Source organism: Sphaerisporangium cinnabarinum (genome assembly GCF_055567015.1).
In genome coordinates this window covers 228,367-283,931 of the sequence record NZ_JBVHRG010000002.1, presented here as the reverse complement: position 1 = coordinate 283,931, position 55,565 = coordinate 228,367, and the positions used below count along the sequence as shown (strand labels likewise).

General features: G+C 75.5%; 53 protein-coding genes (2 of these 53 only partly in view). 24 read left to right on the top strand and 29 right to left on the bottom strand.

Going from position 1 to position 55,565, the window contains the following annotated elements; genetic code table 11:
• Both ACZ4MO_RS04335 and ACZ4MO_RS04330 read left to right on the top strand, forming a co-directional pair.
• Positions 1-1,297: the 3' portion of a molybdenum cofactor synthesis domain-containing protein gene (locus ACZ4MO_RS04335; RefSeq protein ID WP_175007947.1), read on the top strand. The gene continues 23 nt to the left of window position 1, outside the view; only the last 1,297 of its 1,320 coding nucleotides appear in the window; its start codon lies beyond the left edge, outside the window; its stop codon occupies positions 1,295-1,297.
• Positions 1,294-1,743, top strand: coding sequence for a molybdenum cofactor biosynthesis protein MoaE (locus ACZ4MO_RS04330; protein ID WP_175007948.1), 450 nt, complete (start codon positions 1,294-1,296; stop codon positions 1,741-1,743). Before ACZ4MO_RS04335 ends, ACZ4MO_RS04330 begins: the two co-directional genes overlap by 4 nt.
• Positions 1,744-1,913: 170 nt before the next feature.
• Here the strand turns inward: ACZ4MO_RS04330 and ACZ4MO_RS04325 are convergent, their stop codons facing one another.
• Complete coding sequence (locus ACZ4MO_RS04325; RefSeq protein ID WP_175007949.1) at positions 1,914-2,186, bottom strand: hypothetical protein; 273 nt, start codon at positions 2,184-2,186, stop codon at positions 1,914-1,916.
• Between the two features lie 98 nt (positions 2,187-2,284).
• Positions 2,285-3,391, bottom strand: coding sequence for a GTP 3',8-cyclase MoaA (moaA, locus tag ACZ4MO_RS04320; RefSeq protein ID WP_175007950.1), 1,107 nt, complete (start codon positions 3,389-3,391; stop codon positions 2,285-2,287).
• Between the two features lie 257 nt (positions 3,392-3,648).
• Between moaA and ACZ4MO_RS04315 the strand changes: the two genes are divergently transcribed.
• The 3 genes from ACZ4MO_RS04315 to ACZ4MO_RS04305 are packed head-to-tail and all read left to right on the top strand — an operon-like array spanning position 3,649 to position 8,830.
• Complete coding sequence (locus tag ACZ4MO_RS04315; RefSeq protein WP_175007951.1) at positions 3,649-4,923, top strand: XdhC family protein; 1,275 nt, start codon at positions 3,649-3,651, stop codon at positions 4,921-4,923.
• Positions 4,923-5,792 carry an FAD binding domain-containing protein gene (locus tag ACZ4MO_RS04310; protein ID WP_175007952.1) on the top strand — a complete coding sequence of 290 codons (870 nt, stop codon included), beginning with the start codon at positions 4,923-4,925 and terminating at the stop codon, positions 5,790-5,792. The genes ACZ4MO_RS04315 and ACZ4MO_RS04310 overlap by 1 nt, the downstream gene beginning before the upstream one ends.
• A complete protein-coding gene (locus tag ACZ4MO_RS04305) occupies positions 5,789-8,830 on the top strand; it encodes a molybdopterin cofactor-binding domain-containing protein (protein WP_175007953.1) in 3,042 nt (1,013 codons plus the stop codon). Before ACZ4MO_RS04310 ends, ACZ4MO_RS04305 begins: the two co-directional genes overlap by 4 nt.
• 51 nt (positions 8,831-8,881) lie before the next feature.
• Here ACZ4MO_RS04305 and ACZ4MO_RS04300 read toward each other — a convergent pair whose 3' ends face one another.
• A complete protein-coding gene (locus ACZ4MO_RS04300; RefSeq protein WP_255437009.1) occupies positions 8,882-9,553 on the bottom strand; it encodes a nucleotidyltransferase family protein in 672 nt (223 codons plus the stop codon).
• Positions 9,554-9,730: 177 nt separating this feature from the next.
• On the opposite strand from ACZ4MO_RS04300, the gene ACZ4MO_RS04295 reads away from it, so the two are divergent.
• Both ACZ4MO_RS04295 and ACZ4MO_RS04290 read left to right on the top strand, forming a co-directional pair.
• A complete protein-coding gene (locus tag ACZ4MO_RS04295) occupies positions 9,731-10,903 on the top strand; it encodes an SPFH domain-containing protein (protein WP_175007955.1) in 1,173 nt (390 codons plus the stop codon).
• Positions 10,904-10,905: 2 nt separating this feature from the next.
• Positions 10,906-11,982, top strand: coding sequence for a hypothetical protein (locus ACZ4MO_RS04290; protein ID WP_175007956.1), 1,077 nt, complete (start codon positions 10,906-10,908; stop codon positions 11,980-11,982).
• Positions 11,983-11,986: 4 nt separating this feature from the next.
• Here the strand turns inward: ACZ4MO_RS04290 and ACZ4MO_RS04285 are convergent, their stop codons facing one another.
• Positions 11,987-12,394, bottom strand: a complete 408-nt coding sequence (locus tag ACZ4MO_RS04285) for a winged helix-turn-helix transcriptional regulator (protein ID WP_074809138.1) — start codon at positions 12,392-12,394, stop codon at positions 11,987-11,989.
• Between the two features lie 141 nt (positions 12,395-12,535).
• On the opposite strand from ACZ4MO_RS04285, the gene ACZ4MO_RS04280 reads away from it, so the two are divergent.
• Positions 12,536-13,414, top strand: a complete 879-nt coding sequence (locus ACZ4MO_RS04280; protein ID WP_175007957.1) for an NAD(P)H-binding protein — start codon at positions 12,536-12,538, stop codon at positions 13,412-13,414.
• Between the two features lie 51 nt (positions 13,415-13,465).
• On the opposite strand, the gene ACZ4MO_RS04275 is transcribed toward ACZ4MO_RS04280, so the two are convergent.
• Positions 13,466-13,849, bottom strand: coding sequence for a universal stress protein (locus ACZ4MO_RS04275; RefSeq protein WP_074809141.1), 384 nt, complete (start codon positions 13,847-13,849; stop codon positions 13,466-13,468).
• A 45-nt stretch (positions 13,850-13,894) separates the two neighbouring features.
• Positions 13,895-14,752 carry an IclR family transcriptional regulator domain-containing protein gene (locus ACZ4MO_RS04270; RefSeq protein WP_175007958.1) on the bottom strand — a complete coding sequence of 286 codons (858 nt, stop codon included), beginning with the start codon at positions 14,750-14,752 and terminating at the stop codon, positions 13,895-13,897.
• A 70-nt stretch (positions 14,753-14,822) separates the two neighbouring features.
• Between ACZ4MO_RS04270 and eda the strand changes: the two genes are divergently transcribed.
• From eda to ACZ4MO_RS04240, 6 genes are all read left to right on the top strand, one after another.
• Positions 14,823-15,482 carry a bifunctional 4-hydroxy-2-oxoglutarate aldolase/2-dehydro-3-deoxy-phosphogluconate aldolase gene (eda, locus tag ACZ4MO_RS04265; protein WP_175007959.1) on the top strand — a complete coding sequence of 220 codons (660 nt, stop codon included), beginning with the start codon at positions 14,823-14,825 and terminating at the stop codon, positions 15,480-15,482.
• A 2-nt stretch (positions 15,483-15,484) separates the two neighbouring features.
• Positions 15,485-16,606, top strand: coding sequence for a PfkB family carbohydrate kinase (locus ACZ4MO_RS04260; protein WP_175007960.1), 1,122 nt, complete (start codon positions 15,485-15,487; stop codon positions 16,604-16,606).
• An 87-nt stretch (positions 16,607-16,693) separates the two neighbouring features.
• Positions 16,694-17,089 carry a DUF8817 family protein gene (locus tag ACZ4MO_RS04255; RefSeq protein ID WP_175007961.1) on the top strand — a complete coding sequence of 132 codons (396 nt, stop codon included), beginning with the start codon at positions 16,694-16,696 and terminating at the stop codon, positions 17,087-17,089.
• Between the two features lie 112 nt (positions 17,090-17,201).
• Positions 17,202-17,681, top strand: coding sequence for a zf-TFIIB domain-containing protein (locus tag ACZ4MO_RS04250; RefSeq protein ID WP_175007962.1), 480 nt, complete (start codon positions 17,202-17,204; stop codon positions 17,679-17,681).
• Between the two features lie 25 nt (positions 17,682-17,706).
• Positions 17,707-18,477, top strand: coding sequence for an SDR family oxidoreductase (locus tag ACZ4MO_RS04245; protein ID WP_175007963.1), 771 nt, complete (start codon positions 17,707-17,709; stop codon positions 18,475-18,477).
• 100 nt (positions 18,478-18,577) lie between these two features.
• Entirely contained in the window at positions 18,578-19,555 is a 978-nt protein-coding gene (locus tag ACZ4MO_RS04240; RefSeq protein ID WP_175007964.1) for a bile acid:sodium symporter, read from the top strand.
• A gap of 108 nt (positions 19,556-19,663) precedes the next feature.
• Here ACZ4MO_RS04240 and ACZ4MO_RS04235 read toward each other — a convergent pair whose 3' ends face one another.
• Together ACZ4MO_RS04235 and ACZ4MO_RS04230 are read right to left on the bottom strand one after the other, a co-directional pair.
• Positions 19,664-20,125 carry a SufE family protein gene (locus ACZ4MO_RS04235; protein ID WP_175007965.1) on the bottom strand — a complete coding sequence of 154 codons (462 nt, stop codon included), beginning with the start codon at positions 20,123-20,125 and terminating at the stop codon, positions 19,664-19,666.
• A gap of 158 nt (positions 20,126-20,283) precedes the next feature.
• Positions 20,284-21,195 (bottom strand): rhodanese-like domain-containing protein, encoded by a 912-nt coding sequence (locus ACZ4MO_RS04230; RefSeq protein WP_175007966.1) that lies wholly within the window; start codon positions 21,193-21,195, stop codon positions 20,284-20,286.
• Between the two features lie 136 nt (positions 21,196-21,331).
• On the opposite strand from ACZ4MO_RS04230, the gene ACZ4MO_RS04225 reads away from it, so the two are divergent.
• Positions 21,332-21,862, top strand: a complete 531-nt coding sequence (locus ACZ4MO_RS04225) for a methyltransferase (RefSeq protein ID WP_175007967.1) — start codon at positions 21,332-21,334, stop codon at positions 21,860-21,862.
• A gap of 7 nt (positions 21,863-21,869) precedes the next feature.
• Here the strand turns inward: ACZ4MO_RS04225 and ACZ4MO_RS04220 are convergent, their stop codons facing one another.
• Positions 21,870-23,264, bottom strand: coding sequence for an aminotransferase class III-fold pyridoxal phosphate-dependent enzyme (locus ACZ4MO_RS04220; protein WP_175007968.1), 1,395 nt, complete (start codon positions 23,262-23,264; stop codon positions 21,870-21,872).
• Positions 23,265-23,356: 92 nt separating this feature from the next.
• On the opposite strand from ACZ4MO_RS04220, the gene ACZ4MO_RS04215 reads away from it, so the two are divergent.
• From ACZ4MO_RS04215 to ACZ4MO_RS04185, 7 genes are all read left to right on the top strand, one after another.
• Positions 23,357-24,277 carry a LysR substrate-binding domain-containing protein gene (locus ACZ4MO_RS04215; RefSeq protein ID WP_175007969.1) on the top strand — a complete coding sequence of 307 codons (921 nt, stop codon included), beginning with the start codon at positions 23,357-23,359 and terminating at the stop codon, positions 24,275-24,277.
• A gap of 68 nt (positions 24,278-24,345) precedes the next feature.
• On the top strand, positions 24,346-25,659 hold the full coding sequence (locus ACZ4MO_RS04210; RefSeq protein ID WP_175007970.1) for a GAF domain-containing protein: 1,314 nt from the start codon (positions 24,346-24,348) through the stop codon (positions 25,657-25,659).
• Positions 25,660-25,839: 180 nt separating this feature from the next.
• Complete coding sequence (gene adh, locus ACZ4MO_RS04205) at positions 25,840-27,363, top strand: aldehyde dehydrogenase (RefSeq protein ID WP_175007971.1); 1,524 nt, start codon at positions 25,840-25,842, stop codon at positions 27,361-27,363.
• A gap of 116 nt (positions 27,364-27,479) precedes the next feature.
• Positions 27,480-27,971, top strand: coding sequence for a DUF779 domain-containing protein (locus ACZ4MO_RS04200; protein WP_175007972.1), 492 nt, complete (start codon positions 27,480-27,482; stop codon positions 27,969-27,971).
• 77 nt (positions 27,972-28,048) lie between these two features.
• Positions 28,049-28,333, top strand: a complete 285-nt coding sequence (locus tag ACZ4MO_RS04195; protein ID WP_175007973.1) for a DUF6412 domain-containing protein — start codon at positions 28,049-28,051, stop codon at positions 28,331-28,333.
• A 126-nt stretch (positions 28,334-28,459) separates the two neighbouring features.
• Positions 28,460-29,251, top strand: coding sequence for a membrane protein insertase YidC (locus ACZ4MO_RS04190; RefSeq protein WP_175007974.1), 792 nt, complete (start codon positions 28,460-28,462; stop codon positions 29,249-29,251).
• A 52-nt stretch (positions 29,252-29,303) separates the two neighbouring features.
• Complete coding sequence (locus ACZ4MO_RS04185; protein WP_175007975.1) at positions 29,304-30,164, top strand: phosphotransferase; 861 nt, start codon at positions 29,304-29,306, stop codon at positions 30,162-30,164.
• A 180-nt stretch (positions 30,165-30,344) separates the two neighbouring features.
• Here the strand turns inward: ACZ4MO_RS04185 and ACZ4MO_RS04180 are convergent, their stop codons facing one another.
• The 3 genes from ACZ4MO_RS04180 to aceA all read right to left on the bottom strand — a co-directional run bounded on the left by ACZ4MO_RS04180 (position 30,345) and on the right by aceA (position 34,678).
• The gene (locus ACZ4MO_RS04180) at positions 30,345-31,208 is read right to left on the bottom strand and encodes a hypothetical protein (protein WP_175007976.1); all 864 of its coding nucleotides are present in this window, start codon (positions 31,206-31,208) and stop codon (positions 30,345-30,347) included.
• A 176-nt stretch (positions 31,209-31,384) separates the two neighbouring features.
• Complete coding sequence (aceB, locus tag ACZ4MO_RS04175; RefSeq protein ID WP_175007977.1) at positions 31,385-33,100, bottom strand: malate synthase A; 1,716 nt, start codon at positions 33,098-33,100, stop codon at positions 31,385-31,387.
• A gap of 135 nt (positions 33,101-33,235) precedes the next feature.
• Positions 33,236-34,678, bottom strand: a complete 1,443-nt coding sequence (aceA, locus tag ACZ4MO_RS04170) for an isocitrate lyase (RefSeq protein ID WP_255437010.1) — start codon at positions 34,676-34,678, stop codon at positions 33,236-33,238.
• Positions 34,679-34,843: 165 nt separating this feature from the next.
• On the opposite strand from aceA, the gene ACZ4MO_RS04165 reads away from it, so the two are divergent.
• Positions 34,844-36,352 carry a helix-turn-helix domain-containing protein gene (locus ACZ4MO_RS04165; protein WP_499278616.1) on the top strand — a complete coding sequence of 503 codons (1,509 nt, stop codon included), beginning with the start codon at positions 34,844-34,846 and terminating at the stop codon, positions 36,350-36,352.
• 86 nt (positions 36,353-36,438) lie between these two features.
• Here the strand turns inward: ACZ4MO_RS04165 and ACZ4MO_RS04160 are convergent, their stop codons facing one another.
• The 14 genes from ACZ4MO_RS04160 to ACZ4MO_RS04095 all read right to left on the bottom strand — a co-directional run bounded on the left by ACZ4MO_RS04160 (position 36,439) and on the right by ACZ4MO_RS04095 (position 51,115).
• Positions 36,439-38,199, bottom strand: coding sequence for an alpha/beta hydrolase (locus tag ACZ4MO_RS04160; RefSeq protein WP_222592346.1), 1,761 nt, complete (start codon positions 38,197-38,199; stop codon positions 36,439-36,441).
• Positions 38,200-38,278: 79 nt separating this feature from the next.
• Positions 38,279-39,484 (bottom strand): acetyl-CoA C-acyltransferase, encoded by a 1,206-nt coding sequence (locus tag ACZ4MO_RS04155; protein WP_175007978.1) that lies wholly within the window; start codon positions 39,482-39,484, stop codon positions 38,279-38,281.
• Positions 39,481-40,632 carry an alpha/beta fold hydrolase gene (locus tag ACZ4MO_RS04150; RefSeq protein ID WP_222592347.1) on the bottom strand — a complete coding sequence of 384 codons (1,152 nt, stop codon included), beginning with the start codon at positions 40,630-40,632 and terminating at the stop codon, positions 39,481-39,483. The genes ACZ4MO_RS04155 and ACZ4MO_RS04150 overlap by 4 nt, the downstream gene beginning before the upstream one ends.
• Positions 40,629-41,333 (bottom strand): CoA transferase subunit B, encoded by a 705-nt coding sequence (locus tag ACZ4MO_RS04145; protein ID WP_342779533.1) that lies wholly within the window; start codon positions 41,331-41,333, stop codon positions 40,629-40,631. Before ACZ4MO_RS04145 ends, ACZ4MO_RS04150 begins: the two co-directional genes overlap by 4 nt.
• A gap of 3 nt (positions 41,334-41,336) precedes the next feature.
• Positions 41,337-42,215, bottom strand: a complete 879-nt coding sequence (locus ACZ4MO_RS04140) for a 3-oxoacid CoA-transferase subunit A (RefSeq protein ID WP_175007979.1) — start codon at positions 42,213-42,215, stop codon at positions 41,337-41,339.
• Positions 42,212-43,273 carry an alpha/beta fold hydrolase gene (locus ACZ4MO_RS04135; RefSeq protein ID WP_175007980.1) on the bottom strand — a complete coding sequence of 354 codons (1,062 nt, stop codon included), beginning with the start codon at positions 43,271-43,273 and terminating at the stop codon, positions 42,212-42,214. Before ACZ4MO_RS04135 ends, ACZ4MO_RS04140 begins: the two co-directional genes overlap by 4 nt.
• Positions 43,270-44,046, bottom strand: a complete 777-nt coding sequence (locus ACZ4MO_RS04130) for a 3-hydroxybutyrate dehydrogenase (RefSeq protein WP_175007981.1) — start codon at positions 44,044-44,046, stop codon at positions 43,270-43,272. Before ACZ4MO_RS04130 ends, ACZ4MO_RS04135 begins: the two co-directional genes overlap by 4 nt.
• Positions 44,043-44,741, bottom strand: a complete 699-nt coding sequence (locus ACZ4MO_RS04125; RefSeq protein ID WP_175007982.1) for a TetR family transcriptional regulator — start codon at positions 44,739-44,741, stop codon at positions 44,043-44,045. Before ACZ4MO_RS04125 ends, ACZ4MO_RS04130 begins: the two co-directional genes overlap by 4 nt.
• Positions 44,738-46,327, bottom strand: a complete 1,590-nt coding sequence (locus tag ACZ4MO_RS04120; protein ID WP_175007983.1) for an AMP-binding protein — start codon at positions 46,325-46,327, stop codon at positions 44,738-44,740. The genes ACZ4MO_RS04125 and ACZ4MO_RS04120 overlap by 4 nt, the downstream gene beginning before the upstream one ends.
• The gene (locus ACZ4MO_RS04115) at positions 46,324-47,481 is read right to left on the bottom strand and encodes an ABC transporter permease subunit (RefSeq protein ID WP_175007984.1); all 1,158 of its coding nucleotides are present in this window, start codon (positions 47,479-47,481) and stop codon (positions 46,324-46,326) included. The genes ACZ4MO_RS04120 and ACZ4MO_RS04115 overlap by 4 nt, the downstream gene beginning before the upstream one ends.
• Positions 47,478-48,353, bottom strand: a complete 876-nt coding sequence (locus tag ACZ4MO_RS04110; RefSeq protein ID WP_074809188.1) for a branched-chain amino acid ABC transporter permease — start codon at positions 48,351-48,353, stop codon at positions 47,478-47,480. The genes ACZ4MO_RS04115 and ACZ4MO_RS04110 overlap by 4 nt, the downstream gene beginning before the upstream one ends.
• A complete protein-coding gene (locus ACZ4MO_RS04105) occupies positions 48,350-49,129 on the bottom strand; it encodes an ATP-binding cassette domain-containing protein (RefSeq protein ID WP_175007985.1) in 780 nt (259 codons plus the stop codon). The genes ACZ4MO_RS04110 and ACZ4MO_RS04105 overlap by 4 nt, the downstream gene beginning before the upstream one ends.
• On the bottom strand, positions 49,126-49,902 hold the full coding sequence (locus ACZ4MO_RS04100) for an ATP-binding cassette domain-containing protein (protein ID WP_175007986.1): 777 nt from the start codon (positions 49,900-49,902) through the stop codon (positions 49,126-49,128). The genes ACZ4MO_RS04105 and ACZ4MO_RS04100 overlap by 4 nt, the downstream gene beginning before the upstream one ends.
• 1 nt (position 49,903) lies before the next feature.
• Positions 49,904-51,115 (bottom strand): ABC transporter substrate-binding protein, encoded by a 1,212-nt coding sequence (locus ACZ4MO_RS04095; protein WP_175007987.1) that lies wholly within the window; start codon positions 51,113-51,115, stop codon positions 49,904-49,906.
• Positions 51,116-51,387: 272 nt separating this feature from the next.
• Between ACZ4MO_RS04095 and ACZ4MO_RS04090 the strand changes: the two genes are divergently transcribed.
• Positions 51,388-52,881: an extracellular catalytic domain type 1 short-chain-length polyhydroxyalkanoate depolymerase gene (locus ACZ4MO_RS04090; protein WP_186810348.1), complete on the top strand. Its 1,494-nt coding sequence runs from the start codon at positions 51,388-51,390 to the stop codon at positions 52,879-52,881.
• Positions 52,882-52,901: 20 nt separating this feature from the next.
• Here the strand turns inward: ACZ4MO_RS04090 and nhaA are convergent, their stop codons facing one another.
• The 3 genes from nhaA to ACZ4MO_RS04075 all read right to left on the bottom strand — a co-directional run.
• Positions 52,902-54,218, bottom strand: coding sequence for a Na+/H+ antiporter NhaA (nhaA, locus tag ACZ4MO_RS04085; protein WP_175007988.1), 1,317 nt, complete (start codon positions 54,216-54,218; stop codon positions 52,902-52,904).
• Between the two features lie 173 nt (positions 54,219-54,391).
• Positions 54,392-54,976, bottom strand: coding sequence for a DUF1697 domain-containing protein (locus tag ACZ4MO_RS04080; RefSeq protein WP_175007989.1), 585 nt, complete (start codon positions 54,974-54,976; stop codon positions 54,392-54,394).
• Positions 54,943-55,565, bottom strand: the 3' portion of a protein-coding gene (locus ACZ4MO_RS04075) for an amidase family protein (RefSeq protein ID WP_175007990.1). Its footprint extends 832 nt past the window's final position; 623 of the gene's 1,455 nt are visible here — the last part of the coding sequence; its start codon lies beyond the right edge, outside the window; it ends in the stop codon at positions 54,943-54,945. Before ACZ4MO_RS04075 ends, ACZ4MO_RS04080 begins: the two co-directional genes overlap by 34 nt.

The following is a 55,565-nucleotide window of genomic DNA, read 5'->3' as shown; positions in this document are numbered from 1 at the left end:
CGTCGACGAGCACCGCGCGGACGTCGCGGCCCTCCTCGCACCCCTCGTGGACGCGGCCCGACGGCGCGCCCGCACCCAGGACGTCGACCTCGCCGCCGCGCTCGGCCGGGTCCTCGCGGGGGACCTCGTCGCGCCCGTCGCCGTCCCGCTGTTCCGCAACTCGCAGATGGACGGGTACGCCGTCCGCGCCGCGGACGTCGCCGACGCGCGGACGGAGGCCCCCGTCCGCCTGGCCGTGGCCGCCGAGATCGCGGCGGCGCCGGGCGTCCCGCCCCGGCTCGCGCCGGGCACGGCCGCCCGCATCATGACGGGCGCGCCCGTTCCCGAGGGAGCGGACGCCGTCGTGCCCGTCGAGGACACCGCGACCGGGACGTTCGCCCGCACGCCCACGGGTGCGGCGCGGGACGACCGCACCGGTCCGGCGGCCGGAGACGCTCTTGCCACGCCGGGCACGGCGGAGGCCGTCGAGGTCCGGGTGCCGCGGGCCGCGGGAGACTTCGTGCGCCAAGCGGGCTCCGACGTCCGCCCCGGCGACGTCCTGCTGCCCGACGGGACGGTTCTCGCGCCGCACCACCTGGCCGCCGCCGCGGCGTGCGGGGTCGGGCGCGTCCGGGTCGTCGCGCGGCCGCGCGTCGCGGTCCTGTCGACGGGGTCGGAGCTCGTCGGCCCGGGAGAGACCCCGGGCCCCGGGCAGGTCTTCGACGCGAACGCCGACGCGCTCGGTGCCGCCGTGCGGCGCGCGGGCGGCGACGTGGTGCTCACGGCCCGGTGCGGCGACGACGCCGAGCGGTTCGCCGTCGTGCTCGCCGAGGCCGCGGCGGTCGCGGACCTCGTGGTGACGTCGGGAGGCGTGTCGCAGGGCGCGTACGAGGTGGTCAAGGACGTCCTCGGCGGGGGCGCGTCGTCGGACGTGACGTTCCGCTCCGTCGCGATGCAGCCGGGCGGGCCGCAGGGGTTCGGCACCGTGGACGGGGTGCCCGTGCTCACCTTCCCGGGCAACCCGGTGAGCGCGCAGGTGTCGTTCGCGATGTTCCTGCGCGAGCCGCTCGAGCGGGCCGCGGGCCTGCCCGGCGCCGAGCGCGTGCGCACGGCGGTGCTCGCCGAGCCGCTGACCTCGCCCGCGGGCAAGCGGCAGCTCCTGCGGGGCGCGACGGGTCCGGGGGGCACGGTGCGCGTCGTCGGGGGAGCGGGCTCCCACCTCGTCGCGTCGATGGCGCGCGCGGACGTGCTCGTGGACGTCCCGGCCGACGTGACAGAGTGGGACGCCGGGACCGAGGTGGAGGTGCGGGAGCTGTGACGCAGGAGACGGACGGCGGCGCGCCGCCCACGGACCCCAGCCGTGTGACGACGGACGTGCTCGACGACGCCGTGTCGCGCGCCGTCGAGGAGGCCGTCGGGGGGCCCGAGTGCGGGGCGGTCGTGACGTTCCGCGGCGTGGTGCGCGACGTCGACGGCGGTCGGGGCGTGACGCGGCTCGACTACGAGGCGCACCCCGACGCCACGGCGGTGATCCGGCGCTGCGTCGCGGACGTGGCGACCGAGACGGGGCTGCGGGCCGCCGCGGTCCACCGGTACGGCAGCCTGGGGATCGGTGACGTCGCGCTCGTCGCGGCCGCGGCAGCGGGCCACCGCCGCGAGGCGTTCGAGGCCTGCTCGCTGCTCGTCGAGCGCATCAAGGCCGAGGTGCCGATCTGGAAGCGCCAGCACTTCGACGACGGCGTCTCGGAGTGGGTCGGGCTGTAGGACCAGGGCCGCTGGACCGTCGGTCAGACGACGAGAGGCGAGAAGCGTCCCCCGGCCGGAGCCGGGGAGGGGCCACTTCTCGCCTCTCGCGAGCTTCCTTCGGGATCCGCCGGGCGACGACGATGTCGGGCGGGTTGCCCGGCCGCTCGGGCCGGGAGGGGACGGTCGGGTCAGCGCGCGGCGGGGCGGTTGTCGAGCAGCATGCCGATGCCGAGGCCGACGGCGGTCCCGAGGACGAGGCCGAACCAGCTCAGCACGACGACCCCGACGACGGCGCCGACGGCCGCGCCCAGGACGCTCTTGGTGCCGGCCTTCCAGGAGCCGGACCGCTCGTCGGTGCGGTAGATCGGGAGCGCGGACGCGCTGTTGTCCGGGGTCGTCGAGGACGCGCCGGAGATCGAGGAGGAGGGGCGGTTGGTGGGTGCGGGAGAGATCGTCGTCACGAGATCCATGGTAGGAAGAGACGGCGGCTCTGACCTGGGCTGATGCACCGAGGTGACCGGCTTCACCCTATGATCTGCGCCACCGCCCGGCGCTCACCTCAGCCGCCGATCGCGCCCATGCTGCGTGTCGTCGCCGCGAAGGCGTCGGCGGCGAGCGTGGGGGCGTCGCTGCCGTGCGCGAGCGGCTTGCGCCACGTCGCGCCCTGCCACGCCCGGGCGAGGGCGTCGTCGCGCTCGTCCTCGTCGAGGTCGTCCGAGCGCAGGATCGCGCGCAGGTCGGTCTCGTCGTCGCCGAACAGGCACGAGCGCACGGTGCCCTCGGCGGTGAGCCGGGTGCGGTCGCACGCGCCGCAGAACGAGCGCGTGACGGAGGCGATGACGCCGACCGTCTGGGGTCCGCCGTCCACGAGCCACTCCTCGGCGGGCGCCGACGGGTCGTCGCGCCCGACCTCGAGCAGGTCGAAGCGGGTGCCCAGCACGCCCAGGAGGTCCGTCGCGGAGACGAGGTCGTCGCGCGTCCAGCGGCCGTCGGCGTCGAGCGGCATCTGCTCGATGAACCGCAGGTGGCAGCCGTGCTCGACCGCCCACGCGAGGAGGTCGGCCGCGCCCGCCAGCGTCTCGGGCATGAGGACGGCGTTGAGCTTCACCGGGGCGAGGCCGGCGTCGAGCGCGGCCCGGATCCCGGCGAGCACGTCGGGCAGGCGGTCGCGCCGCGTGAGGCGCGCGAAGTGCGCGCGGTCGACCGAGTCGAGGGAGATGTTCACGCGGTCGAGCCCGGCGTCGACGAGCCCGCGGACGCGCTTGTCGAGGCCGATCGCGTTGGTCGTCAGCGAGAGGGACACGCCCGGCGCGGCGGCGCGCGCGGCGCGCAGGATGTCGGCGAGGTCGTTCCGCAGGAGCGGCTCGCCGCCGGTGAACCGGACGTCGGTGATGCCGAGCCGCGCCACCGCGACCCGCACGACCCTGCCGATCTCGTCGGGCGTGAGCAGGTCCTCGCGGGGGATCGCGGGCAGCCCTTCGGCGGGCATGCAGTACGTGCACCGCAGCGAGCACTTCTCGGTGATGGAGATGCGCAGGTCGCGCGCCACGCGGCCGTACCGGTCGACGAGCGCGTCGGTCGCCGGGCGGGCCGGGTCGAGGTCGGCCGGGACGCCGGAGGGCGCGGCGGACCGCAGCCTGGGCATCCCGAGCGAGACGGCGGTCATGGGCTGATCGTAGTCGTCCGTCCCGCCGGGACGGTGACCTACGCCTCAGCGCGTGCTAGCGTGGAGTCCGTCGAGCGGAAGATCGGTTCCGCTGGACGGAAAGGCCCCTCGGTGCTCGAGGGACGTCAACGGGCGGATTCAAGCCCTGCGACCGGGAGCGTCACAGCCGACGCCGGCCCGGGTGCGCAGGGGACTCACCGCAAGGGTTCACTGGAAGGACGCCGGTTCGCCGGCACCCTGGCGGAAGCGAGGCCACGATGCTCCACATCGTCGACCGGCTCGCCCCCTGGCTCGGTCCGGGGCAGCCACCCTTCGCCGTGGCGACGGTGGTCGCCGCGTCGGGGTCCGTGCCGCGCCCGGTCGGCACCGCGATGGCGGTCCGCGCCGACGGCGCCGTGCTCGGCAGCCTGTCGGGCGGGTGCGTCGAGGGTGCCGTCCACGCCGCGGCGCTCGACGCGATCGCGTCCGGCACGAGCCACCGCGAGACGTTCGGGTACAGCGACGACGACGCGTTCGCCGTCGGGCTGAGCTGCGGCGGGACGCTGGACGTCCACGTCCAGCCGGTGCTCCCGGACGACGACGCGACGCGCGCCCTGCACGCGCTCGCGGCGCGGGAAGAGCCCGCCGCGCCCGTGGCCCTCGTCCGCCGCATCGACGGCGGCGCGCGCACGGTCGTCGTCGTGGACGACCCGGGCGCTGCCGACGAGGCAGCGGTCGCCCGGGTGCTGCGCGGGCTCGTCGGCCCCGACAGCCTGGCAGCCGCCGCGGCGCAGGTCGTGGCGGTGCTGCGGGCGGGCGGCACGGCGACCGTGCACGCGGCGCACGGCGGGCCGGGCGCGCGGCCGTCGTCGCCCGAGGCGCCCGCCGGCGCGCAGGTCCGGGCAGGAGCCGCCGTCCCGGGTGACCCGTGCGACGACGTCGAGCCGGTCACGCTGCTCGTCGAGACGCGGCTGCCCGCGCCGCGCTTCCTCGTGTGCGGGGCCAACGACTTCGCGGGCGCGCTCGTGCGGCACGTCCGGCTCGTGGGCTACCGCGTGACGCTCGTCGATGCGCGCGAGGTGTTCGCGGACCCACGCCGTTTCCCCGAGGCGGAGGTCGTCGTCGACTGGCCCGACCGCTATCTCGCCGCGGAGGCCGCCGCGGGCCGGCTCGACGCGCGGACCGCCGTCGCCGTGCTCACGCACGACGCGAAGTTCGACGTGCCGCTCCTGCGGCTCGCGCTGGACCTCCCGCTCGCGTACGTCGGCGCGATGGGCTCGCGCCGCTCGCACGCCCAGCGCGTCGCCGCGCTGCGCGCCGAGGGCGTGGGCGAGGCCGCGCTCGCGCGTCTGCGGTCGCCCATCGGGCTCGACCTCGGCGCCGTCACGCCCGAGGAGGTCGCCGTCTCCATCACCGCGGAGCTCGTCGCCACCCGGCACGGGCGCTCCGCCGTCGTCCCGCTCAGCAGCAGCTCGGGCCCGCTCCACGCGGAGCCCGCCGCACGACCGGACGGTGCACCGACGCACCGCCCCCACCCCGAGGAGGCCCCCTGATGGACCTGGGCACCGTCACCGACCTCGTCCCGACCGCCGACCCCGCCGACTGGCGCGAGGGCGACGCGTGGCTCGCGGGCGGGACCGTCCTGTTCTCCTACGGCAGCGAGACGCTCCGGCGCCTGCTCGACCTGACGAGCGCGGGGTGGCCCGCGCTGACGGTCACCGGCGACGGCCTGGAGATCGCCGCGACATGCACCGTCGCCGAGCTGTGGGCGTTCGAGGAGAGCGCGCAGGCCGCGCCCGTGCGCGAGCGGTGGCGCGCGCTGGACCTCGTGCGGCCGTGCTGCGACAGCTTCGTCGCGTCGTTCAAGATCTGGAACACGTCGACCGTCGGGGGCAACGTCTGCACGTCCCTGCCTGCCGGGCCGATGATCTCGCTCACCGCGGCGCTCGACGGCGTCGCGGAGATCTGGGGGCCGGGCGGCACCCGCCGGGAGCAGCCCGTCGTCGACCTCGTCACGGGCGAGCTGCGCAACACGCTCGCGCCCGCGGAGCTCCTGCGCGCGATCCGTCTGCCGGACCACGCGCTGCGCTCGCGGACGGCGTTCCGCCGCCTGTCCCTGTCGAACCTCGGGCGCTCCGGCGTGCTGCTCGTCGGCCGGGTCGACCCGCCCGACGCCGGGGGCGCCTTCGTCCTCACGGTCACCGCCTCGACGCGCCGGCCCGTGCAGCTCCGCTTCGCGGCGGACGCGCTGCCCACCGCTGCGGGCCTCGTCACCACGCTCGACGGCGCGATCCCCGCCGACCTCTACCACGACGACATCCACGGGCTGCCCGAGTGGCGCCGGGACATGACCTACCGCCTCGGCGAGCAGATCCGCGCGGAGCTCGTCGACGGCACGACCTCGGACGGAGGCCTCCGATGACGACGACGCCCGCCCCGCACCCGGCCCCGCCGGTGACGATCGACGGCCGTACCGCCCGCACCGAGCCGCGGGCGGGCCAGTGCCTGCGCACCTACCTGCGCGAGCAGGGCGCGCTCGGCGTGAAGAAGGGGTGCGACGGCGGAGACTGCGGCGCGTGCACCGTGCACGTCGACGGCGTCCCCGTGCACTCGTGCGTCTACCCCGCACGACGCGCGGCCGGTCACGAGGTGACGACGATCGAGGGGCTCGCGGCGACGTCGTGCCCGGGCGGCGCGGCCGGCGACGAGCCCGCGGGCGCGTGCCACCACGACTCCCACGGCCCGCAGGACGCGCTGCACCCGGTGCAGCAGCAGTTCCTCGACGCGCAGGGCTTCCAGTGCGGGTTCTGCACCGCCGGGATGATCATGACCGCCGCGACGTTCGACGACGCGCAGCGCGAGAACCTGCCGCGCAACCTCAAGGGCAACCTGTGCCGCTGCACGGGGTACCGCGCGATCGAGGACGCCGTCCTCGGGCGCGGCGACACGACCGGGAGCGCGCCGGGCACGGGTGAGCGCGCGCCGTCGGGCGGTGACCAGGCCGCTACCTCGGGTGACCAGGCCGCTACCTCGGGTGACCAGGCCGCTACCTCGGGTGACCAGGCCGCTACCTCGGGTGACCTGGGCTCTGCCCCGCGGGATCACGCCGCTCGCTCGGCCGGCCGGGCGTTCGGGCGCGACGTGTCCGCGCCGGCGGGGCGGGGGATCGTCACCGGGACGGTGCGGTACACGCTCGACGTGGACCCGGCGGACTACCCGGGCCTGCTCCACCTCAAGCTCGTGCGGTCCCCGCACGCGCACGCGCGCGTGGTCGCGATCGACACGACGGAGGCGCTCGCGGTGCCCGGCGTGCACGCCGTGCTCACGCACGAGGACGCGCCCGCGACCCGGTTCTCGACCGCGCAGCACGAGCTGTTCACCGACGACCCCGACGACACGCGGATCCTCGACGACGTGGTGCGGCACGTCGGCCAGCGGGTCGCGGCCGTCGTCGCCGAGACCGTCGCCGCCGCTGAGGAGGGCGTGCGCCGGGTCCGCGTCGAGTACGAGCCGCTGCCCGCCGTCGTCGACCCGGAAGCGGCCATGGCGCCCGGCGCCCCGCTCGTGCACCCCGAGCTCGACGCCGCCGCCGCGCGTGTCTCGCGGCCGGAGGCGAACGTCGTCGCCGAGGTGCACAGCGAGCTCGGCGACGTCGAGCGCGGGCTCGCGGAGGCCGACGTCGTGCACGAGGCCACGTACCGCACCCACCGCGTGCAGCACGCGGCGCTCGAGACGCACTGCGCCGTCGCGTCGCTCGACGACGACGGGCGGCTCGTCGTGCGGTCGTCCACGCAGGTGCCGTTCCTCGCGCGCCGCCACCTGGCGCGCGTCCTCGACCTCGACCCGGAGCGCGTGCGCGTGCACTGCGAGCGCGTGGGCGGCGGGTTCGGCGGCAAGCAGGAGGTGCTCACGGAGGACGTCGTCGCGCTCGCGACCCTGCGGCTCGGCCGGCCCGTGCAGCTCGAGCTCACGCGCCGCGAGCAGTTCGTCGGCACGACGACGCGCCACCCGTTCCGCATCCGCGTGCGCGCGGGCGCGCGCCGCGACGGCACCCTCACGGCGCTGCACCTCGACGTCCTCAGCAACACCGGGGCGTACGGGAACCACGGCCCGGGCGTCATGTTCCACGGGTGCGGCGAGTCGCTCGCCGTCTACCGGTGCGACAACAAGAAGGTCGACGCCCACTGCGTCTACACGAACACGGTGCCCGCGGGCGCGTTCCGCGGGTACGGGCTGTCGCAGATGATCTTCGCGGTCGAGTCGGCGGTCGACGAGCTCGCGCGCCGGCTCGGGATGGACCCGGTCGAGCTGCGGCGCCGCAACGTCGTGCGCGACGGCGACCCCATGCTCTCCACGCACCCGACCCCCGAGGAAGACGTGCTCTACGGCAGCTACGGGCTCGACCAGTGCCTCGACCTGGCCGCCGACGCGCTCGCACGGGGCCGGGCGCGCGACGTCGCCGCGTACGGCGCGCGCGCCGGGTCCGGGCCGGACGCGCTCCCGGACCTGGGCCCGGAGTGGGGTGTCGGCGAGGGGACGGCGCTGTCCATGATCGACACCGTCCCGCCCCGCGGGCACTACGCGCACGCCCGCGTGCGGATCCGGCCGGACGGGGTCGTCGAGGCCGAGGTCGGGACCGCCGAGTTCGGCAACGGCACGACGACCGTCCACGCCCAGCTCGTCGCCAGCGCGCTCGGGCAGGACGCCGCCGACGTCGTCGTGCGGCAGTCCGACACCGACCTCGTCGAGCACGACACCGGCGCGTTCGGGTCCACCGGCACGGTCGTCGCGGGCAAGGCGTCGCTCGCCGCCGCGCAGGACCTCGCCGAGGCGGTGCTCAAGGTCGCGGCCGGGGTCGCGGGCGCGGCGCCCGGCGACTGCCGGCTCGTGCCCGGCGCTGTCGACTGCGCCGGGACGGTCCTGCCGCTGGCCGACGTCGCGCGCGCCGCCGACGACGCGGGGATCGACCTCGTCGCCGAGGGCCGCTGGGGCGGCACCCCGCGCTCCGTCGCGTTCAACGTGCACGGCTTCCGCGTCGCGGTGCACCGCGGGACGGGGGAGATCCGCATCCTCCAGTCGGTCCAGGCCGCCGACGCCGGGGAGGTCGTCAACCCGCGCCAGTGCCGCGGCCAGGTCGAGGGCGGCATCGCGCAGGCCCTGGGCGCGGCGCTCTACGAGAACGTGGTGGTCGACGAGACGGGCCGTGTCACGACGGACATCTTCCGCCAGTACCACCTGCCCACGTTCGCGGACACCCCGCGCAGCGAGGTCTACTTCGCGCGGACGTCGGACACGGTGGGCCCGATGGGCGCGAAGTCGATGAGCGAGAGCCCGTTCAACCCCGTCGCGCCCGCGCTCGCCAACGCGGTCCGCGCCGCGACGGGCGTGCGGTTCACGGAGCTGCCGCTCGCCCGCGACCGCGTCTACCTGGGCATCAAGGCCGCTACCCCCACCCGCTGAGTGCACGGAACAGTCGCGTCCGACGTCGGTCGGCGCGACTGTCTCCCGCACTCAGCGGGGGCGGGGCGGCGGGTCGAGGAGGTCGAGGTCGGCCGCGGTGTCGAGGTCGCGGCCGTCGCCGGAGTGGTCGACGACGTCGACCAGGTCGGCGTGGGCGCGCAGGAAGTCGCGGGCGCCGTGGTCGCCGCGGGCGCTCGCGGCGGCGGGTCCCGCGAGCGCGGCGTCGAGGACGAGCGGGTGCGCCCAGCGAGGACGGCCCGCCCCTGCCGCGCCCTCGGCGGCGGCGAGCCAGCGCGACGCGGTCACGCGCCCGGGGCGGTGCGTGGCGAGGAGGCGCGCGACGTCGTCGGGCCCGACCCCGGGTTGGTCCACGTGCGCGACGACGACCCGGGCGGGGACCAGGTCCAGAGCGGCGGCGACGCCGACGCGCAGGGACGAGGCCATCCCGGTGGCCCAGTCGGGGTTCTCGACGACGTGCACCCCGGGGCCGTCGAGCGACGACCCGGCCCGGGCACCGGCCGCCCCGGCGCCGAGCACCACGACGACGGCGTCGCACCCGCCCGCGAGCAGGGTCCTCGTCGCGTGCTCGACGAGCGTCCCGCCGCGGTGGGGGAGCAGCGCCTTGGGGCCGCGGCCCAGGCGCGACCCCGCGCCGGCGGCGAGCAGGACCGCGACGGCGGGCGCGGCAGGCGTCGGCGGGCCCGACGGCGGCGAGGTGGGCACCCGGCCAGGATAGGTCGCCGCGCCGCACGCGCGTCGTGGCCACCAGTGGGTTTTACCCGTCCTTGGCCATTTCATCGGCAGACGGGGATGCCGCTATGCTCGGCGCGCCGGGGCGACGCGGCGGGTCGTGGACCTGCTCGTCGACGACCGTCCCGCACGACGAGCGAAGGAGTCCGGATGAGCTTCATGGAGAAGCTGCGCGGCCAGCTGATCGACATCGTCGAGTTCCTCGACGAGAGCCGGGACACGATCGTCTGGCGCTTCCCGCGCCAGGGCAACGAGATCAAGAACCAGGCGAAGCTCGTCGTGCGCGAGGGGCAGAGCGCCGTCTTCGTGAGCGAGGGCCGGCTCGCCGACGTGTTCGGGCCGGGCACGTACACGCTCGAGACCAAGAACCTGCCGATCCTGTCGACGCTGCAGGGCTGGAAGCACGGGTTCAGCTCACCGTTCAAGGCGGAGGTCTACTTCGTCACGACGCGCCAGCTCACCGACCTCACGTGGGGCACGCAGAACCCGGTGATCCTGCGCGACCCGGAGCTCGGCGCGGTGCGGCTGCGCGCGTTCGGCACGTACGCGCTGCAGGTCGTGGACCCGGCGGCGCTGCTGCGCCAGCTCGTGGGCACCGACCCGCAGTTCCGCACCGACGAGATCGGCGACTACTTCCGCCGCCTCGTGGTCGGCCAGCTCGGGCCGGCGCTCGCGGAGGCCGGCGTCGCGGCGGTCGACCTCGCCGCGAACCAGGGCCAGATCGCCACGCGCCTCGCGGGCCAGCTCTCGGAGGACCTCTCGGAGTACGGCATCGCCGTCCGGCGCTTCGTCCTCGAGAACGTCTCCTTCCCGCCCGAGGTCGAGGCGGCGCTCGACAAGCGGACCCAGATGGCCGTCGTCGGGAACCTCGACCAGTACACGAGGTTCCAGGCGGCGAACGCGATCGAGACCGCGGCGGGGAACCCCGGCGGGGCGGGCGACGGCCTGGGCCTCGGCGCAGGGATGGGCCTCGGCGCCGCCATGGGGCAGCAGCTCGCGCAGTCGCTCGGGACGCCGTCGGCCCCGCAGGCCCCGCAGGCCCCGGCGGCGCCCGCCGGGCCGCCGCCGCTGCCCGCCGCGGAGTCGCCCTGGTACTGGGCCGTGGACGGCGCGCAGGCGGGTCCCGGCACGACGGCGGACCTCGCGGGTCACGTCCGGTCCGGGGCCCTGACCCGCGGGTCGCTCGTCTGGCAGCAGGGCATGGACGCCTGGACGCCCGCCGGGCAGGTCCCGGCGCTCGCGTCGCTGTTCGCCGCGACCCCGCCGCCGCTGCCGCCGACGGGCACCCCGACCGGCACCTCCAGCGACCCGGCGGCGGGCTGACCGTGAGCGACATCCCCGGCGAGCTGGTCCGCACGCGCTGCGACGCGTGCGGGTCGCAGCTCGCGTACGCGCCGGGCACGCAGCACCTGCGCTGCGTCGCGTGCGGCGGCACGGTCGACATCGTGCACGCGCCGGGGGATGCGGTCGACGAGCACTCCTTCGACGCGTGGGCCGCGGCCCAGGGGGGCGTGCGCGCCGGGCTCCTCGACGCCCGCGCCCTCGTGTGCGACGGCTGCGGCGCGACGACGCAGGGCACGGACCTGTCCGTCGCGTGCCGCTTCTGCGGGGGCCACCTCGTCGTGGCGGCCGAGGCGGACGGGCTCGTGCAGCCGGAAGCGGTCGTGCCGTTCGGCGTCGAGCAGGCGCAGGCGCGCGAGGCGTTCCGGCGATGGGTCCGCTCGCGCTGGTTCGCGCCGGGCGAGCTGAAGAAGGTGGGGGACACCGAGTCGCTGCACGGCTCGTACGTGCCGCACTGGACGTTCGACGCGCGCACGTCGTCCGCGTACACGGGCCAGCGCGGCGACGCGTACTACGTCACCGTGAAGCAGGGGGACCAGGAGCGCCAGGAGCGGCGCGTGAGCTGGACGCACGTCGCGGGGCACGTCGCGCGCGACTTCGACGACGTGCTCGTGCCCGCGTCGTCCCAGGTCGCCGAGCGCGACCTCGCCCGGCTCGGACCGTGGCCGCTCGCGCAGGCCGTGCCGTTCCGCGCCGAGTACCTCGCCGGGTTCGCGGCGGCGCGCTACGAGGTCGAGCCGCCCGTCGGGCTCGAGCGGGCGCAGCAGAAGATGGCCCCCGTGATCCGGCGGGACGTCGAGCGCGACATCGGCGGCGACGAGCAGCGCGTGGGGTCGGTCCGCACCGCCTACGCCGACGTGATGTTCAAGCTCGTGCTCCTGCCGCTGTGGATCGCGACGTACGTGTACGCGGGCAGGCAGTGGCAGGTCATGGTCAACGCGAACACGGGACAGGTGGTCGGACGACGCCCCTACAGCGTCGGCAAGATCGTGCTCGCCGTCGTGGCGGGCCTGCTCGTGGTCGCCGCGCTCGTCTGGTGGTACGTGCGCTCGCAGACGTGAACGGTCAGTCGCGGCGGGCGTCGTACGCGCGCTGGGACGCCGACACCTCGTCGACCGCGCCCTCGAGGACGTCGATGAGCCCCGAGAGGCTGTCCGCGACGCGGCGCCCGAGGTCGGTGAGGGAGTACTCGACGTGGGGCGGGATGCTCGCCCGCACCTCGCGCACGACGATGCCGTCGCGCTCGAGGGACTGGAGGGTCTGCGCGAGCATCTTCTCGCTGACCCCGTCGATGCGGCGGCGGAGCGCGTTGAAGCGCACCGCGCCGTCGCGCAGGCCCGCGACCGTGAGCACGCCCCAGCGCCCGGTCACGGCCTCGAGCACGTGGCGCGAGGTGCACCCGCGCTGGAAGACGTCGGCCACCATCGCGTCGGTGGGTCCGGTGTCCTCCACAGGACGGGCGTCGGTGGTCATCGCCCCAGGATACGGCGCCCGCGTGCGGCAAGTGCTGTGAGATAGGTCGCACTCACTCACGGTTGGCACTTACGAAAAGTAAGCGCATGCTGGTGGTCGTGCGGTCGACCGGCCGCGCCCCGCACTCGAAGGAGCCCGCGCATGTCCATCGCCGTCACCGGAGCCAGCGGCCACCTCGGCCGCCTCGTCGTCGAGTCCCTCCTCGCCCGCGGCGCCGACGCGTCCCAGGTCGTCGCGCTCGCGCGCACGACCGCCAAGGTCGCGGACCTCGCCGACCGTGGCGTCGAGGTCCGCGAGGCCGACTACGCGCAGCCGGAGACGCTCACCCCGGCGCTCGCCGGGGTGGACGTCCTCGTGCTCGTCTCCGGGTCCGAGGTCGGGCAGCGCGTCGAGCAGCACCGCAACGTCGTCGACGCCGCGCGGGCCGCCGGGGTCGCGCGCGTGGTCTACACGAGCGCCCCGCACGCGACGACGTCCGCGCTCGTGCTCGCGCCCGAGCACAAGGCGACCGAGGAGCTCCTCGCCGCCTCGGGCCTCGCCACGACGGTCCTGCGCAACAACTGGTACACCGAGAACTACGCCGGCGACGTGCTCGCCGCGCGCGAGTCCGGCGAGATCGTCGCGAGCGTGGGCGACGGCCGCGTCGCGAGCGCGAGCCGCGCGGACTTCGCCGAGGCGGCGGCCGTCGTCGCGCTCGCCGCGCACGAGGACGCTTCCGCGCACGCGGGCGCCGTGTACGAGCTGAGCGGTGACGTCGCGTGGACGTACGACGACCTGGCCGCCGCGGCGGCCGAGGTGCTCGGGCGCCCCGTCGTCTACCGGCGCGTGTCGCCCGACGAGCACCGCGCGCTCCTGCTGGGCGCGGGCCTGGACGAGGGGACGGCCGGGTTCGTCGTCGCGCTGGACGGCAACATCCGCGACGGCCTGCTCGCCGAGGTCACCGAGGACCTGCGCCGGCTCCTGGGCCGCCCGACGACGCCGCTCGTCGACGGGCTGCGCGCCGCCGTCGCGCAGGGCTGAGCCGGACGGCGCGGCCGTCCGGGCGACCGGGCGGCCGCGCGGCGGCGTCCGTCAGTGGGACGCCTTGACGACGAGCACGGGGACGGGCGAGTCCAGCAGGACGCGCTGCGTGGTGCTGCCGAGCAGGAACTTGCCGACGGGCGAGCGCTTGCGCGCCCCCACGACGACGAGGTCGGGGGTCGTGCGCTCGGCCTCGTCGATGATCGCCTCGGCCGGGTCGCGGTGCTCGGGGCGGTACGAGACCTCGGGGCGCGCGACCTGGGCGGGGAGCGTGTCGAGCAGGTGCGCGAGGCTCGCGGGGACACCGGCGTCGGCGTCCTGCGGCGTGAGCACGAGGACCGCCAGGGGGGTCGAGCGGTGGACCGCCTCGGCGACGGCCGCCCGGAATGCGGTCTCGCCCTGCGGGGAGTCGTTGTACGCCACGAGGACGGTCATCGCGCGGGCCCTTCCGTCATTCCGTCGTGCTGCGGTTGAACTCTCTCACAGCGCGGCGTCCGTCGCCGGTCGGCGGGTCGCGCCGTCCCCGGGACCGCGGAGCACGGCGTCGGGCACCGCCAGGGTCGGGGGCAGCAGTGGCGGCACGACCTCGCGCAGGATCGCCTCGATCTCCCGCCGACGCCGTGCGCCGAGCCGCTCGGCAGGCGCCGTGACGCTCACGGCGGCGACCGGCTGCCCGGCGCGCAGGACCGGGACGGCGACGCAGCTGATGCCCGGCTCGTTCTCCTCCGTCTCCGTGGCGAACCCCGTCGCGCGCGTGGCCTCGCACGTCGCGCGCAGCGCGGCGGGCGTCACGGGGTGGTCCTCGGGTGCGGCGGCGGCGTACCAGGCGAGCGCGCCGTCGTCGAGAGCCCGCTGGGAGAGCAGCGCGCGCCCGAGCGCGGTGGTCGCCGCCGGGCGGCGCCGACCGACGGCCGACCAGACGCGGACTGCGCGCGCCGGCTCGACCTTGTCGAGGTAGACGATCTCGGTGCCGGCGAGGGCACCGAGGTGCACGAGCTCGTCGGTCGCGCGGCACACCGCGACGAGCACCGGGTGCAGGAGCGCGGGGAGGTTCTCCTCGCCGAGGTAGACCGTCGCGAGCGCGGTGGCCGCCGGGCCGAGGCGGTAGTCGCCGGTCGTCGCGTCCTGCTCGGCGTACCCGCGGAACCGCAGGGCCGCGAGCGTGCGGTGCAGGGACGCCTTGTGCAGCCCGAGCGAGCGCGCGAGGTCCCCGAGCGCGACGCCCCCGGGACCGGCCGCGGCGAGCGCCTCGAGCGCGACGAGCGCCTTGTCGACGCTGCCGAGCGGGCTCTCGGCCGCCCCCGGGGTGCCCGTCGGCGCACGTCCGGCTTCCGCCATCGTGACTCCTTCGCCTAGAGTGCGTTCCGTAGTGAACAACAGGTGTTCACCATAGCGAAACGGAGCCTGGATGTCACCCCTGGGACCCCTGGAGGGGATCGCGCGTGCCCGCGTCGTGCCGGTCGTCGTCGTCGACGACGCGGTGCAGGGCGTCCTCGTCGCGAGTGCGCTGCGCGACGGCGGCCTGCCCGTCGCCGAGGTCACGTTCCGCACCGCCGGGGCGCGCGCGGCGATCGAGGCGATCGCGCGCGACGTGCCCGACGTGCTGGTCGGCGCCGGCACCGTCGTCACGGCCGCGCAGGTCGACGAGGCGGTCGACGCCGGCGCGCGGTTCCTCGTCTCGCCCGGGCTCTCCGCCGGCGTCGTGCGCCGCGCGCAGGAGCTCGGCGTGCCCGTCGTCCCGGGTGTCGCGACGCCGTCGGACGTCATCGCCGCGCTCGACCTCGGCCTCGACGTCGTCAAGCTGTTCCCCGCGAACGTCGTCGGCGGGCCCGCCGCCGTCACGGCGTTCTCCGCGCCGTTCCCCGGCCTGCGGTTCGTGCCGACGGGCGGCGTGAGCGCCGCCAACCTGCTCGACTACCTCGCCCTGCCCGCCGTGCTCGCCGCCGGCGGCTCCTGGATGGTCGACGCCGCGCTCGTGCGCGCGGGCGACACCGCCGAGATCACGCGCCGCACGCGCGAGGCCGTCGCGCTCGCCGCGTCCGCCCCCCACCCCGCCGAAGGAGCCTGACCATGACCGACACCCTCACCGCCCGGGCCCCGCTCGCCGTCCGCCCCGCGGCCGACTGCGCCTACGACGTCGTCGCGCTCGGCGAGGTCATGCTGCGCCTCGACCCGGGGGAGCGCCGCATCAAGACGGCCCGCAGCTTCGACGTGTGGGAGGGCGGCGGCGAGTACAACGTCGCGCGTGGCCTGCGCCGGGCGTTCGGCCTGCGCGGCGCGATCGTCACCGCGCTCGCGGACAACGAGGTCGGGCGCCTCGTCGAGGACCTCATGCTCACGGGTGGGCTCGACACGCGCTGGGTCCGGTGGCGCGAGGACGACGGCATCGGCCGCACGGTGCGCAACGGGCTCAACTTCACCGAGCGCGGGTTCGGGGTGCGCGGCGCGGTCGGCGTCTCCGACCGCGGCAACACCGCGATCGCCCAGCTCCGGCCCGACGACGTCGACTGGGACGACGTGTTCGGCCGCGGCGTGCGGTGGTTCCACACCGGCGGCATCTTCGCCGCGCTGTCGGAGTCCTCCGCGGACGTCGCCGAGGCGGCCATGGCCGCCGCCCGCCGCCACGGCACGGTCGTCTCCTACGACCTCAACTACCGCCCCTCGCTCTGGAAGGGCATCGGCGGCGTCGAGCGCGCGCAGGAGGTGAACCGCCGCCTCGCGCGGTACGTCGACGTGATGATCGGCAACGAGGAGGACTTCACCGCGTCGCTCGGGTTCGCGGTCGAGGGCGTCGACGAGAACCTCACCGACCTCGACACGTCCGCGTTCCGAGCGATGATCACGCGCGCGGCCGAGGAGTACCCGAACTTCCAGGTCGTCGCGACGACGCTGCGCGGCGTGCGGACCGCGACGGTCAACGACTGGGGCGCGATCGCGTGGTCGCGCGTGCAGGGCTTCGCGGAGGCGACGCACCGCCCCGGCCTGGAGATCCTCGACCGCGTGGGCGGCGGCGACTCGTTCGCGTCGGGCCTCGCGTACGGGCTCATGGAGCTCGGCTCGATCCAGGAGGCCGTCGAGTACGGCGCGGCGCACGGGGCGCTCGCGATGACGACCCCCGGCGACACGTCGACGGCGTCGCTCGCCGAGGTCCGCAAGCTCGCGTCGGGCGGCAGCGCGCGCGTGCAGCGCTGACCTCTCCGCCACCCGTCTCCCGCCGTGCCGGGCCGCACGTCCAGGGTTAGTGTGGGCGGGCTGTCGGCGGGAGGCGGGAGGTGCGGCGTGGCTGGTGGGGCCTTCGTGCCCGGGCTGCCCCGCCGCGGCGCTCAGGAACCGCCCGACCTCGGCCGAGCCCTGGAGCACGCGCGCATCCTCCGCGCGGCGGGCGACCCGGCCGGTGCCGCCCAGGTCCTGGACCGGGCCTTTGCGGCCGAGGGGGTGCGGACCCGCACCGTCGCCGAGCGCGTCCGGTTCCGCGCCCTGGTGCTGCGTGCCGACCTCGCGCTCGCCCTGCACGACGACGCGGCCGCCGCGCGCTTCCTCGAGGGCGTGGAGTGGTTCCGCGCCGGGGCCGACTTCCTCCCGCGCGTGGCCGACGCGCTCGCCGCCCTCGACGACGAGGTGCACCTCGCCGACGAGCTGCGCGACCGCCTCGCGAGCGAGCGTCGTACGGGCTGACCCGCCGGCCCGACCTGCCGCGCCGGGAACCGCCCGCCCGGGAGCCGCGTTGGACTGCGCAGTACCGGTGCGGGCGCCGACCGCGCCCGGCCCATCTCGCGAGGAGGCAGACATGCTGTGCCCCACCGACCAGACCGTGCTCGTCATGACCGAGCGCAAGGGCGTGGAGATCGACTACTGCCCCACGTGCCGCGGCGTGTGGCTCGACCGCGGCGAGCTGGACAAGATCATCGACCGCTCGGTGGAGGGCGAGATCGCCGCCGAGGCCGCGGGCCCGGCCGCCGCCGTGCCGCCCGCACCCGCCGCACCGGCCCCGACGTCGTACCCGCCGGCCGCGGCCGCGGACTACGGCAGCCCCGCCCCGCGCTCCGGGGAGCGGTACGGCGACCGCCGCGACGACGACCGTGACCGCTACCGCGACGACCGCTACCGCGACGACCGCTACCGCGACGACCGCTATGACGAGCGTCCCCGCGACGACCGGTACCGCGACGACCGGGACCGCCGGTACGACGGCCGCGACCGCTACGACCCCCGCTACCGCAAGCGCAAGAAGAAGGAGTCGTGGCTCGAGGACCTCTTCGACTTCTGACGCGCCCCGTGGTCGACTGTCCCGCGTGACCGTCCTCGACTCGTTCTCGCTCGTCGGCCGCACGGCCCTGCTCACCGGCGGCAGCCGCGGCATCGGGCGCGCCGTCGCCCGCGCGCTCGGCGAGGCGGGGGCCCGCGTCGCGGTCACGGCGACGACCGCGGCGGCGGCCGACGAGGCTGCCGCCGCTCTCCGGGACGCGGGGACCGACGCCCGCGGCTACGTGCTCGACGTCACCGACCGCGAGCAGGTGGACGACGTCGTCGCGCGCGCCGCCGTCGACCTCGGCACGGTCGACCTGCTCGTCAACAACGCGGGCGTGTCGATCGGCGGCGCGGCCCTCGAGATCGGTGACGACGTCTGGCACCGCACGCTCGCGACCAACCTCGACGGCGTCTGGTACTGCTCGCGCGCCGTCGCCCGGGAGCTCGTCGCGCAGGGCCGGCCGGGGACGATCGTCAACGTCGGCTCGATGTCCGCGTCGATCGTCAACCGGCCCCGCTGGCAGCCCGCGTACCTCGCGTCCAAGGCGGCGGTGCACCAGCTCACCAAGGGCCTCGCCGCCGAGTGGGCGCCGCACGGCATCCGCGTGAACGCGGTGGCGCCCGGGTACGTGCGCACCGAGGCGTCGCCCGTGGACCGGCCGGAGTACCACGACGACTGCGTCGCGCCCGCCGCGATGCAGCGCTGGGCGGAGCCGGAGGAGATCGGGCCGCCCGTCGTGTTCCTCGCGAGCGCGGCGTCGAGCTTCATGACCGGTGCGGTCGTCACGGTCGACGGCGGCTACACGCTGTTCTGACCGGTCGGCGCGGCCTCGGGTCGGCGCTCCGGGCCGGGGTCGAGGGCGCCCGCCGGGCGGGTGCCGTCGGGGCCGCGCGCCCGGGCTAGGCTCGGTCCCCGTGCGCGTAGTCCTGAGCAGGTGGGTCGACCCCTTCGTCGTGACGCTGCTCGTGGTGCTCGTGCTCGGGCTCGTCGTGCCCGTGGGGCCGGGCGCGCAGCGCGTGGTCGACGCCGCCGCGGACGTCGCGGTCACCGTCCTCTTCCTCGTCTACGGCATGCGCCTGTCCACGCGGGAGGTCTGGGCCGGGCTGCGCAACTGGCGCCTGCAGGGCGGGATCCTCGCCGCGACGTACGTCGTCTTCCCGGTGCTCGGGCTCGTCACCGCGTGGGCGATCGAGCCGCTCGTCGGGGCGCCGCTCGCGGCCGGCATGCTCTACCTGTCGCTGCTGCCGTCGACCGTGCAGTCGTCCGTGGCGTTCACGTCGGTCGCCCGCGGCAACGTCGCCGGGGCGATCTGCGGCGCGACGGTGTCGAACGTCGCGGGCATGGTGATCACCCCGCTGCTCGTGCTGTGGCTCATGACGGGGACCGGCGGGGGAGCCGACGGCCCCACGGGCGGGCTCGGTGGCCTGCGCACCGTGCTGCTCCAGCTGCTGCTGCCGTTCGTCGTCGGGCAGCTCCTCCAGCCGTGGGCGGGGGACGGGGTCCGCGCGCGGCGCTGGCTCACGCTCGGCGTCGACCGCGGCACGATCCTCGTCGTGGTGTTCGGGGCGGTCGCGGCGGCGTCGTCGGCGGGCGTGTGGTCGAGCGTGTCCGGGTGGTCGATCGTCGCGCTGCTCGTCGTCAGCGCGCTCGTCCTCGCCGTCATGCTCGCGGCCACGTGGTGGGGCGGCGCGGCGCTGGGGCTCTCGACCGAGGACCGGGTCGCGCTCCTCATGTGCGGGTCGAAGAAGTCGCTCGCGACGGGCCTGCCCATGGCGAGCGTGCTGTTCCCCGTCGCGGTCGCCGGCGTCGTGGCGGTTCCGGTGATCGTCTTCCACCAGCTCCAGCTCGTCGTCTGCGCCGTCCTGGCGAGACGCCTGGCCCTCCGAGACTGACGCGCCTGACGTCACCGGAGCGACTGAGGCCGACCATGCGGATACGTCCCGTCGTGGCGGCCGGGCGGGCGGCAACCGCATGCTCGGCGATCCGTGCGGGACCTCCCGTCAGGAGCGGGCCGCTACCTGCTCGCGGACCTGGCGCTTGGCGCGCGTGAGCATGCCGTTCATGCCGCCGATGCGCAGCGGGCTCACCGCGCGCGTCAGGCCGATCGACATCGGGAAGTCGTCGGGCACGTCGAGCACCTCCTGCACCGTCAGGCCCGAGAGGCCCTGGGCGAGGATCGACGCGAAGCCGCGCGTCGTCGGGGCCTCGGCGGGTGCGGTCGCGTAGAAGTGCACGACGCCCGCGTCGTCGACCTCCGCGAAGGCCCGCACCGGAGACTGGCACTCCTCGATCCGCTCCAGCAGACCGGGCGCGCTCGCGTAGCGCTCGGGGAGGTCGGGCAGCTCGTTCGCGAACTCGAGCAGCAGCTGGAGGCGCTCGCGCTCCGGCATCGCGAGGAAGTCCTCGCGGATCTCCGCGAGCGTCGCGGGCAGGTCGGGCGAAGCATCGGAGGGGGAGCTCATGGTGGCGATCCTCGCATCGGGGCCGGGGCGGCGGGACGGCAGTCCCACCGTGCGGAACGCTCCGCGGACGTGACGTATGCCCGCGGCACGCCGACGGCGCGCGGTCCGTCCCGGGGGACGGGCCGCGCGCCGTCGGGCACGCTCGCGCGGGGCGCGGGTCAGCTGAGCGACGCCGGGGCCTCGCCGGGCTCCTCGCCCTTGACGATCGGCACGCGCACCGCGTTGCCCCACTCGGTCCACGAGCCGTCGTAGTTGCGGACCTTGTCGAAGCCGAGCAGGTACGTGAGCGCGAACCACGTGTGGCTCGACCGCTCGCCGATGCGGCAGTAGGTGACGACCTCGTCGTCCGTCGCGAGGCCGAGGCCGCCCTCCTGGTAGATCGCCTCGAGCTGCTCGCGCGACTTGTAGGTGCCGTCCTCGGCGACCGCCGTCGCCCACGGGACGTTGCGCGCCGTCGGGATGTGCCCGCCGCGCAGCACGCCCTCCTCCGGGTAGTCGGGGATGTGGAGGCGCTCGCCGGTGTACTCCTGCGGAGAGCGGATGTCGACGAGCGGCCCGTTGCCGATGTGCGCGAGGACGTCCTCCTTGAACGCGCGGATCGTCACGTCGTCGCGCTCGACGACCGGGTACTCGACCGCGACCGGCTCGGGGACGTCCGTCGTGACCTCGCGGCCCTCGGCGATCCACTTGCCGCGGCCGCCGTCGAGCAGGCGGACGTCCTCGTGGCCGAACAGCGTGAAGACCCACGCCGCGTAGGCCGCCCACCAGTTGTTCTTGTCGCCGTAGACGACGATCGTCGTGTCGCGCGCGATGCCCTTGCCGCCGAGGAGCTGGGCGAAGCCCTTGCCGTCGATGTAGTCACGCGTGTCGGGGTCGTTGAGGTCGGTGTGCCAGTCGATCTTCACCGCGCCGGGGATGTGCCCGGTCTCGTAGAGCAGCACGTCCTCGTCGGACTCGACGACGACGACGCCCGGCTCGCCCAGGTGCTCGGCGAGCCAGTCGGTGCTCACGAGGCGGTCGGGGTGGGCGTACTGCGTGATCTTCTCGCTGGTGTCGAGCGGTGCGGGCATCGTGTCCTCCGGGCGCGTGGTGGGCGTTCGCTCGTCAGGCTAGGTCTGCCGTCCGCATCACGGAAGGCTCGCGACGCATGCTGAGACGGTGTAAACGCACGCTGCGGACGCTCGCTCGGGTGGCCACACTGGACGTGTGACCGCCACCGTCCCGGAGCGCGTGCGGCGGGCCGTGGCGCTGCTCGACCTCCGCGGCGACGAGGCCGTGCTCGAGATCGGACCCGGCCCCGGGGCGGCCGCCGAGCTCGTGCTCGCCACCCACCCCGGCGTGCGGTACGTCGCGCTCGACCGGTCCGCCACGGCGGTCGCCCGCACGACCGCGCGCAACCGGGTCGCTGTCGACGACGGCCGCCTCGTCGTGCGGCGCGGGGAGCTCGCGGCGACCGGCGGTCCGGACGTCCCCGGCGGCCCGTTCGACGTCGCGTTCGCGGTGGACGTCAACGTCTTCTGGACGCGCGTGGCCCACGCCGAGGCGAGCGCCCTCGCCGCGCTGCTCGCCCCGGGCGGAGCGCTCTGGCTCGTCCATCAGACGCCCGACGGCGCCGACGGCCGCGTCCTCGACGGCGTCCGCGCGTCGCTCGACGTCCCCGCGCTGGGCCCGGTGACGGTCGTGCGCGACGGGGTGCTCGCCGTCGGCGCGCGACGGGTGGCCGACCCGCCCGGGTGACGGGCCGTCAGCCCAGGAGCTCGCGCGTCGCGTCGCCGAGCGCCTGGTCGAGCAGCCCGAGGCCGAGGTCGAGCTCCTCCTCGCTCACGGTGAGCGGCGGGGCGATGCGGAACACGCCGCCCATGCCGCGGAGCTGCACGACGTTCATGTGGAGCCCGAGCTCGAGCGCCCGCCGGGTCACGAGGGCACCGAGGGCGTCGGCGCCCTCCTTCGTCTCGCGGTCCAGCACGAGCTCGATGCCCTGGAGCAGTCCGCGACCGCGCACGTCGCCGATCGTCGCGTGGCGGTCCTGGAGGTCGAGCAGCCCGGTGCGCAGGCGGTCGCCGAGCACACGCGCGCGGGCGTCCATCCGCCCTTCCTCCAGGACGTCGAGCACCGTGGAGCCGACCGCCGCGACGAGCGGGTCCGAGACGTGCGTCGTGAAGAAGAGGAAGCCGCGCTCGTGCGCGCGCGCCTCGATCTCGGCGCTCGTGACGACCGCGGCGAGCGGGAGCCCGGCGCCGAGGGTCTTGGAGAGGGTGAGGATGTCGGGGACCACGGGCTCCTCGCCGTCGCGCCCCTCGAACGCGTACCAGGAGCCGGTGCGGCACAGCGCCGTCTGCGCCTCGTCGAGGATCAGGAGCATCCCCCGCTCGTGGCACTTGTCGCGCAGCGCGGCGAGGTAGCCGGGCGGGAGCTCGACGATCCCGCCCGAGCTGAGGATCGGCTCGACGAGGCACGCCGCGAGGCTGCCCGTCGACTGCACGTCGACGAGGTCGAACGCGAGGTCGAGCTGACGGCGCCAGTCGTGCGTGCCGTCGGGCGCGACGTGGTCGGGCCGGTACGCGTTGGGCACCGGGACGACGAGGTTGCCGGGCGCCGTCGGGCCGTAGCCGCGGCGGCCCGCGCTGTACGTCGCGGCGGCCGCGGCGTGCGTCATGCCGTGCCACGACCCGGCGAGCGAGACGACCTCGTGCCGTCCCGTGACGAGCTTCGCCATCCGGATCGCGGCCTCGTTCGACTCGGCGCCGGTCGTCAGCAGGAGCACCTTCTCGAGCGGGTCGGGCAGCGTCCCCGCGAGCCGGCGCGCGAGGTCGACGACCGGGCGCGACAGCATCCCGGAGAAGAGGTGGTCGAGCGTCCCGACCTGGCGGCGCACCGTCTCGACGATCGCGGGGTGGCTGTGCCCGAGGATCGCGCTCATCTGCCCGGACGTGAAGTCGAGGACCCGGCGCCCGTCCGCCGTCGTGACGAAGCTGCCCGACGCGCTCTCGACGATCTCCGGTGTGAACGGGCCGCCGTACCGCACGAGGTGGCGGTCGGCGTCGGCCCAGAAGCGCGCGGCGTCGTCCGCGGCGGCCGCAGCCGGGCCCGCGCCGGGGGCGGACGGGCGGGCGGGCGCGGGGGAGGGCGAGAGAGTCATCCTCGGAGCGTAGGGACGCATCCTTGTGCGCGTACAGCACGAGTCTGCGTACAGTCTGTGCGGAGAACCAGCACAGGGAGGGAGGCGCGTGCGTGCTCAACGCCGCCCGGCTGCAGATCCTCGCCCGGCTCGAGAGCCTGGGGACCGTGCGTGCCGTCGGGGCCTCGCTCCACCTGAGCCCGTCCGCCGTCTCCGCGCAGCTCGCCGCGCTCGAGGCCGAGACCGGCGCACGCCTCCTGGAGCGCACGGGCCGACGCGTCCGCCTCACGCCCGCGGGCCGCACGCTCGCCCGGCACGCGCGCGTCATCCTCGACCAGATGGCGCTCGCCGAGGCCGAGCTCGCCCACCCCGACGGCGAGCCGGCCGGCGTCGTGCGCGTCGCCGCGTTCTCGAGCGCGGTGCGCGCGCTCGTCATCCCGCTCGCGGCGCGGCTCGCCGTCGAGCACCCGCGCGTCGAGGTGGAGGTCGACGAGCTCGACCCGCGCGAGAGCGGGCCCGCGCTGCGGCGCGCGGACGTCGACGTCGCGGTGACCGCCGACCTGCTCGACGGCGCGCTGCTCGCCGGGCCCGACGTCGCGACCGTCCCGCTGCTCGAGGACCCGGTCGTGCTCGTCACGGCGCGCGGCGACCAGGCCCCCGGTGAACCGGGCGACCTCGCGCGCCTCGCCGACGCGCCGTGGGCAGCCGACCTCCCTGGGCGCTACCTGTCCACGCTCGTCGAGAGCGCGTGCCGCGAGGCCGGCTTCGAGCCGCGCGTCGTCGCCCGGCTGCCCAGCTACGAGCTGCTGCTCGCGCACGTCGAGGCCGGGCTGTCCGTCGCGCTGCTGCCGGGCCTCGCCGTCGACCCGCGGTACGCCGTCGACGCCCGCCCGCTCCGCGTGCCCCGCACGCGCCCGGTGTACGCGGCCGTGCGGCGCGGGGCGGCGCCCACCGCCGCGACCACCGCCGTCCTCGGCGCGCTGCGCCGCGTCGCGCGCGAGGTCGCCGGTCACACGCCGCCCGGGACCGGCTGACGCCCGCTCGCGCGGCCCCCCGTGCGACCTACACTGGCCCCAGCACCGCACGACGACGTGGAGGTCCCGTGCCGCGCACTCCCGCACCGCCGCCCCGCTCCGAGGAGCACCCGCGCCGCCCCGACGCGCGCCGCGACCCGCGCTCCGTCCGCGCCGCCTACCGCTCGTTCCTCGACCACGGCGTCCTCCCGCGCGGCGTCCACCCGCTGGTCGCCGACTCGTGGCGCCGGTCCGTGCACAGCGGCGTCGACCCGGAGGCGCCCCGCACCGACTCGGGCCTCGCCCACGACGACCTCGTCGCGTACCGCGAGGCGCACCCGCTCGCCGGCGTCATGCCCGTCGTGCGCGAGCTCGTCGTCGACGCCGCCGCCGACGACGGCCTCGTCGTCGCGGTGTCCGACGACGCCGGCCGCCTCCTGTGGGTCGAGGGCGACCGGGCGCTGCGCGACGCCGTCGACCGCGTCGGGTTCGTCGAGGGGTCGGTGTGGCGCGAGGAACGCGTCGGCACGAACGCGCCCGGGACGGCGCTCGCGACGCGCAGCCCCGTCCAGGTGCTCGGCGCCGAGCACTTCTCCCGGCCCGTGCAGGCGTTCAGCTGCACGGCCGTGCCCGTCCACGACCCCGCGACCGGGCGCGTCCTCGGGGTCCTCGACGTCACCGGGCGCCAGTCCGCCGCGTCGGGCGTCGTGCTCTCGCTCGTGCGCGCGACCGTGCTGAGCCTCGAGCGCGAGCTCGCCCAGCGCGCCGCGACGACGGGACCCGACGACGGACCCGGCCGGGTCCCAGGGCCGCCCCGCGACGGCGCGCCCGAGCTGCTCGTGCTCGGGACGGCGCCCGTGCTGCGGTCGCCCGACGGCCTCGACCACCGCCTGTCGCTGCGCCACGCCGAGATCCTCGTGCTCCTCGCGACGCACCCCCGCGGGCTGTCCGCCGACGAGCTCGCCGTCCTGCTGCACCCGGGCGAGCTCTCCGACGTGACCGTCCGCGCGGAGGTATCGCGACTGCGGCGCGTCGCGGGCGCGCTCCTCGCGGGGTCGCGCCCGTACCGGCTCGCACGACCCCTGCGGACCGACGCCGACGTCGTGCGGGACCACCTCGCGGTGGGCGACGTCCGCGGCGCCGTCGCCGCCTACCGCGCGCCGCTCCTGCCGCGCTCGGGCGCGCCCGCCGTCGAGCACCTGCGGGCCGAGCTCGCGGCCGAGCTGCGCACCGCCGTCGTGGCCGCGGGCGGCGCCGACGTGCTCGACGCGTGGACGCGCACCGACGACGGTGCCGAGGACCACGCCGCGTGGACGCGGCTGCAGCGCGTCGCGGACCACGGCAGCCCGCTGTGGCTGCGCGCCCGCGCCCACCTCGACCTGCTCGACGACGAGCTCGCCTGAGGTCCGGCAGGAGCCGCCCGCTGCAACGGTCCTGCAACCCTGCGGCGCCTACCGTCGGCCGCACGGCGCGACGAGGCGCCGGGCCGCGCACCGCCGTCGGACGCTCCCCGCCCGACGGCGACCTCCCCAGGAGCGCGGCGAGGACCAGCACTGCGAGTCAGCACTGCGAGGAGGCAGACGATGACGGTCTACGCAGCCCCCGGCACGGACGGGGCGATCGCCGAGTACAAGGCCCGGTACGACCACTGGATCGGCGGCGAGTACGTCGCGCCGGCCGGAGGGCAGTACTTCGAGAACCCCAGCCCGGTGACGGGCCGGACGTTCACCGAGGTCGCGCGCGGCACCGCCGACGACATCGAGCGCGCGCTCGACGCCGCGCACGGCGCCGCCCGGTCGTGGGGCCGCACGAGCGCGACCGAGCGCGCCAACATCCTCAACAAGATCGCCGACCGCATGGAGGAGAACCTCGAGCGGATCGCCGTCGCCGAGTCGTGGGAGAACGGCAAGCCCGTCCGCGAGACGCTCGCCGCCGACATCCCGCTCGCGATCGACCACTTCCGCTACTTCGCGGGCGCGATCCGCGCGCAGGAGGGGTCGATCTCGGAGATCGACGAGGACACCATCGCGTACCACTTCCACGAGCCGCTCGGCGTCGTCGGCCAGATCATCCCGTGGAACTTCCCGATCCTCATGGCCGTGTGGAAGCTCGCCCCGGCGCTCGCGGCGGGCAACTGCGTCGTGCTCAAGCCGGCCGAGCAGACCCCCGCGTCGATCCTCTTCCTGATGGACATCGTCGGGGACCTGCTGCCGCCCGGGGTGGTGAACGTCGTCAACGGGTTCGGCGTCGAGGCGGGCAAGCCGCTCGCGTCCAGCCCGCGCATCCGCAAGATCGCGTTCACGGGCGAGACGACGACCGGCCGCCTGATCATGCAGTACGCGAGCCAGAACATCATCCCGGTCACGCTCGAGCTCGGCGGCAAGTCGCCGAACATCTTCTTCTCCGACGTCGCGGACGCTCGCGACGACTTCTACGACAAGGCCCTCGAGGGGTTCACGATGTTCGCCCTCAACCAGGGCGAGGTGTGCACGTGCCCGTCGCGCGCCCTCATCCAGTCGTCGATCTACGACACGTTCCTCGGCGACGCGGTCGCCCGGACCCAGGCCGTCAAGCAGGGCAACCCGCTCGACACCGAGACGATGATCGGCGCGCAGGCGTCGAACGACCAGCTCGAGAAGATCCTGTCGTACATCGAGATCGGCAAGGCCGAGGGCGCGAAGGTCCTCACCGGCGGGTCGCGCGCCGAGCTCGGCGGCGACCTCGCGGGCGGGTACTACGTGACGCCCACGATCTTCGAGGGCAAGAACTCGATGCGGATCTTCCAGGAGGAGATCTTCGGGCCCGTCGTCGCGGTCACCGACTTCTCCGACTTCGACGACGCCATGACCATCGCCAACGACACCCTTTACGGGCTCGGCGCCGGCGTCTGGTCGCGGTCGGGGAACACCGCCTACCGCGCGGGCCGCACCATCGAGGCCGGGCGCGTGTGGACGAACTGCTACCACGCGTACCCCGCCGCCGCCGCGTTCGGCGGGTACAAGGGCTCCGGCGTCGGGCGTGAGAACCACAAGATGATGCTCGACCACTACCAGCAGACGAAGAACCTCCTCGTCTCCTACTCGGCCCAGAGGCTCGGCTTCTTCTAGAGCCGGGCCCGTGTCCGCCGAACACGGGGTTGTTGTCGTTCTCGCCTTCAGAACGACAGCAACCCCGTGCTCGACGGTGAGCAACCTCGTTCTCGTCTCTGTCGCAGGAGGTTCTCGTGGTCGACGACGTTCCCTCGGGCCGTACGGGCGGCACCCGCCCCGGGCGGGTCGCCCTCTCCGGTTCCGCCGCCGCGCTGCTCGCGCGGCTGCGCGCGGTCCACGGCGAGCTCATGTTCCACCAGTCCGGCGGGTGCTGCGACGGGTCGTCGCCCATGTGCTACCCGCAGGGCGACTTCCTGCTCGGCGACGCCGACGTGCACCTCGGCGACCTCGTCGTCGACGCGCCCGGTCCTGGCGCGGACGGCCCCGCTGCGGACGACCCCGCTGCGGACGACCCCGCCGGGGCCGACGGCGCGGTGGGCCGGTTCGTCGTGCCCGTGTGGATGAGCCGCGCGCAGTTCGAGTACTGGAAGCACACCCACCTGACGATCGACGTCGTGCCCGGCCGGGGCGCGGGGTTCAGCGTCGAGGCGCCCGAGGGCGTGCGCTTCATCATCCGGTCGCGCCTGCTCACCGACGACGAGTGGGCGGCGCTCGACGTGGCCTAGGCTGACCTCACCGACGGGCCCCACGGCGGGCCCACCGCGGGGCCCCGACGGCCCGGGACCGGAGAGGAGGCGGTGCGATGAACGACCTGCTCGTCGTGGCGCGCGACCTCGCCTCCGCGCTCACGCTCCTGCTCGGCACGTCGACCCTCACGGCCACGCTCTTCCTCCTCGGCGCCACCGCCCTCGTCGCGGCCGTGGTCGCCGTGGCCGCGCGCTGGGGCGCGCCCCGCGCGCTCGGTGTGGCGGCTCGCCCCGCGGGCCGCCTGCGCGACACGGTCGACGTCGGGCCCGCCGTGACGCAGAGCGACCCGGACGCACCGGGTCGTGCCCGGCCCCGGGCTCCCGGCCGACCCCTCGGCTGATCACCCGGCCGAGGGACCCCACCCGCACCCGCACCCGCACCCGCGCAGCGGCGCGAGTGCTGCTGCCTGCCCACCGCAGGGTGATCGGCGAACGCGTACCCCGCACGTTCGACCGAGGACTCCACCATGAACCTGCTCGACCTCCCGCTCGTCTCCACCGTGCTCGACGCCGCGTACCGCGCGCTGATGGGCGTCTCCGACCTGCTCGACCCCCTCTTCGGCGGCGCGGCGGCCGCGGCGGCCGTCGTCCTGCTGACGCTCGCGGTGCGGGCCCTGCTCGTCCCCGTCGGCGTGTCCCAGGCGAAGGCGGAGCGCGACCGCGCGCGTCTCGCACCGCGGCTCGCCGAGCTCCAGCGTCGGCACCGGGACGACCCCGAGCGGCTGCGTCGCGCGACCGTGGAGCTCTACACCCAGGAGGGCACGACGCCGCTCGCCGGGTGCCTCCCGATGCTGGCCCAGGCGCCCGTGGTCGGGGTGGTCTACGCGCTGTTCCTCCACGCGGAGATCGCCGGCCACGGCAACGCGCTGCTCGGCCACACCCTGCTCGGCGCGCCCCTGGGCTCGAGCCTCGTCGGCGCGCTCGGGGCGGGCGGCGTGCCGACCGCGGTCGTGGCCGGGGTGGTCGTGCTCGCGATCGCCCTCGTCGGCGAGCTCACGCGTCGCGCCTCCCGGCCGGGCGGACGGCTCGCGCTGCCCCGCACGGCGCCCGTCGCCGACACCGGGCCGAGCGTGCCCGGTGCGGCGGTGCTCTCCGGCCCCGGCCTGCAGAACGCGCTCGGTGCCCTGCAGTTCGTCACCGCCGTGATCGCCTGCTTCGTGCCGCTCGCCGCTGCCCTGTACCTGCTCGTGACGGTGACGTGGACGCTCGGGCAGCGCCTCGTCCTGCGCCGCCGGTACCCGCTGGCCGCGACGGCGTAGTGCGGGCCCGCGGGGCTGTTCAGCGGCCGTCGCGCGTGCGAGGGTGTCGCGTATGACCGATCTGCCCGCGTACCGCGACGCCGCGGACGCCGTCGAGGTCCCGCTGCTCGGCGGCGACGTGTCCGACGGGATCGTCCGGCGCGGCGACACCGTCCGTCGTCCGCGCGGTCCGCACAGCCCGGCGGTCGAGGCCTACCTCCTCCACCTCGAGCGGGCTGGCTTCGAGCGCGCGCCGCGCTTCCTCGGGATCGACGACGACGGCCGCGAGGTCGTGTCGTTCCTGCCCGGGGAGATGGGCGGGCGCCCGCCGCACGCGTGGGCGACCGCGGAGGACGTGCTCGTCCAGCTCGGCGGGTGGCAGCGTGCGCTGCACGACGTCTCGCGCGACGTCGTGCTGCCCGACGGCGTCGCGTGGCCCGAGCGCGTGCAGTTCCGGGAGGTGCCGGACGTGTTCGACGCGCCGGACGTCGTCGGGCACAACGACCTCACGGTCGAGAACGCGCTGTTCGTCCCGGCCGGCGACCACCCGCAGGGCCCGCACCGGCTCGTCGGGGTGATCGACTTCGACCTCGCGGCGCCGACGACGCGGCTGCTCGACGTCGCGACGACCCTGCTCTACTGGGCGCCGGTCGCGCCGCCCGAGGCGCGACCGACGATCCTGCGCGACCTCGATGCACCGCGGCGGGCACGCGTCCTCACCGAGGCGTACGGGTTCGACCGGTCCGAGCGCCTCGCGCTGCTCGACGTGCTCGCGCAGCGGTTCGCGCGGAGCTGGTACGCGATGCGGCACGCCGCGCAGGTGCGCGGCGGGGGCTGGCAGCGCATGTGGGACGACGGCGTGGGGGACCGCATCCGCGACAACGAGGCGTGGTTCGCCGCGCAGCGCGGGGATTTCGTGCGCGCGCTGGGCTGACGGCGGCGTGGCGGGCGGGCGGTCACGACCCCCCTCGTGCCAGCGCGTCGTCGAGCGCCCAGGGCGGGATCGCCGCGACCGCGCCGGCCACCTCGAGCCACCCCGACGGCGCGCACGCCCGCCCCGCGGGCTGACCGGACGGTCCGGCCCGCAAGGCGGCGCTCGTCGGGAGCAGGGCAGTCAGCCCGCGAGCGGGTCGGCCGCGCGCAGGTACCAGGGCTCCTCCCGCTCCAGCGACATCGTCCAGAGGCCGGGGGCGCCCGCGGGCACCGCGAGGCACACGTTGCCGGTCACGGTGTCGCCCGCGCCGATCAGCCCCGTGCCCACGAGCGCCTGCGGCACGGCGCCGCACCCGCCGTCGGCGGGGACGCCGTCGTCCCCGACGAACCCGATGTCGACGGCGCCCCACGCGGTCACCTCCGAGCTGGACCCGGTGTACGTGGCGGTCACGGGCACGATCCAGTACTCGGTGCCGTCGGGCGGCGGGGTGTTGACGTCGTCGTGCGCGAGCACCTCCGCGGTCGCCTCGTAGGGCTCCTCGAGGAGGACCTCCCACTCCACGCCACCGATCGTGTACCCGTCGAAGAGCCACGGGTCGTCACGCGTGCCCGTCCCCTCCCAGTCGCCCTCGGACCAGTCCTCGTCGGACCAGCCGTCGCCCGGCCACTCGTCGCCGTACGCGTCGTCGGTCGGGGCCGTGACCCACGCGGCGATCCGGGCACCGGCGTCGGTCGCGACGCCCGCGGCGTACCCCGTCCCGCCCCCGACCACGAGGCACACGACGCCGACGAGCAGCCCGACGGCCGTCCGGGAGAGGCCGGCGCGCCCCTGCGCCGGGGGCGTCGGAACGGGCCCCGGGGCCTGGGGGTGCGACGGTCCCGGGTGCGGCGCGGCGGGCTGCGGGGCGCCGGGGTGCGGCGGGCCGGGGTGCGCCGCGAGCGGCGGCGCCGCGTACGGGTTCGGGCGCGCGGCCGGGCCGGGGAAGGAGGGCGGCGGGCCGGGAGGAGTCGTCGACGAGGACGGCGGCGTCACAGGGGTGCTCATGGTGCTCCGGTGTCGTGCGGGCGGGCGCCCGGACGACAGGTGCCACCGCGCGTGGCCGGATGTTCCCACACCGCGGTCCCCGCCGTCGAGGGCGATGGCACGCGCCCGCGCGCACGACCTCGGTGCCGCCGCCGGGTGGGCGACGGCACCGAGGCCATGGAGGGCGGGAGACCGCACTACGGCTGGTCCACCTCGGAGCCCACGAGGAACTGCGAGTACGCCCCGATGGTGAGGAACGTCGGGAAGTCCTCGGCGAGCGCGACGGCGCGGAACACGTGCGCCGCGTCGTCGATCCGGTTCCCCGGGGTGCGCGGCAGGTCGTCGACGATCTCCGCGAGCAGCGCCTCGACGCGCTCGCGCGTGATCGGCACGCCGTTCTCGGTGCGCGTGCCGGACGCGATCCACTGCCACACCTGCGACCGCGAGATCTCGGCGGTCGCGGCGTCCTCCATGAGGTGGTCGATCGCGGCCGCCCCGACACCGCGCAGCCACGACTCGAGGTACCGCACCCCGACGGAGACGTTCGAGCGCAGCCCCGCCGCGGTGACGGTCGCCCCGGCCCGGCGGGCCGAGCCGATGTCGAGCAGCTCGTGCTGGCCCACGCGGACGTCGTCGCGCTGCCGGGCGACCTGGTTCGGCGCGTCCCCCAGCACCGCGTCGAACTCGGTGCGTGCGACCTCGATGAGGTCGGGGTGCGCGACCCACGTGCCGTCGAACCCGTCCGTCGCCTCCCGGCGCTTGTCGGCGCGCACCTGCTCGAACGCGCGCTCGGTGACGTCCGGCCGGCGGCGGTCCGGGATGAACGCGCTCATGCCGCCGATCGCGTGCGCGCCGCGCCGGTGGCACGTCTGCACGAGCAGCTCCGTGTACGCGCGCATGAACGGCGCGGTCATGGTGACCTGCGCGCGGTCGGGCAGCACGTACGAGTCGCCGCGGGTGCGGAAGGCCTTGATGACGGAGAACAGGTAGTCCCAGCGCCCGGCGTTCAGCCCGGCGCAGTGGTCGCGCAGCTCGTGGAGGATCTCGTCCATCTCGAACGCCGCGGGCAGCGTCTCGATGAGCACCGTGGCGCGGATGGTGCCCTGCGGCAGGCCGAGGTGCTCCTGGGCGAGCACGAACACGTCGTTCCACAGGCGCGCCTCGCGGTGGCCCTCGAGCTTGGGCAGGTAGAAGTACGGTCCCCGACCGCGCGCCACGAGCTCGTGCGCGTTGTGGAACAGGTAGAGCCCGAAGTCGACGAGCGACGCCGACGCCGACACGCTCACGCCCGCCCGGTCGACGTACCGCATGTGCTTCTCGATGAGGTGCCACCCGCGCGGGCGGAACACGATCGTCGGGAGGTCGGTGAGCGTCGTCGAGCGCAGGCGGTACTCCTTGCGGTGCTCGCCCGAGCCGGTCGTGTGCGTCAGCGTCCCGCGGATCGCGTCGTGCAGCGCGAGCTGGCCCTCGATCACGTTGCGCCACGTGGGGCTCGACGCGTCCTCGGCGTCCGCGAGCCAGACCTTGGCGCCGGAGTTGAGGGCGTTGATCGTCATCTTGGGGTCGGTCGGGCCGGTGATCTCGACGCGGCGGTCCTCGAGTCCCGGCGCGCCGGCCGAGCCCGCCACGCGCCACGACGGGTCGTCGCGCACGGGCCGCGTCGAGGCGCGGAAGTCGGGGTCGATGCCGTCCGCGACGTCCTGGCGGCGCTGCTGGCGGTCCATGAGCAGCTCGTGGCGGCGCGCCACGAACCGGTCGTGCAGCAGCGTGAGGAAGTCGAGCGCCTCGGGCGTGAGGATCTCGCGGTAGCGCTCGCCCAGCGTGCCGGTGACGCGCAGGGTCCCGGTGACCCGCGGGCTGCTCGCGGGGGCAGGGGACGACGGGGGAGAGGTGGTCGTGGTCAGCGTGGTCATGGCGTGCTCCGAAGGTCGATGTCGCGAGGTAGAGCTCTGGCAGGCCGAGGTAGGGCCTGGGTCCCGCGAGGTAGAGGCGTGGTCATGACCAGGCCTCTACCTCGCGGGACCGCTCCTCTACCTCGCGAGGAGGGCTTAGTGGAACTGGGCGGTCTCGGTGGACCCGGCGAGCGCGAGGGTGGCGGCGTCGGGGTTGAGAGCCGTGGCGACCCGGTCGAAGTAGCCGGTGCCGACCTCCCGCTGGTGGCGGGTGGCGGTGTAGCCGTCGGCCTCGGAGGCGAACTCGGCCTCCTGCAGCTCGACGTAGGCGGACATCGCGCGCTCGTTGTACCCGCGCGCGAGCTCGAACATGGAGTGCGAGACGGCGTGGAAGCCGGCCAGCGTGATGAACTGGAACGCGTAGCCCATCGCGGCGAGCTCCTTCTGGAAGCTCGCGATCTGGGCGTCGTCGAGGTGCTTCTTCCAGTTGAACGACGGCGAGCAGTTGTAGGCGAGCTTCTTGCCCGGGTGCTGCGCGTGGATCGCCTCGGCGAACGTCCGCGCGAGCTCGAGGTCGGGCTCGCCCGTCTCGACCCAGATGAGGTCGGAGTACGGCGCGTACGCGAGGCCGCGCGCGACGACCGCGTCGAAGCCGGGGCGCACCCGGTAGAAGCCCTCGGACGTGCGCTCGCCGGTGAGGAACGGCTGGTCGCGTTCGTCGACGTCGGACGTGAGGAGGTCCGCGGCGAGCGCGTCCGTGCGGGCGATGACGATCGACGGCACGCCCGCGACGTCGGCCGCGAGACGCGCGGCGTTGAGCGTGCGGATGTGCTGGCTCGTCGGCACGAGCACCTTGCCGCCGAGGTGGCCGCACTTCTTCTCGGACGCGAGCTGGTCCTCCCAGTGCACGCCCGCCGCACCGGCGGCGATCATCGAGTGCATGAGCTCGTAGGCGTTGAGCGGACCGCCGAAGCCGGCCTCGGCGTCGGCGACGATCGGCGCGAGCCAGTCGCGGTCGGGCCCCTGCCCGTCCGACCCCGCGCGCTCGGCCGCCTCGATCTGGTCCGCGCGCAGGAGCGCGTTGTTGATGCGACGCACGACGGCGGGCACGGAGTTGGCGGGGTAGAGCGACTGGTCGGGGTAGGTCTGGCCGGACAGGTTGGCGTCGGCCGCGACCTGCCACCCGGACAGGTAGATCGCCTTGAGGCCCGCGCGGACCTGCTGCACGGCCTGGTTGCCGGTGAACGCGCCGAGCGCGGCGACCCACTCCTCGGTGTGGAGGAGGCCCCACAGCGTCTCGGCGCCGCGGCGGGCGAGCGTGTGCTCCTCGCGCACGGAGCCGCGCAGCGCGACCACGTCCTCGGCGGTGTAGTCGCGCTGGAGGCCGGCCCAGCGCGGGTCGGTCGCCCACTGCTCGGCGAGGTCGGCGGCGCTCTGCGTCTGGTCGCCCGGACGGGCGGACGGGCGCGCGGTGCCGCCGGGGGTCGGGGCGGTGCCGGGGCCGGTGACCGTCGCCGTCGTCGCGACGGCGCCGAGCGGGCGGGCGCCGCCCGCGTACTCGGACGGGGAGCGGCGGCTGACGATGGTGGGCCTGTTCACGGGTGCCTCCTGGTGGTGCGCCAGCCCGCGTGGCGCGGGCCGGCCGGGCCGGTCGGTGGACCTCGGCGAGGTCCGTGCTTCGACCTTCCTCCCGCCGACAAGCCCTTCTCAAGCCTGATCACGCGAAAGAATCGCGGTTCTTCTCTTGTGCGCAAGGAGTGGCGCGTGTCACTCTCAGTCATGGCTATCCCGACGACGCGACCGGCCGGAATCGCGGAACATGCGGAGATCCCGCTCGAGAGCGAGCCCGACGCGCTGACGATCGGCCGCAGGATCCGGCACCTGCGCACCGCGCGCGGCATGACGCTCGACGAGCTCGGCGCCGCGATCGGCCGTGCGCCGTCGCAGGTGTCCCTCCTCGAGAACGGCAAGCGGGAGCCGAAGTTCGGCCAGCTCCAGGCCGTGGCGCGCGCGCTCGGCGCGAGCCTCGACGACCTGCTCTCGCCGGAGGCGCCGTCCCGCCGGGACGCGCTCGAGATCGAGCTGGAGCGCGCGCAGCGCGGCCCGCTCTTCGACGCGCTCGGGCTGCGTCCCGTGCGGGTGGGGAAGTCGCTGCCCACCGACGCGCTCGAGACCATCGTCGCGCTCGAGCGCGAGCTCCAGCGCCTGCACACCGAGCGTGCCGCGACGCCCGAGGAGGCGCGCCGCGCGAACGCCGAGCTGCGCGCGACCATGCGCGCGCAGGACAACTACTTCCCGGAGCTCGAGGACGCGGCGGCCGGGCTGCTCGACGGCGTCGGGCACGCGGGCGGGCCGATGCCCCAGCGCGTCGCGGCCGACCTCGCCGCCCACCTCGGCTTCACGCTGCACTACGTCGGCGACCTGCCGCACTCCACCCGGTCCGTGCTCGACCTGCGCCACCGCCGTGTGTACCTGCCGAGCAACGGGATGCGCGGGCGGTCCAACGCGACGTCGGCGCTGCTCCAGGCGCTCGCGCCGCACGTGCTCGGGCACGCGGAGCCGCGCGACTACCGCGAGTTCCTCCGCCAGCGCGTCGAGGCGAACTACCTCGCCGCGGCGCTCCTGCTGCCGGAGCGGCACGCGGTCAAGGCCCTGCGCGCCGCGAAGGACGCGCGCGAGATCTCGATCGAGGACCTCCGCGACGCGTTCGCGGTCTCGTACGAGACCGCCGCGCACCGGTTCACCAACCTCGCGACCAAGCACCTCGGGATCCCGGTGCACTTCATGAAGGTGCACGAGTCCGGGGTGATCCACAAGGCGTACGAGAACGACGGCGTGCGCTTCCCCGCCGACCCGCTCGGCGCGGTGGAGGGGCAGTACGTGTGCCGGAGCTGGACCGCGCGCACGGTGTTCGCCGTCGAGGACCGGCTCAGCCCGTTCAGCCAGTACACGGACACCCCGAGCGGCACCTACTGGTGCACGTCGCGCGTGCAGGCGTCGGCCGACGGCGAGTTCTCCGTGAGCGTCGGCGTCCCGTTCGCGCACGTCAAGTGGTTCCTCGGGCGCGACACGACCGAGCGGCTCGTGTCCCGCTGCCCCGACGGCGCGTGCTGCCGCCGCCCGCCGGACGCCCTCGCCGACCGCTGGGCCGGCCACGCGTGGCCGAGCGCCCGTCCGCACGCGTCGATGCTCGCCGCGATGCCGACCGGCGCGTTCCCTGGCGTCGACCAGACCGAGGTCTTCTCGTTCCTCGAGGCCCACGCGCCGGGTTAGCCGGCCCGTGCCTGCCCCCGCGGTCCCCACCGCCCGCGCGGTCCGCGCGAGCCGCGTGCGCCATGACGGCGGACGCCGGACGCCGGTCAGCCGATCGAGCCGCCCTCGACGGGCGCGACCATCGCGTCCTTGAGGCGCGCGGTGTCGGCGTCGGTCCAGCCGTCGGGCGCGTGCAGCGCGGCGAAGCCGTCGGCGTACTCGAGCTGGTAGACGTGCCCGTGGCCCGGCGGGATGTCGGACGCCGCCGCGACGAACAGGTCGCCCGTGAGCTGCCAGAACGTGACGAACGGGTACCAGCGCACGTCGCCGAGCACGTCGGGCCCGCGCGGCTCGCGGAGCCAGTCGGGCTCGGACCACAGCGTCTCGGGACCCCACCAGGTCACGCCGTCGGACGCGTGCTGGAGGTACACGACGCGGGGCTCGTCCCAGCGCGGGCCGGGGCCCCAGAGGTCCGCGACGCCGGTCGCGACCGGGTCGCCCCAGCGGACCTGGCGGCCGTCGTCCACCACGGGGGCGTACTCGAGCGAACCGGGGTCACGCGCGTCGGTGAGCTCGCGCCACATCGGCGTGAAGCCCGGCGTCCCGGTGAACATCGCGCCGTCGGACCGCGCCTCGACGTCCTGCACGCCGCTGAACGCGCCCTGCATGCCGAACGACCCGAGCGAGATGCCGAACGCGAGCAGGCGCGGGCGGTCGTCCGTGGGCAGGTCGGACCAGCGCGCGTACACGGCCTCGAACAGCGCCTTGCCCGCGGCGGGCGGGGTCGAGCGATCGCCGACGAAGCTGATCCAGCTCGGCAGGTACGAGTACTGCATGCTCGCGATCGCGGTGTCGCCGCCGTGCATGAGCTCGAGCGCCTCGATCATCCCGGGGTCCACCCAGCCGGTCCCGGTCGTCGTGGCGACGACGAGGACGGACCGGCCCCACGCGTCCGTCCGGTCGAGCTCGTCGACGACGCGGGCCGCGGTCGCGTCGAGGTCGCCCTCGGGGTCGAGACCCGCGTACGCGTGGATCGGCTCGCGCACGGCCGCGGGGTCGACGACGTCGCCCGCCGCCGCGAACGCGCGCAGCTCGTCGAGGGTCGGGCCGGAGACGACGAACTTGCGCCCCTCCGCGCCGAGCGACTCCCAGGACTCGAGGGACTCGGGCGAGCCGGACCGCTCGGGGAGCGTCGGGGGCGTGAGCCGGGGGCTGATCTCGGCGTTCGCCGCCGCGTAGACCGAGTTCAGCGCGCTCAGGGTGCCGGACCAGATGACGCCGTTGAACAGGAGCACCACGACGACGGCGACGGCGACGCCGCTGACGAACCGCGCCACGGGGGCGGGCACGACCTTGCCGACGAGGACGCTCAGCCACCGGGCGACGCGGCGCAGACCCCGGCCCGCCTGCAGCACGAGCAGCGCGACGGCGAGCGCCGCGAGCAGCGTGACGATCTCGCGCCCGGGGACGTCCTCCGACATGCCGAACAGGTGCCGCAGCTCGATCTGGCGTCGCGCCCCGAGGATCAACGACAGCGGCACGAGCACGACGGTCGCCCCGGCGAGCACCCACCACGCGATCCGGCTCGCGCGCGCGGTCCACCGGATCCGCAGCCCGACCTTCACGGCGAACCACTCGACGAAGGCGCCGACCGCGTACCCGCCGACGGCGCTCACGCCGGAGATCACGGCCTGGTAGTACCAGGCGCGCGGGATGAGCGACGGCGTGAACGACAGGCAGAACCAGGCGAGCGCGACCACGAGCCCGGTCGCGGAGAACCGCCGGAGCCACCGCCCCCACACGCCGTGCCGGGGGCGCTTCTCGTCGACGGGCTCGGGGGCGCGGGTCTCCGTCGTGGTGGGCTGCACGTCGCGATCGTAGGCGCGGCGCCCCGAACCGTCCCCTCGAACGGTCGGGGCGCCGTCGGCCCACCGGACAGGGCGAGCCCTACGCCTCGAGGAGCAGCGCCTCGCCCTGGCCCCCGCCGCCGCACAGCCCGACGGCGACGCGCCCGCCCCCGCGGCGCGCGAGCTCGTGCGCCGCGTGGACGGCGAGGCGGGCGCCGGACGCACCGATGGGGTGGCCGAGCGAGATGCCGCCGCCGTGCACGTTGACGAGGTCGGGCGAGACGCCGAGCACGCGCGTGGAGACCGCGACGACGGTCGCGAAGGCCTCGTTGATCTCGACGAGGTCGAGGTCGTCGACCGTCCACCCGGCCCGGTCGAGGGCCTGCTGGATCGCACGGGCGGGCTGGGAGTGCAGGGACGTGTCCGGGCCGGCGACCTGGCCCCAGGTCCGCACGGTCGCGAGCACCGGCGCGCCCGCGAACTCGGCCCGGGCGCGGGTCGTGAGGACGAGCGCGGCCGCGCCGTCGGAGATCTGCGACGCGTTGCCCGCGGTGATGGTGCCCTCGGGGTCGAACGCGGGTCGCAGGCGCGCGAGGCCCTCGACGGTCGTGTCGGGGCGCACGCCCTCGTCGTCGCGCACCTCGACCGGCTCGCCCCGGCGCTGGGGGACGCTCACGGGGGCGAGCTCGGCGTCGAACAGGCCGTCCTTCGCCGCGGCGGCGGCGCGCTGGTGCGAGGCCGCCGCGACGGCGTCCTGCTCCGCGCGCGAGACGAACACGTCGCCCACGTTGGTGCGCTCGGTCGAGACGCCCATGGAGGTGTGGTCGAACGCGTCGGTGAGCCCGTCCCGCGCGACGGCGTCGACGAGCGTCGCGTCCCCGAACGCGAACCCGGCGCGCGACCCGGGGAGCAGGTGCGGCGCGTTGGTCATGGACTCCTGGCCGCCGACGAGCACGACCTCCGCCTCGCCGGAGCGGATCATCCGGGCCCCGTCGATGACGGCGGTGAGCCCCGAGAGGCACACCTTGTTCACGGTCGCGGCGGGCACGTCCCAGCCCACGCCCGCGGCGGCGGCCGTCTGGCGCGCGGGGTTCTGGCCCGCCCCGGCCTGGAGCACCTGGCCGAGCACGACGGCGTCGACGGCGTCGGCGCCGAGGCCCGAGCGCTCGATGGCGGCGCGCGCGGCGACGGCGCCGAGCTCGACCGCGGTGAGCGCGGCGAGCGAGCCCTTGAGCCGCCCCTGGGGCGTGCGGGCTGCGGCGACGACCACGACGTCGTCAGGGGAGTGGGGAGTGGTGGTGCTCACGGCTGGACCTCCAGGGGTGCGGACGGCGTCGTCAGCGCGGACGCCGGGGGTGTGGCGTCCGCTCGTGCGGCGGCCTCGTCGACCAGCCCGAGCAGGAGCCCGAGGAACACGTCCGGCTCCTCGAGGTGGGGGCTGTGCCCGACGCCGGGCCGCACCTCCTCACGGTACCGCCCGCCCGCGGCCGCGTAGGCGTCGAGGACGGCGCGGGTCTGGGCGACCATCGGCTGGGGCGGGTGCGTGCCGGCGCCCGGCCACCCGGGCACCGCGCCGAGCGCGCCGAGGTGCGCGAGGTCGAACAGCGACGTGTCCGAGACGATCGCGTCGGCGTCGCCGCGCACCCACAGCACGGTTGCCGTCGCGCCGGACGTCGCGAAGCCGGACAGGTCGCAGTACCGCGCGCTGATCGCGTTGTTCATCCCGCGCGTCCCGGGCGCCACGCCGGGCCACGTGCCCGACGCCGTCCGGTCGCCCGGGTAGTTGTCGTCGCCCGTGCGCGTGGAGAGCACGGAGTCGAGCAGGAGCTCCTCCAGGGCGCCGAGCGGCTCGCCGAGCGACGCCGGGTCGGCGACGTAGAACCGGCGCAGCACGTCGCGGGGCGACCCGGCGTCCTCGCTGCGGTCGCCGGCGGCGAGCGCCGCGACGAACGCCGGGTTCGCCGTCCCGCCGCCCGAGCCCGCGAAGTCCGGGGAGAGCGGCGCTCCGTCGACGTCGCGCGTGCCGCCGAACCCGTACGGCGACATGGGCGCCTCGAGCAGGATCGCGTCGAACAGGTCGGGCCGGTCGGTCGCGAGCTGCAGCACGACGCCCGCGCCCGCGGAGTGCGCGACGGCGACGAGCGGGCGCGCGAGGTCGAGCGCGTCGAGGACGGCCGCGACGTCGTCGGCGAAGTCCCGCACGCCGCGCGTCGCGTCGACGGGGCGGACCTCGGCGTCGCCGTACCCCCGGAGGTCGACGGCGACGCCGCGCACGTCGCTCGGCAGCGTGCGCAGCAGCGGGTCGAAGAACGCCGACGACGAGCAGTTGCCGTGCACGAGCAGGACCGTCGCGCGCGCCGCGCCGTCGGCGGCGACCTCGCGCACGTGCTCGCGCCCGCGCGGGGTCGGGACGTCGCGGCGCAGCACCTCGCGGCGCAGCACCTCGCGCGTCACGACGGCGTCCCGGCGGCCTGCGTGGACGGTCCCGGGCCGGCGTCGGTGACGTCGAGCGGGGCGTCGTCGAGCGCGACGGCGAGGTCGGGCTCGGTCGCGGCGCGCACGTCGTCGACGCTCACGCCGGGCGCGGTCTCGCGCAGCACGAGCCCGTCGGGCGTCACGTCGATGACGGCGAGGTCGGTGATGACGCGGTGCACGACCCCGCGCCCGGTGAGGGGGAGCGAGCACGAGCGCAGGATCTTGGGCGACCCGTCGCGCGCCACGTGCTCCATGAGCACGATCACGCGCGCGGCCCCGTGCACGAGGTCCATCGCGCCGCCGGGACCCTTGACCATCTTGCCGGGGATCATCCAGTTGGCGAGGTCGCCCGTCTCGGAGACCTGCATGCCGCCGAGGATCGCGGCGTCGATCTTGCCGCCGCGGATCATGCCGAAGCTCAGCGCCGAGTCGAAGAACGCGGCGCCCGGCAGGACGGTGACGGTCTCCTTGCCGGCGTTGATGAGGTCGGGGTCGACGGCGTCCTCGGTCGGGTACGGCCCGACGCCGAGGATCCCGTTCTCCGACTGCAGCACGAGGTGCTTGTCCTCCGGCACGTAGTTCGGCACGAGCGTCGGCAGGCCGATGCCGAGGTTGACGTACCAGCCGTCGTGGAGCTCGCGCGCGGCGCGCGCGGCCATCTCGTCACGGGTGAGCGGCACGGCTCAGCCCTCCTTCACGCTGGTCGCGGTGCCCGACGGCGCGGGCCGGTCGGTGGCGGCGGCCGACCGCACGGTGCGGCGCTCGATCCGCTTGGGGACGTCGGTGCCGACCTCGACGACGCGGTGCACGAACACGCCGGGCAGGTGCACGGCGTCGGGGTCGATCTCGCCGGGCTCGACGAGCTCCTCGACCTGCGCGACGCACACGCGGCCCGCCATCGCGGCGAGCGGGGAGAAGTTGCGGGCCGACCGGTGGAACACGAGGTTGCCGTGCCGGTCGCCGCGCAGGGCGTGCACGAGCGCGAAGTCCGTGGTGATCGCGTCCTCGAGCACGAACTCGGCCTCGTCGGCGAACGCGCCGTCGCGACCGCGCGGCCCGACGCCGAACGTGCGCACCTCCTTGGGCGCGCTCGCCTGCGCGACGCCGCCCGCGCCGTCGTACCGCTGGGGGAGGCCGCCCTCGGCGACCTGCGTGCCGACGCCCGTCCGGGTCCAGAACGCGGCGATGCCCGCGCCCCCGGCGCGCAGCTTCTCCGCGAGCGTGCCCTGCGGGGTGAGCTCCAGCTCGAGCTCGCCGGAGAGGAACTGCCGCTCGAACTCCTTGTTCTCCCCGACGTACGAGCTCGTCATCTTGCGGATGCGGCCCGCGCCGAGCAGGACGCCCAGGCCCCAGTCGTCGACGCCGCAGTTGTTGCTCACGACCCACAGGTCGCGCGTGCCCTGGGCGAGCAGCGCCTCGATGAGCGCGATCGGGTTGCCGCACAGGCCGAACCCGCCGACGGCGAGCGACGCGCCGTCGGGCACGTCCGCGACGGCCTCGGCCGCGGACGCGACCACCTTGTCCAGCCCGGTCCCTCGTGGGGACGCGATCGTGGGGCTCATGCCGTGACCTCCTCGTCACTCGCCGGTCCTGTGCCGTCGCTCGTGACGGCGGCCAGGGCCCGCAGGGTCTCGCCCGCGACGGCCTCGACGCCGGGCGGGCTCATGATGATCGTGTAGTGATTGATACCCGCTACGTCGCGGGTGCGCAGCCCCGGCAGCCGCGCGCGCCACGCGGCGAGGTGCTCGGGGGAGTAGAGGGCCTCGGGCTCGTCGAGCAGGCCGCGCGGCGCGCGCAGCAGCACGAGCGGCACGTCGAGCGGGTGGTCGCCCGCGAGCGCGTCCGCGAGCGGCCCGCCCTCGTAGAGCTCGAGCGAGTCGGCGGAGACCGCCGCGCCCGACGACGCCGGTCGCAGCGCGGGCGCCTCGCCCACGAGGTCGTAGTCGACGTACCCCGCGACGACGTCGGCCCACGGCTCCTCCCACGCGCTCGCGAAGGCGGGGTGCGCGCGCCAGAAGCCGCGGTACTCCTCGTGGTCGGCGAACGTGCGCTCGAGGCGCTCGACGGCCGGCCCGAGGAGCGCGCGCAGGACCTCGTCGTGGTCGGCGTCCGGCGGCAGGCCCGCCGGGGGCGGGAGCGGGACGCCGCCGTCGACGAGCACGAGCCGGGAGACGCGGCCGGGGTGGCGGTGCGCGAGCACGACGGACACGAACGCGCCCATGGAGTGCCCGAGCGCGACGACGCGGTCGATCCCCAGCGCGTCGAGGACGGTCGCCAGGTCGTCCGCGTGCGCGCCCATGCCGTACGGGCCGGGCAGGGCGTTGCTGCGGCCGCGCCCCCGCAGGTCGGGCGCGACGACGCGCACGCCCGGCAGCGCCGCGACGACGGCCGGCCACGCGCGGTGCGAGGCCGTGATGCCGTGCACGGCGAGGACGGTCGGGACGGCGTCGTGCGCGGGGTGCGCGCCGCCGTCGGGCCTGACGTCCGGCCCGGGCGCGCCCGGGCCGACCGGGTCCCACACGCCGACGCGCAGCCGCCCGCCCGCGACGGGGACGTCGAGCGTCGCGTAGGTGTGGGTGGCGGCGGTGACGTCGTCCGGCGCGGTCGTCGCCGCGGTCACCGGGCGCTCCAGCCGCCGTCGATCGTCCACGACGCGCCCGAGACCATCGACCCGTCCGGGCCGGTGAGCCAGCCGACGAGCGACGCGACCTCCTCCGGCTCGACGAGCCGCTTCACCGCGGACTCGGCGAGGAGCACGGTCGCGAGCACCTCGGACTCGGGGATGCCGTGCACGCGCGCCTGGTCCGCGATCTGCTTCTCGACGAGCGGCGTGCGGACGTACCCGGGGTTGACGCACACGCTCGTCACGCCGTGCGGGCCGCCCTCGAGCGCCGTCACCTTGGACAGGCCCTCCAGACCGTGCTTCGCCGACACGTACGCCGACTTGAACGGCGACGCGACGAGGCCGTGCACGGACGAGACGTTGACGACGCGCCCGAACCCGCGCGCGTACATGCCCGGGAGCGCAGCCCGGACCAGCAGGAACGGCGCCTCGAGCATGATCGCGTGCAGCAGCCGGAAGTCGTCGGGTCGGAACTCCTCGATGGGGCTCACGCGCTGCACGCCCGCGTTGTTGACGAGCACGTCGACGTCGAGCGTCAGGTCGTCGAGCGCGCGCGTGTCGGCGAGGTCGACGACCCACGCCTCGCCGCCGAGCTCGTCCGCGAGGCGCTTCGCGCCGTCGGGGTCGACGTCGGCGACGGTCACGTGCGCGCCGCGCGCGGCGAGCTCGCGCGCGCAGGCGGCGCCGATGCCGCTCGCGCCGCCCGTGACGAGCGCGCGGCGCCCGGCGAGCGTCGGGGCGGTGCCGGGGAGCGGTGCGGGGACGGTCATCGCGCGTCTCCTTCGGTGTCGGTCGTGGTGGCGGGTCCGCTCCCGGCCGAGGGAGCGGGCCGGGGCGCGGCGAGCGCGCGCTCGATGAACTGCATGGTCTGCTCGAAGACGTGCGGGGGGACCTCGGCGGCCGCGGTGTCGTACGACGGCGGCTCGGCGCCCTCGTCCCAGCGCCCGCCCCACAGGACCCAGCGCATCCCGACGATCTCGCCGATGCCCATGAGCGCCCATGCGGCGACCTCCGGGTCGACGTCGTGGCCGACCTCGCCGTTCGCGCGCGCCTTGTCGAGCCCGGTCATGTAGCCCTCGACGATGCGCGCGTAGTGGCGGCGCAGCGCTCCGGGGGAGACGAACTCGGCCTGCCGCACGATGCGGTAGAGCGCCGGGTGCTCGGCGGTGAAGCGGAAGAACGCCTCGAACCCCGCGCGCTCGGCGGCGAGCCGGGTGCCCGCCTGCGAGCTCGCCTCGATCATCGCGTGCCGCACGCGGCGGTTGAGGTCGTCGACGAGCTCGTCGAACACGTCGATCTTCGACTCGAAGTACAGGTAGAACGTGCCCTGCCCGACGCCCGCGGACTCGGTGATCTTCACGATCGACGCGTCGTGGTACCCGACCTCGGCGAACACCTGCTCGGCCGCGGCGAGGATCTTCGCCCGGGTGCGGTTGCCGCGGGCGGTGCGGGGCTGGGTGCTCATGAGTCCTCCGGGACGGTCGCGCGCTCGGCGAGCGAGCGGCGCGACACCTTGTGCAGCGACGTGCGGGGCAGGGACGGGACGAGGTCGAAGCGGCGCGGGACCTTGAAGTGCGCGAGCTCGCGGCGGCAGAACGCCTCCAGCTCCTCGGCGTCGGTGGGGTGGCCGGCGCGCGGGACGACGAACGCCGCCCCGACCTCGCCCCACCGGTCGTCGGGGACGCCCACCACCGCGACGTCCGCCACCGCGGGGTGGCGGCGCAGCACGGTCTCCACCTCCGACGGCGTGACGTTCTCGCCGCCCACGATGAAGACGTCCTTGAGGCGGTCGACCACGCGGTAGCACCCGTCGGCGTCGCGCTCGACGAGGTCGCCGGTGCGCAGCCAGCCGTCGCGCAGGACGGCGGCCGTGGCGGCCTCGTCGCGGAAGTACCCGGCGAACACCCCCGGCCCGCGGACCAGCAGCTCGCCCGCCGTGGGCCCGTCGAGGTGGCGTCCGGTCACCGGGTCGGCGACGGCGACCTCGACGTGCGGGTACGGCGTGCCGGCGGAGCCGCTGCGCTCGCGGGCCTGGTCGTCGGGCAGGCACAGCACGTTGGGCCCCGCCTCCGTGAGCCCGTAGCCCTGCGAGAGCGCGACGCCGCGGCGGTGCCACGTGCGCAGCAGCGGCTCCGGCATGGGCGCGCCGCCCACGACGGCGTGCCGCAGCGACGACAGGTCGGCGTCCGCGAAGCCGGGGTGCTCGGCGAGGAGCAGGTAGTTCGTCGGGACGCCCATCATCGTCGTGACACGACGCTCGGCGACGAGCTGCAGCACGCGCTCGGGCTCGAACGTGCGCTCCAGGACGACGGTCGCGCCGGTCCACCACGCGAGCAGCGGCTGGATGTTCCACCCGCCCGCGTGGAACTGCGGCAGCACGCTCAGCACGACGTCGTGGCTCGTCAGCTCGACCGTGCGCGAGAGCGAGAGGTTCGTCCAGAAGCAGTTCGCGTGCGTGAGCAGCGCGCCCTTGGGCGTGCCCTGCGTGCCGGACGTGAACACGAGGAGCAGCGGGTCGTCGTCGCGCACGGGCCGGCGCTCCGGCGCGGGACCCTGCCGCGACGGCGGCGGGACGTGCGCCTCGACGCCGCTGCGCCCGAGCTCCGCCCGCCGGGGCGGGCGGCCGAGCCGCTCCGCGTCGAGCCGACGCAGCGGGTCGAGCCGGTCGAACGCCGCGTCCGCGAGGCCGGAGAACTCCTGCTCCACGAGCACGAGCGCCGGGTCGGCCTGCTCGACCTGGGCGGCGAGCTCGCCGGGCGACAGCCGCCACGACAGCGGCGCGAGCACCAGCCCGGCCTGCGCGCACGCGAAGAACAGCACGACCTGGTCGGCGCTGTTGCCCGTGACGGTCGCGACGCGGTCCCCGACGCCGTAGCCCGCCTCGCGGAACGCCGCCGCCAGGGCGCTCGCGCGCTCGTGCAGGTCGCGATAGCGCAGGGTCACGCCGCGGTCGTCGACGGCGACGCGGTCGGGCGTCGCGAGCGCGCGGTCGCGCGTCCAGCGCCCGAGGGTGTGCAGGCCGTCCTGGGCGTCCTGGTGCTGCGTCGTCATGCCACCTCCTCCAGGCGCTCGCGGGCCTCCTCCCGATCCTCCCGCGGGCGGCGGCGCGCGGCGAGGCGCGACGCGGCCCCGGCGATGCCGCCGGGCAGGAACATCACGACGAGGATGAAGAGGGTCCCGAGCAGGAACAGCGGCTCGCTGAGCGGCACGCGCAGCACGGCCGGCAGGTCCGCGACGGCCGCGGAGCTCGCGAGCGTCCCGAGCCGCTGGTCGAGGATCGTGTAGAGGACGCCGCCGACGATCGCGCCCCACCGGGACCCGACGCCGCCGAGCACGACCATGACGAGGAGCGTGAGCGTGAAGTCGGCCGACGTCGCGCGCGGCACGGCCCCCGACTGGAGCAGCAGGTACGCCATGCCGACGACGGTCGCGAGCGTCGCCGCGAGGACGAACACGAGGAGCTTGACGAGGTAGGGGCGCCCGCCGATGACGCGCACGCGCATCTCGTTCTCGCGCGTCGCCGCCGCGACGTGCCCCGCGCGCGACCGCTCGACCCACAGCACCACGAGGTAGACCACGACGAGCACGGCGAGCGCGAGCCAGTAGAGGTTGCGCGTGTTGAGCACGCCCACGAACGCGTCGGGGACGTTCCGGGTCGCGAGCGCGAGGCCCTCCTCGCCGCCGGTCGCGCCGCCGGGGTTGCGGCGCACGAGCACGTTGCCCGCCTGGGCGAACGCGAGGGTGACCATGGCGAACGAGATGCCCGTGACCCGCAGCGAGATGGCCCCGACGACGTGCGCGAGCACGATCCCGCCGACGAGCACGAGCGCCGCGGCGGGCAGGAGCGGGATCTCGGTCGTGTCGAGCACGATCGCGAGCCCGTACAGCCCTGCCGCGAAGTACAGCGCGTGCCCGAAGCTCAGCAGGCCCGCGACGCCGAACAGCAGGTGGTAGCTCAGCGCGAGGGCGCCGATGAGCCAGCACATCGCCATCATCTGGAGCGCGCCGGGCGTGTACGTCGGTCCGGGCAGCACGCCCGGCACGTGGATCGCGAGCAGCGGGAGGCACGCGAGCACCGCGACGAGCGCGACGCCCGCGAGCGCGCGGACCAGCGTGCCCGACGGCGTCCGGCGGTCCGCGCTCTCCGCGCGCGGTGCGTCGTCGGCGGGGGCGGCCGGGGCCGGGGGAGCGGTCTGGGTGGTCATGCGGCTGCCCTCCCGAGGAGGCCGGTGGGACGGACGAGGAGCACGAGCGCGAGCAGGAGCACGACGAGGAGGTCGCCGTAGCCGAGGTAGTAGTTCGCGAACTGCTGGAGCACCGCGACCAGCACGGACGCGACCGCCGCCCCGGTCAGGGAGCCGAGCCCCCCGATGACGGTGACGATGAACGCGAAGATGAGCAGCGACCCGCCCAGGTGCGGCGAGACGTACCCGAAGTACTGCGAGGCGAGGACCCCGCCGAGCCCCGCGGCGGCGCCGCCGACGGCGAAGACGAGCGTGAACGCCTTGCGCACGTCGATGCCGAGCGCGGTGACCATGGACCGGTTCTCGACGCCCGCCCGGATGATGAGCCCGTAGCGGGTGCGCTGGAGGAACAGCACGATCGCGCCGAGCACGAGCGCCGCGGCGGCGATCGCGACGAACCGGTCGTTGGGCACCGGCGCGCCCGCGAGGTCGGTCGTGCCCTTGAGCCACGCCGGGCCGGAGATGAACTCGGGGTCGGACCCCCACATGCCCTCGAACAGCGCGACGGACGCGAGCGAGAGGCCCACCGTGACGAGCACCTGCTCGATGTGCCGCTCGTAGAGCGGGCGGATGAGCAGGAGCTCGGTGAGGGCCGCGGCCCCCGCCCCGACGACGGCCCCGGCGAGCAGCGAGAGCGCGAACACGCCCCACGAGTCCGCGCCGAGCGAGCGCGCGACGAACCAGCCGCCGAAGGCACCGAGCGTGAGGAACGAGCCGTGCGCGAAGTTGAGGACGCCCATGAGCCCGTAGATGAGCGACAGGCCGGACGCGACGAGGAAGTACAGCGCCCCGAGGCCGAGCCCCGTGACGAGGAGGAGGACGATCGTGCTCACCGGGCCACCGCCCCTTCGGTTCCGTGGTGGTCGACCTCGGCGTGGACGCCGAGGAGCTGCTGGACGCGGTCGGGGTCGTCGAGGAGCTCGCGCGCGGGGCCGGTGTGCACGACGCGGCCCGCGTCGATCACGACGACGCGCTCGGCGAGCCGCTCGATGACCTCGAGGTTCTGCTCGACGAGCAGGATCGGCACCGTGCGGGCGGCCTCCGCGAGCGCGTCCGACACCTCGCCGACGATCCGGGGTGCGAGGCCCTTGGTGGGCTCGTCGACGAGGAGCAGGCGGTTGGCGTTGAGCAGGGCGCGCGCGAGCGACACCATCTGCTGCTGACCGCCCGAGAGCGTGCCCGCGCGCTGGGCGGCGCGCTGCACGAGGTCCGGGAAGAGCTCCGCGACGAGCTCGCGGCGCGGCTGGGCGTCGCGCTCGGCGAGGCGCAGGTTCTCCGCGACGGTGAGCCCGGCGAACACCTCGCGGTCCTCGGGCACGTACCCGACGCCCCGGCGCACGATCCTGTCCGTGCGCTCGCCGTCGACGCGCTCGCCCGCGAGCAGCACCTCGCCCCGGCGCTCGATGAGGCCGAGCACGGCCTTGAGGGTGGACGTCTTGCCGACGCCGTTGCGCCCCAGCACCGCCGTGACGCCCGTGGCCGGGACGGAGAACGTCACGTCCTCGACGACCTGCTGGCCCGCGATGCGCGCCGACAGCCCGCGCACCTCGAGGACGGGCACGTCGCTCCCGCTCGCGGGGTGGGCGGTGCTCCTGCTGCTGCCGCTCATGCTGCTTCTCCTGCCGTGACGCCCAGGTAGGCGCTCTGCACCGTCGGGTCCGCCATGACGGCGTCGGGGGTGTCGCACGCGAGCAGCTCGCCGTGGTGCATGACGGCGACGCGGTCCACGAGCCCCAGGACCACGTCCATGTGGTGCTCGACCATGAGCACGGTGCAGCCGATCGCGTTCAGGTCGCGGATGACCTCGACGAGGCCGGGCACGTCGGCCGACGACACGCCGGCCATGGGCTCGTCGAGCAGCACGACGCGCGGCTCGGTCGCGAGCAGCACCGCGATCTCGAGCTTGCGCTTGTCGCCGTGGGACAGGTCGCCCGCGGCGACCTCGGCGCGGCGCACGAGCCCGACGGTCTCCAGGTGCCGGTCCGCCTCCCGCGTCGCGGCGTCGCCGCGACGCGGGAAGCGCAGCACCGACAGGGCGCCGCCGAGGCGCCCCTGCGCGGCGAGCCGCACGTTCTCCCGGACGCTCAGGCGCGGGAACAGGCTCGACGTCTGGAAGGTGCGGCCCAGGCCCGCGCGGGCGCGCGCGGCCACCGAGGTGGTCGTCACGTCCGCGCCCTCGAGGAGCACCGACCCGCTCGTCGGGCGGTGGATCCCCGAGACCAGGTTGAAGAGCGTCGTCTTGCCCGCGCCGTTCGGCCCGATCACGCCGAGCATCTCGCCCTGCCCGACGGCGAGGCTCACGCCCCGCAGGATGCGCGCGCCGCCGATCTGGAGCCCGAGGTCGCGGACCTCGAGCGCGGGGAGGGTGTGCGGCTCGCCCACGTCAGCCCGCCTCGGCCGGCGCGACGTCGTCGCCCGGCACCTCGGCGACGAGCTCGGGCACCCAGCCGTCGCCCTCGGGCACGAGCTTCACCTGGTACATCGGCTGGACCAGCGCGTGGTCGGACGCGCGGACCGTGGTCGTGCCCTTGGGGCCGTCGAAGCTCCAGCCCTCGAGCGCGTCGACCATCGCGTCGACGTCGTCGCCGCCCTCCTCGATCGCGTGGACGATCATCTGCGCGGCGACGAAGCCGTCGGGCGTGAAGAGGTCCGCCTGCTTCCCGGCCTCCTCGACGGACGCGAGCATCGCGGCCTCGACCTCGGTGCCCGCGGCGCCGGGGAAGTAGTGGTTGAGGAAGTCGACCTTGCTCGCCGCGGCGCCGTACGCGCCGTAGGTCGCGACGTCGCCGAGCCCGGTGACGACCGTGGTCGCGTCGAGGACGCCCTGCTGGTCGAGGCCCTGCCACATGGCGCCCGACGTCGCCCCGGCCCACGCGACGAACACGAGGTCGGGCGCGGCGTCGACGATCTGGTGCGCGAACGGCGTGAACTCCGTCGCGTCCTCCGGCACGAGCACGCTCGTCACCTCGGCGCCCTGCGCGCCGAGGACGGCCTCGACCGCGGCGAGGTTCCCCTGGCCGAACGCGTTGTCCTGGGCGAACACGACGACCTTCGCACCGTCCGGGTCCACGAACGTGCCGGCGGTCGCCACGTCCTGGAGCGACTGGCGCCCCGAGCGGAACGTGTAGTCGTTGATGCCCGTGAGCGCGTCGACCGCGGCCGGCCCGGAGATGTAGAGCACCTTGTTCTGCTCGGCCTGCTCGGCGAGCTTGAGCGCCACGCCGGACACGACCGTGCCGCCGAGGATCTGGTAGCCCTTGCCGATGAGGTCCTTGGCCTGGCCGACGGCCTTGTCCGGGTCGCCGCCGTCGTCGTGGAACGTCACGTTGACCGGTCGGCCGTCGACCTCGCCCGTGCCGTCGGTCGCGTAGGCGAGACCGGCCTGGAAGCCCTCGTAGTAGGCCTCCCCGTAGGCCGCGAGCGGCCCGGTCTTGGAGTAGATGATGCCGACGTCGACCGGGTCGGCGCTCGTGCTGCTCTCGCCTCCGGTGCTGCCGCCGCTCGCGTCGGTCGGCGCGCAGGCGGCGAGCGCGAGGCTCGCGGCCGCGAGCGCGGCGACGGCGAGCGCCGGCCGCTGGGACTTCTTCGTCCGCATGACTTCGCCCTTCGTTGGGTGGTCCTGAGGGGGGAGCGCCGCTCAAACATGAGAGGCGATTCAGGTTGCGGGAATCATGGATCCCCGGACGGCGCGGTGTCAACCCGCTCCCGCGCGGTCGGCGGTGGCAGCACGCTGCTCGGGCCTCGGAGACAGTTGACAGGTGATTCAGGTCACACGTAGCGTCCGGTCCGCCCGGGTCCGGCGCGCGACGGTGCGCGCCACGGCGCGTGAAGCGCCGACGGCGACCCGACCTCGACGTGGAGGTTCAGATGGTCAGGCACTCCCTCAGACAGCGCGCCCGCGCCCGCCGGAGCGCCGTCGCGCTCGCGCTCGGCGCGGCGCTCGCCGTCGTGCTCGCCCCGCTCGTCACGGCGCCGGCGACGGCCGCCGGGTCGTGGTCCCAGCGCACCGCCGGCGGCATGACGGTCGAGCTCTACCGCCCGTCGACGGCGCCCGCGCTCCCCGGCGGGCGGGCGCTCATGGTCTCCCTGCACGGGTGCGTCCAGACGTCGCAGGTGCTCAAGACCGGCGGGAACTGGACCGCGACCGCCGACGAGCACGGCATGGTCGTCGCGGTCCCCGCCGCGCCGAACGGCGGCGTCCTGCTCGGCTGCTGGGACTACTACGACACGAACCACAGCCGCACGAACCCCGCCCGGCACGACGACAACCTGCTCGACCTCGTCTCGACGCTGCTGGCGGACACGTCGCTCGGCATCGACCCGGACCAGGTCTACGTCAGCGGCCTGTCGTCCGGCGGCGGCCAGGCGATGGTCATGGGCTGCCTCGCGCCCGACGTGTTCGCGGGCGTGGGGATCGCGGCGGGGCCGACGGTCGGGACGACGTCGGGCCAGATCGGGAGCGTGGCGACGACGCTCGCCCAGGCCCGCTCCACGTGCCGGACCTTCGCCGGGTCGCGCACCGCGGACCTCGCGACCCAGGTGACGTCCGTCGTCCACGGCAGCGCCGACACGACCGTCGCGACCGGGTACGGGACGCTCAACGCCCAGGTCATGGCCGACCTCTACGGGGCCGGGGCCACGTCGTCGTTCTCGCTCGCCGGGCTCGCGGGCACGAACCGGGCGGGCACCGGGTCGCTGTGGTCCGACGCCGCGGGCCCGCGCGTCTCGCTGGTCCAGAACACCGGGCTCGCCCACGCGTGGCCCGCGGGCGGCGGCCCCGGCGGGTCCTACGTCTCGGCGAACAGCATCGACTACCCGGCCTACCTCACCGACTTCCTGTTCGCGAACAACCGGCGCGTCGACCGCGACCCGGGCCCGGGCCCCGACCCGGACGTCACGGCGCCGACGGTCGCGATCACCGCGCCCGCCGCAGGTGCCGCCGTCTCCGGGACGGTCCGCGTGGCGGTCGCGGCGTCCGACGACCGCGCGGTCGACCGCGTCGAGCTGAGCGCCGACGGCGCGGCGCTCGCGACGCTGCGCACCGCCCCGTACGGGTTCGACTGGGACACGACGGCGCTCGCGCCCGGCTCCCACGTGCTCACGGCCCGCGCGGTCGACGCAGCGGGGAACGCGTCGACGGCGCAGGTCACGGTGACGGTCCAGGCGCCGACCGGGCCGTGGTGCGGCACCGCGACGAACGCGCAGCACCGGGCCGCGGGGCGCGCGATCTCCTACGGCGTGCACCCCTACAACCCGTACTACGCGGTGGGCTCGCTCGCGTACCTCGGGCAGGGCGACGCGACGGTCACGACGCTGCGCGAGGCCGCGCCCGGCCGGTTCGAGGTCGCCGCCGCCTGCTGAGCAGGGCGGGCCCGCTCGGGCTAGTGCTCCAGGCGGTCCTTCGGGTCACCGATGAAGTCGGTGACGTCGTCCGGGAGGTCGTCACGGTTCATGTCGTTCGAGCGGGCCCGGCGGGCGTCCCAGCGCAGCGCGAGCGCGGCCAGCACCGCGGCGATCGTGGACGCCGCGAGGATCGCGATCTTCGCGCCGTCGGTGTGCTCGGCGTCGGGGAACGACAGCTCGGCGATGAGGAGCGAGACGGTGAAGCCGATGCCCGCGAGGAACCCGACCGGCAGGAGGTCGCGCACGCCGATGCCGGCCGCGAGCCGCAGTGGCGTGAAGCGCGTGACGAGCGCCGTGACCCCGAGCACGCCCACGAGCTTGCCGACGACGAGGCCGAGGACGATGGCGAGCACGACGGGCTGCGTCAGCACCTCCCCGACGGGCGTCTCGCCGCCCACGATCGAGACGCCGGCCGCGAAGAACGCGAACACCGGCAGCGCGACGCCCTGCGACACCGGGCGGATCGTGTGCTCGAAGCGCTGCGTGCGGGACTCGCGCTCCCCGTGCACCGCGAGCGCGGGGACGGTGAAGCCGAGCAGGACGCCGGCGATCGTCGCGTGCACACCGGACTCGTGCATGAGCGCCCACGCGACCACCGCGACGGGCAGCAGGAGCCACCAGCGGGTGCGCCGCGCGCGCACGAGGACCGCGTAGAGCGCGACGGCGAGCAGCGCGAGGCCGAGGTAGCCCCATCGCAGGTCCGCGGTGTAGAAGATCGCGATGACGACGATCGCGAGCAGGTCGTCGACGACCGCGAGCGTGAGCAGGAACGTGCGGATCGCGACGGGGAGCCCGCGGCCGAACACGGCGAGCACGCCGAGCGCGAACGCGATGTCCGTCGCCGTGGGGATCGCCCACCCGTGCAGGGCGCCCGGGTCGCCCGTGGTCAGCAGCACGGCGACGAAGATCAGGGCCGGCACCGCCATGCCGCCCATCGCCGCGAGCACCGGGACGCCCGCCTGCTTCGGGTTGCGCAGGCTGCCCGCGACGAACTCCTGCTTGAGCTCGACGCCGACCACGAAGAAGAAGATCGCGAGCAGGCCGTCGGCGGCCCACGTCGACAGCGTCAGGTCGAGGTGGAGCGGCGCGGACGGGCCGACGACGGTGCTCGACAGCGTGAGGTAGGACTCGCGCCAGGGCGAGTTGGCCCAGACCAGCGCGAGCAGCGCGGCACCGATGAGGAGGGCGCCGCCGGTCGTCTCGCGGCCGACCCAGCGGCGCAGGCGCTCGCCCGGGGAGGGCGGCGTGGCGCGCGGGGTGGCCGGAGGGCCGGAGGGCAGGGCGGCGTGGGTCATCGTGCTCCCGGGGTCGCTGTCGTGTCGCACGGCCGCGTCGCGGACCGTGGCCGACCAGACTTCCCGGCACACCGCCCACGATTCTACGGGGCGTCGCGCGAGGGCGACGCCCCCTCGCGGTCGACGTGTCCGGCTCGCGGTCCAGTCTCCCGGTGGTCGTCGTGCCGCGCGCGTCAGGACGGGGTGTCCTCGGCGAGGTCGAGCAGCCGGGTGACGGTGTTCCAGTTCCGACCGGTCACCGGGGTCCCGGCCGCCTTCGTGAGGGCGGCCGTCGTCAGCCTCGACCGCCCGACGCCGTCGGGGTAGGCGACGTAGAGGACGCCGTTCGCGACGGCGGCGCGCTCGGTCGTCAGCCGCGGCCCGAGCGCGCCGGCCGCGTCCGGGTCGACGGGCTCCTCGCCCACGTGGACCAGCAGCCCGGCCGGACGCTCCTCCGCGTCGTCGGGCAGCGGGTTGCCGCGCACGATCTTGCGGAGGCGCTCGGTGGTGAGCACCGCGACGGCCGCGTCGACGCCGAAGCGGTCGGCGACGCCGTCGTGCAGGAGGCGCGCGACGTCCGCGGGCGACGCCGCGCCGGACGACCCCGGCCCGACGACGAGGTTCCCGCTGTTCACGACCGTGCGGGCGCGCGCGAGCCCGAGTTCGCCCGCGAGGTCGCGCAGCGCGGTCGACGGGACCTTCCGCCCGCCCACGTTCACGGCGAAGAGCAGGCACACGTACGCCGTCACGACGGGGCCCCCGGGCGGCGCTGGGACCACGGCGCGGCCTCCTCGAGGCGCGCCGCGAGGGCCAGCAGCAGGGCGTCGTCGCCGTGTTCCGCGCCGAGCATCACCCCGACGGGGATGGTCGCGGTCGACCCGTCGGGGTCCGTGACGCGCGCCTCGCCGAGGGGGAGGGAGACCGCGGGCCGCCCCGTGAGGTTCCAGACGCTCGTCCAGGGCGTGAACGCCGTCTGCGCGGCGAAGTCGGCGGCCGGGTCGTCGTCGTCCCGCTGGCTGCCGACGAGCGCGGGCGGCTGCGCGAGCGTGGGGGAGAGCACGACGTCGACCCCCGACCACGCGGCGGCGACCTCGCGCGTGAGCTGCTGCACCCCGGCGAGCGCCGTCGCGTACGCGAGCCCGCTCACCGCGCGCCCGCGCTCGCGCAGCCACCGCGTGAGCGGCACGAGCAGGTGCTCGCGCTCCGGCGGGACGGGCGCCTGGAGCGCGCCGACGGACCACAGCGCCGCGAACGCGTCCCAGCGCTCGGCCCCGAACGGGGGCGGGATCTCCACGACGTCGTGCCCGAGCCGGACGAGGAGCTCCGCCGCGGCCCGGGCGGCGTCGGCGCACGCGGGGTGCACGGGGG

What these genes read in the sequence shown, in the direction of transcription:
- moaA (WP_175007950.1), bottom strand. Translation starts at nt 3,391, where the DNA reads ATGACCGCCGTCTCGCTCGGGATGCCCAGGCTGCGGTCCGCCGCGCCC.
- ACZ4MO_RS04315 (WP_175007951.1), top strand. Translation starts at nt 3,649, where the DNA reads ATGCTCCACATCGTCGACCGGCTCGCCCCCTGGCTCGGTCCGGGGCAG.
- ACZ4MO_RS04310 (WP_175007952.1), top strand. Translation starts at nt 4,923, where the DNA reads ATGGACCTGGGCACCGTCACCGACCTCGTCCCGACCGCCGACCCCGCC.
- ACZ4MO_RS04305 (WP_175007953.1), top strand. Translation starts at nt 5,789, where the DNA reads ATGACGACGACGCCCGCCCCGCACCCGGCCCCGCCGGTGACGATCGAC.
- ACZ4MO_RS04295 (WP_175007955.1), top strand. Translation starts at nt 9,731, where the DNA reads ATGAGCTTCATGGAGAAGCTGCGCGGCCAGCTGATCGACATCGTCGAG.
- ACZ4MO_RS04285 (WP_074809138.1), bottom strand. Translation starts at nt 12,394, where the DNA reads ATGACCACCGACGCCCGTCCTGTGGAGGACACCGGACCCACCGACGCG.
- ACZ4MO_RS04280 (WP_175007957.1), top strand. Translation starts at nt 12,536, where the DNA reads ATGTCCATCGCCGTCACCGGAGCCAGCGGCCACCTCGGCCGCCTCGTC.
- ACZ4MO_RS04275 (WP_074809141.1), bottom strand. Translation starts at nt 13,849, where the DNA reads ATGACCGTCCTCGTGGCGTACAACGACTCCCCGCAGGGCGAGACCGCA.
- ACZ4MO_RS04270 (WP_175007958.1), bottom strand. Translation starts at nt 14,752, where the DNA reads ATGGCGGAAGCCGGACGTGCGCCGACGGGCACCCCGGGGGCGGCCGAG.
- eda (WP_175007959.1), top strand. Translation starts at nt 14,823, where the DNA reads ATGTCACCCCTGGGACCCCTGGAGGGGATCGCGCGTGCCCGCGTCGTG.
- ACZ4MO_RS04260 (WP_175007960.1), top strand. Translation starts at nt 15,485, where the DNA reads ATGACCGACACCCTCACCGCCCGGGCCCCGCTCGCCGTCCGCCCCGCG.
- ACZ4MO_RS04250 (WP_175007962.1), top strand. Translation starts at nt 17,202, where the DNA reads ATGCTGTGCCCCACCGACCAGACCGTGCTCGTCATGACCGAGCGCAAG.
- ACZ4MO_RS04235 (WP_175007965.1), bottom strand. Translation starts at nt 20,125, where the DNA reads ATGAGCTCCCCCTCCGATGCTTCGCCCGACCTGCCCGCGACGCTCGCG.
- ACZ4MO_RS04230 (WP_175007966.1), bottom strand. Translation starts at nt 21,195, where the DNA reads ATGCCCGCACCGCTCGACACCAGCGAGAAGATCACGCAGTACGCCCAC.
- ACZ4MO_RS04220 (WP_175007968.1), bottom strand. Translation starts at nt 23,264, where the DNA reads ATGACTCTCTCGCCCTCCCCCGCGCCCGCCCGCCCGTCCGCCCCCGGC.
- adh (WP_175007971.1), top strand. Translation starts at nt 25,840, where the DNA reads ATGACGGTCTACGCAGCCCCCGGCACGGACGGGGCGATCGCCGAGTAC.
- ACZ4MO_RS04195 (WP_175007973.1), top strand. Translation starts at nt 28,049, where the DNA reads ATGAACGACCTGCTCGTCGTGGCGCGCGACCTCGCCTCCGCGCTCACG.
- ACZ4MO_RS04190 (WP_175007974.1), top strand. Translation starts at nt 28,460, where the DNA reads ATGAACCTGCTCGACCTCCCGCTCGTCTCCACCGTGCTCGACGCCGCG.
- ACZ4MO_RS04185 (WP_175007975.1), top strand. Translation starts at nt 29,304, where the DNA reads ATGACCGATCTGCCCGCGTACCGCGACGCCGCGGACGCCGTCGAGGTC.
- ACZ4MO_RS04180 (WP_175007976.1), bottom strand. Translation starts at nt 31,208, where the DNA reads ATGAGCACCCCTGTGACGCCGCCGTCCTCGTCGACGACTCCTCCCGGC.
- aceB (WP_175007977.1), bottom strand. Translation starts at nt 33,100, where the DNA reads ATGACCACGCTGACCACGACCACCTCTCCCCCGTCGTCCCCTGCCCCC.
- ACZ4MO_RS04140 (WP_175007979.1), bottom strand. Translation starts at nt 42,215, where the DNA reads ATGAGCCCCACGATCGCGTCCCCACGAGGGACCGGGCTGGACAAGGTG.
- ACZ4MO_RS04130 (WP_175007981.1), bottom strand. Translation starts at nt 44,046, where the DNA reads ATGACCGTCCCCGCACCGCTCCCCGGCACCGCCCCGACGCTCGCCGGG.
- ACZ4MO_RS04125 (WP_175007982.1), bottom strand. Translation starts at nt 44,741, where the DNA reads ATGAGCACCCAGCCCCGCACCGCCCGCGGCAACCGCACCCGGGCGAAG.
- ACZ4MO_RS04120 (WP_175007983.1), bottom strand. Translation starts at nt 46,327, where the DNA reads ATGACGACGCAGCACCAGGACGCCCAGGACGGCCTGCACACCCTCGGG.
- ACZ4MO_RS04115 (WP_175007984.1), bottom strand. Translation starts at nt 47,481, where the DNA reads ATGACCACCCAGACCGCTCCCCCGGCCCCGGCCGCCCCCGCCGACGAC.
- ACZ4MO_RS04105 (WP_175007985.1), bottom strand. Translation starts at nt 49,129, where the DNA reads ATGAGCGGCAGCAGCAGGAGCACCGCCCACCCCGCGAGCGGGAGCGAC.
- ACZ4MO_RS04095 (WP_175007987.1), bottom strand. Translation starts at nt 51,115, where the DNA reads ATGCGGACGAAGAAGTCCCAGCGGCCGGCGCTCGCCGTCGCCGCGCTC.
- ACZ4MO_RS04090 (WP_186810348.1), top strand. Translation starts at nt 51,388, where the DNA reads ATGGTCAGGCACTCCCTCAGACAGCGCGCCCGCGCCCGCCGGAGCGCC.
- nhaA (WP_175007988.1), bottom strand. Translation starts at nt 54,218, where the DNA reads ATGACCCACGCCGCCCTGCCCTCCGGCCCTCCGGCCACCCCGCGCGCC.